The 57,671-nt window shown below is 31.5% G+C and carries 47 protein-coding genes and 5 tRNA genes; 26 read left to right on the top strand and 26 right to left on the bottom strand.

The window, feature by feature from the left end:
• Nucleotides 1–222: 222 nt before the first annotated feature.
• Entirely contained in the window at nt 223–828 is a 606-nt protein-coding gene (locus HXZ69_RS03150) for a hypothetical protein (RefSeq protein WP_286494962.1), read from the bottom strand.
• Between the two features lie 897 nt (nt 829–1,725).
• On the opposite strand from HXZ69_RS03150, the gene HXZ69_RS03145 reads away from it, so the two are divergent.
• From HXZ69_RS03145 to HXZ69_RS03130, 4 genes are all read left to right on the top strand, one after another.
• On the top strand, nt 1,726–3,885 hold the full coding sequence (locus HXZ69_RS03145; protein WP_221855738.1) for a S9 family peptidase: 2,160 nt from the start codon (nt 1,726–1,728) through the stop codon (nt 3,883–3,885).
• A gap of 171 nt (nt 3,886–4,056) precedes the next feature.
• Entirely contained in the window at nt 4,057–5,541 is a 1,485-nt protein-coding gene (locus tag HXZ69_RS03140) for a peptide MFS transporter (RefSeq protein ID WP_219034009.1), read from the top strand.
• 29 nt (nt 5,542–5,570) lie between these two features.
• Nucleotides 5,571–7,655 (top strand): peptide MFS transporter, encoded by a 2,085-nt coding sequence (locus tag HXZ69_RS03135; protein ID WP_219034010.1) that lies wholly within the window; start codon nt 5,571–5,573, stop codon nt 7,653–7,655.
• A 15-nt stretch (nt 7,656–7,670) separates the two neighbouring features.
• Nucleotides 7,671–8,114: a thioredoxin family protein gene (locus tag HXZ69_RS03130; protein ID WP_125348917.1), complete on the top strand. Its 444-nt coding sequence runs from the start codon at nt 7,671–7,673 to the stop codon at nt 8,112–8,114.
• Here HXZ69_RS03130 and HXZ69_RS03125 read toward each other — a convergent pair.
• Entirely contained in the window at nt 8,104–10,068 is a 1,965-nt protein-coding gene (locus tag HXZ69_RS03125) for a ComEC/Rec2 family competence protein (protein ID WP_286494961.1), read from the bottom strand. The two genes, HXZ69_RS03130 and HXZ69_RS03125, sit on opposite strands and share 11 nt — an antisense overlap.
• Before the next feature lie 76 nt (nt 10,069–10,144).
• Here HXZ69_RS03125 and HXZ69_RS03120 point away from each other — a divergent pair, with 76 nt between their 5' ends.
• The gene (locus tag HXZ69_RS03120) at nt 10,145–10,582 is read left to right on the top strand and encodes a DUF2141 domain-containing protein (RefSeq protein WP_260391932.1); all 438 of its coding nucleotides are present in this window, start codon (nt 10,145–10,147) and stop codon (nt 10,580–10,582) included.
• 16 nt (nt 10,583–10,598) lie between these two features.
• Here the strand turns inward: HXZ69_RS03120 and HXZ69_RS03115 are convergent, their stop codons facing one another.
• From HXZ69_RS03115 to lpxB, 4 genes are all read right to left on the bottom strand, one after another.
• Nucleotides 10,599–11,948 carry a porin family protein gene (locus HXZ69_RS03115; RefSeq protein ID WP_038333276.1) on the bottom strand — a complete coding sequence of 450 codons (1,350 nt, stop codon included), beginning with the start codon at nt 11,946–11,948 and terminating at the stop codon, nt 10,599–10,601.
• A complete protein-coding gene (locus tag HXZ69_RS03110) occupies nt 11,935–12,492 on the bottom strand; it encodes an RNA polymerase sigma factor (RefSeq protein WP_038333274.1) in 558 nt (185 codons plus the stop codon). The genes HXZ69_RS03115 and HXZ69_RS03110 overlap by 14 nt, the downstream gene beginning before the upstream one ends.
• A gap of 13 nt (nt 12,493–12,505) precedes the next feature.
• The gene (locus HXZ69_RS03105; protein WP_180905443.1) at nt 12,506–12,946 is read right to left on the bottom strand and encodes a hypothetical protein; all 441 of its coding nucleotides are present in this window, start codon (nt 12,944–12,946) and stop codon (nt 12,506–12,508) included.
• A gap of 246 nt (nt 12,947–13,192) precedes the next feature.
• Nucleotides 13,193–14,305, bottom strand: a complete 1,113-nt coding sequence (gene lpxB, locus HXZ69_RS03100; protein WP_286494960.1) for a lipid-A-disaccharide synthase — start codon at nt 14,303–14,305, stop codon at nt 13,193–13,195.
• Nucleotides 14,306–14,405: 100 nt separating this feature from the next.
• Here lpxB and HXZ69_RS03095 point away from each other — a divergent pair, with 100 nt between their 5' ends.
• Nucleotides 14,406–14,915 (top strand): DUF2480 family protein, encoded by a 510-nt coding sequence (locus tag HXZ69_RS03095; RefSeq protein WP_286494959.1) that lies wholly within the window; start codon nt 14,406–14,408, stop codon nt 14,913–14,915.
• Nucleotides 14,916–14,968: 53 nt separating this feature from the next.
• Here HXZ69_RS03095 and clpB read toward each other — a convergent pair whose 3' ends face one another.
• The 3 genes from clpB to epsC form a co-directional block, all read right to left on the bottom strand.
• Nucleotides 14,969–17,581, bottom strand: coding sequence for an ATP-dependent chaperone ClpB (gene clpB / locus HXZ69_RS03090; RefSeq protein ID WP_286494958.1), 2,613 nt, complete (start codon nt 17,579–17,581; stop codon nt 14,969–14,971).
• Between the two features lie 157 nt (nt 17,582–17,738).
• A complete protein-coding gene (gene cysK, locus HXZ69_RS03085; RefSeq protein WP_038333247.1) occupies nt 17,739–18,647 on the bottom strand; it encodes a cysteine synthase A in 909 nt (302 codons plus the stop codon).
• Between the two features lie 12 nt (nt 18,648–18,659).
• A complete protein-coding gene (epsC, locus tag HXZ69_RS03080) occupies nt 18,660–19,433 on the bottom strand; it encodes a serine O-acetyltransferase EpsC (RefSeq protein WP_125348924.1) in 774 nt (257 codons plus the stop codon).
• Nucleotides 19,434–19,765: 332 nt separating this feature from the next.
• Here epsC and HXZ69_RS03075 point away from each other — a divergent pair, with 332 nt between their 5' ends.
• Nucleotides 19,766–20,191, top strand: coding sequence for a DUF2147 domain-containing protein (locus HXZ69_RS03075; RefSeq protein ID WP_038333244.1), 426 nt, complete (start codon nt 19,766–19,768; stop codon nt 20,189–20,191).
• A 149-nt stretch (nt 20,192–20,340) separates the two neighbouring features.
• Nucleotides 20,341–22,173 (top strand): ABC transporter ATP-binding protein, encoded by a 1,833-nt coding sequence (locus tag HXZ69_RS03070; protein WP_286494956.1) that lies wholly within the window; start codon nt 20,341–20,343, stop codon nt 22,171–22,173.
• 57 nt (nt 22,174–22,230) lie between these two features.
• On the opposite strand, the gene HXZ69_RS03065 is transcribed toward HXZ69_RS03070, so the two are convergent.
• The 11 genes from HXZ69_RS03065 to HXZ69_RS03015 all read right to left on the bottom strand — a co-directional run bounded on the left by HXZ69_RS03065 (nt 22,231) and on the right by HXZ69_RS03015 (nt 33,635).
• On the bottom strand, nt 22,231–23,460 hold the full coding sequence (locus HXZ69_RS03065) for a 3-phosphoshikimate 1-carboxyvinyltransferase (protein ID WP_286494955.1): 1,230 nt from the start codon (nt 23,458–23,460) through the stop codon (nt 22,231–22,233).
• 2 nt (nt 23,461–23,462) lie between these two features.
• Nucleotides 23,463–23,789, bottom strand: coding sequence for a nucleotide pyrophosphohydrolase (locus HXZ69_RS03060; RefSeq protein WP_038333238.1), 327 nt, complete (start codon nt 23,787–23,789; stop codon nt 23,463–23,465).
• Between the two features lie 89 nt (nt 23,790–23,878).
• Nucleotides 23,879–25,897, bottom strand: coding sequence for a transglutaminase family protein (locus tag HXZ69_RS03055; RefSeq protein WP_286494954.1), 2,019 nt, complete (start codon nt 25,895–25,897; stop codon nt 23,879–23,881).
• 7 nt (nt 25,898–25,904) lie between these two features.
• Nucleotides 25,905–27,797, bottom strand: a complete 1,893-nt coding sequence (locus HXZ69_RS03050; protein WP_286494953.1) for a DUF3857 domain-containing protein — start codon at nt 27,795–27,797, stop codon at nt 25,905–25,907.
• A 19-nt stretch (nt 27,798–27,816) separates the two neighbouring features.
• Nucleotides 27,817–28,266 (bottom strand): D-aminoacyl-tRNA deacylase, encoded by a 450-nt coding sequence (gene dtd, locus HXZ69_RS03045; protein ID WP_125348929.1) that lies wholly within the window; start codon nt 28,264–28,266, stop codon nt 27,817–27,819.
• Between the two features lie 135 nt (nt 28,267–28,401).
• On the bottom strand, nt 28,402–28,674 hold the full coding sequence (locus tag HXZ69_RS03040; RefSeq protein WP_038333228.1) for a hypothetical protein: 273 nt from the start codon (nt 28,672–28,674) through the stop codon (nt 28,402–28,404).
• A gap of 102 nt (nt 28,675–28,776) precedes the next feature.
• Nucleotides 28,777–29,697, bottom strand: a complete 921-nt coding sequence (gene rsgA / locus HXZ69_RS03035) for a ribosome small subunit-dependent GTPase A (protein ID WP_286494951.1) — start codon at nt 29,695–29,697, stop codon at nt 28,777–28,779.
• A 6-nt stretch (nt 29,698–29,703) separates the two neighbouring features.
• Nucleotides 29,704–30,783 carry a bifunctional 3-deoxy-7-phosphoheptulonate synthase/chorismate mutase type II gene (locus tag HXZ69_RS03030; protein WP_115002148.1) on the bottom strand — a complete coding sequence of 360 codons (1,080 nt, stop codon included), beginning with the start codon at nt 30,781–30,783 and terminating at the stop codon, nt 29,704–29,706.
• 46 nt (nt 30,784–30,829) lie between these two features.
• On the bottom strand, nt 30,830–31,678 hold the full coding sequence (locus HXZ69_RS03025; protein WP_286494950.1) for a prephenate dehydrogenase: 849 nt from the start codon (nt 31,676–31,678) through the stop codon (nt 30,830–30,832).
• Entirely contained in the window at nt 31,675–32,817 is a 1,143-nt protein-coding gene (locus tag HXZ69_RS03020; RefSeq protein ID WP_286494949.1) for a pyridoxal phosphate-dependent aminotransferase, read from the bottom strand. Before HXZ69_RS03020 ends, HXZ69_RS03025 begins: the two co-directional genes overlap by 4 nt.
• Nucleotides 32,814–33,635, bottom strand: a complete 822-nt coding sequence (locus HXZ69_RS03015) for a prephenate dehydratase (RefSeq protein ID WP_219034020.1) — start codon at nt 33,633–33,635, stop codon at nt 32,814–32,816. Before HXZ69_RS03015 ends, HXZ69_RS03020 begins: the two co-directional genes overlap by 4 nt.
• A gap of 243 nt (nt 33,636–33,878) precedes the next feature.
• Between HXZ69_RS03015 and HXZ69_RS03010 the strand changes: the two genes are divergently transcribed.
• Complete coding sequence (locus tag HXZ69_RS03010) at nt 33,879–34,574, top strand: ATP-binding cassette domain-containing protein (protein ID WP_219034021.1); 696 nt, start codon at nt 33,879–33,881, stop codon at nt 34,572–34,574.
• 36 nt (nt 34,575–34,610) lie between these two features.
• Here HXZ69_RS03010 and HXZ69_RS03005 read toward each other — a convergent pair whose 3' ends face one another.
• On the bottom strand, nt 34,611–35,123 hold the full coding sequence (locus tag HXZ69_RS03005) for a thioredoxin family protein (RefSeq protein WP_286494948.1): 513 nt from the start codon (nt 35,121–35,123) through the stop codon (nt 34,611–34,613).
• 62 nt (nt 35,124–35,185) lie between these two features.
• Between HXZ69_RS03005 and HXZ69_RS03000 the strand changes: the two genes are divergently transcribed.
• Both HXZ69_RS03000 and ychF read left to right on the top strand, forming a co-directional pair.
• Complete coding sequence (locus tag HXZ69_RS03000; protein ID WP_286494946.1) at nt 35,186–35,587, top strand: hypothetical protein; 402 nt, start codon at nt 35,186–35,188, stop codon at nt 35,585–35,587.
• Nucleotides 35,588–35,669: 82 nt separating this feature from the next.
• Nucleotides 35,670–36,761 (top strand): redox-regulated ATPase YchF, encoded by a 1,092-nt coding sequence (gene ychF, locus HXZ69_RS02995; RefSeq protein WP_286494944.1) that lies wholly within the window; start codon nt 35,670–35,672, stop codon nt 36,759–36,761.
• Nucleotides 36,762–36,816: 55 nt separating this feature from the next.
• On the opposite strand, the gene HXZ69_RS02990 is transcribed toward ychF, so the two are convergent.
• Nucleotides 36,817–37,956: a methionine aminotransferase gene (locus HXZ69_RS02990; RefSeq protein ID WP_286494942.1), complete on the bottom strand. Its 1,140-nt coding sequence runs from the start codon at nt 37,954–37,956 to the stop codon at nt 36,817–36,819.
• Between the two features lie 107 nt (nt 37,957–38,063).
• Between HXZ69_RS02990 and HXZ69_RS02985 the strand changes: the two genes are divergently transcribed.
• From HXZ69_RS02985 to HXZ69_RS02970, 4 genes are read left to right on the top strand one after another with little or no spacing between them, the layout of a single operon-like run.
• Nucleotides 38,064–39,914 (top strand): DNA topoisomerase IV subunit B, encoded by a 1,851-nt coding sequence (locus HXZ69_RS02985; protein WP_125348938.1) that lies wholly within the window; start codon nt 38,064–38,066, stop codon nt 39,912–39,914.
• Between the two features lie 54 nt (nt 39,915–39,968).
• Nucleotides 39,969–40,475 (top strand): hypothetical protein, encoded by a 507-nt coding sequence (locus tag HXZ69_RS02980; protein ID WP_125348939.1) that lies wholly within the window; start codon nt 39,969–39,971, stop codon nt 40,473–40,475.
• 4 nt (nt 40,476–40,479) lie between these two features.
• Nucleotides 40,480–43,047: a DNA gyrase/topoisomerase IV subunit A gene (locus HXZ69_RS02975; RefSeq protein WP_219034066.1), complete on the top strand. Its 2,568-nt coding sequence runs from the start codon at nt 40,480–40,482 to the stop codon at nt 43,045–43,047.
• Nucleotides 43,047–43,754 carry a rhomboid family intramembrane serine protease gene (locus HXZ69_RS02970; RefSeq protein ID WP_286494940.1) on the top strand — a complete coding sequence of 236 codons (708 nt, stop codon included), beginning with the start codon at nt 43,047–43,049 and terminating at the stop codon, nt 43,752–43,754. The genes HXZ69_RS02975 and HXZ69_RS02970 overlap by 1 nt, the downstream gene beginning before the upstream one ends.
• A gap of 56 nt (nt 43,755–43,810) precedes the next feature.
• Here HXZ69_RS02970 and HXZ69_RS02965 read toward each other — a convergent pair whose 3' ends face one another.
• A complete protein-coding gene (locus HXZ69_RS02965) occupies nt 43,811–44,443 on the bottom strand; it encodes a C40 family peptidase (RefSeq protein WP_038334971.1) in 633 nt (210 codons plus the stop codon).
• A 218-nt stretch (nt 44,444–44,661) separates the two neighbouring features.
• Between HXZ69_RS02965 and HXZ69_RS02960 the strand changes: the two genes are divergently transcribed.
• The 5 genes from HXZ69_RS02960 to HXZ69_RS02940 all read left to right on the top strand — a co-directional run bounded on the left by HXZ69_RS02960 (nt 44,662) and on the right by HXZ69_RS02940 (nt 45,694).
• Nucleotides 44,662–44,733: transfer RNA gene (locus HXZ69_RS02960), tRNA-Glu, on the top strand.
• 94 nt (nt 44,734–44,827) lie between these two features.
• The gene (rpsT, locus tag HXZ69_RS02955) at nt 44,828–45,082 is read left to right on the top strand and encodes a 30S ribosomal protein S20 (RefSeq protein ID WP_038334974.1); all 255 of its coding nucleotides are present in this window, start codon (nt 44,828–44,830) and stop codon (nt 45,080–45,082) included.
• A gap of 12 nt (nt 45,083–45,094) precedes the next feature.
• A tRNA-Glu gene (locus HXZ69_RS02950) sits at nt 45,095–45,166 on the top strand.
• Nucleotides 45,167–45,452: 286 nt separating this feature from the next.
• A tRNA-Glu gene (locus HXZ69_RS02945) sits at nt 45,453–45,524 on the top strand.
• Between the two features lie 98 nt (nt 45,525–45,622).
• A tRNA-Glu gene (locus HXZ69_RS02940) sits at nt 45,623–45,694 on the top strand.
• Nucleotides 45,695–45,825: 131 nt separating this feature from the next.
• On the opposite strand, the gene HXZ69_RS02935 is transcribed toward HXZ69_RS02940, so the two are convergent.
• A complete protein-coding gene (locus HXZ69_RS02935; protein WP_286495048.1) occupies nt 45,826–47,562 on the bottom strand; it encodes an ABC transporter ATP-binding protein in 1,737 nt (578 codons plus the stop codon).
• 177 nt (nt 47,563–47,739) lie between these two features.
• Here HXZ69_RS02935 and HXZ69_RS02930 point away from each other — a divergent pair, with 177 nt between their 5' ends.
• A complete protein-coding gene (locus HXZ69_RS02930) occupies nt 47,740–49,161 on the top strand; it encodes a hemolysin family protein (protein ID WP_286494939.1) in 1,422 nt (473 codons plus the stop codon).
• A 51-nt stretch (nt 49,162–49,212) separates the two neighbouring features.
• Here HXZ69_RS02930 and HXZ69_RS02925 read toward each other — a convergent pair whose 3' ends face one another.
• Both HXZ69_RS02925 and HXZ69_RS02920 read right to left on the bottom strand, forming a co-directional pair.
• Complete coding sequence (locus tag HXZ69_RS02925; RefSeq protein ID WP_038334981.1) at nt 49,213–49,920, bottom strand: 3'-5' exonuclease; 708 nt, start codon at nt 49,918–49,920, stop codon at nt 49,213–49,215.
• Nucleotides 49,895–51,100 (bottom strand): serine hydrolase domain-containing protein, encoded by a 1,206-nt coding sequence (locus tag HXZ69_RS02920; RefSeq protein ID WP_219034028.1) that lies wholly within the window; start codon nt 51,098–51,100, stop codon nt 49,895–49,897. The genes HXZ69_RS02925 and HXZ69_RS02920 overlap by 26 nt, the downstream gene beginning before the upstream one ends.
• Before the next feature lie 135 nt (nt 51,101–51,235).
• Between HXZ69_RS02920 and HXZ69_RS02915 the strand changes: the two genes are divergently transcribed.
• From HXZ69_RS02915 to HXZ69_RS02895, 5 genes are all read left to right on the top strand, one after another.
• On the top strand, nt 51,236–51,838 hold the full coding sequence (locus HXZ69_RS02915) for a superoxide dismutase (RefSeq protein ID WP_219034029.1): 603 nt from the start codon (nt 51,236–51,238) through the stop codon (nt 51,836–51,838).
• Between the two features lie 70 nt (nt 51,839–51,908).
• Nucleotides 51,909–52,265: a dihydroneopterin aldolase gene (folB, locus tag HXZ69_RS02910; protein ID WP_219034030.1), complete on the top strand. Its 357-nt coding sequence runs from the start codon at nt 51,909–51,911 to the stop codon at nt 52,263–52,265.
• Between the two features lie 52 nt (nt 52,266–52,317).
• A tRNA-Cys gene (locus tag HXZ69_RS02905) sits at nt 52,318–52,388 on the top strand.
• Nucleotides 52,389–52,864: 476 nt separating this feature from the next.
• The gene (locus HXZ69_RS02900) at nt 52,865–55,993 is read left to right on the top strand and encodes a SusC/RagA family TonB-linked outer membrane protein (RefSeq protein ID WP_286494933.1); all 3,129 of its coding nucleotides are present in this window, start codon (nt 52,865–52,867) and stop codon (nt 55,991–55,993) included.
• A 15-nt stretch (nt 55,994–56,008) separates the two neighbouring features.
• A complete protein-coding gene (locus tag HXZ69_RS02895) occupies nt 56,009–57,493 on the top strand; it encodes a RagB/SusD family nutrient uptake outer membrane protein (RefSeq protein ID WP_286494932.1) in 1,485 nt (494 codons plus the stop codon).
• Nucleotides 57,494–57,671: the final 178 nt, after the last annotated feature.

The following is a 57,671-nucleotide window of genomic DNA, read 5'->3' as shown; positions in this document are numbered from 1 at the left end:
TTAAAACAATAAGAAATTATAATATAGAATTAATAGCATTGGCAAGCAATGCTCTATAAATGATCTTTATTACAAAAGATTTTTTTTAAAAAAAAAATAACAGAAATAATAAAAATTATTACACATAAAATTTTTATATATAAATTTTCTCTAAAATTAAAATAAATTAACAATAGTAGAATTGTAGAAGATATAAATTTAGAAATATTATTCAACATAATTTTATCCCAAACATCCTAAAGCTAAAACACCGACAATAGCACCACCTGCTATACCACAGGCAACACACCCAGCACCACCAGCAGCACCTAAAATACCTACGGTTGTAGCGAAATCTCTATTTTGAAAACCATCTCCCATACATTGCCACCAACTTCTTCCATCTCTACTTTGAATTATATTATCCGATTTTTCTAATAGGTTGTAATTTAATACATTATCATTAGAGTCTATATTTTGAACGTACTCTATATACTTCTTTTGGTCTTGATTTTCAACAATTGATAGAAATTGATTTTCATTTTTTAAGTTTTTAAAAGTAGTTACTTTAACTATTGTATTATTAGCATTTTTTAAAATAATCTCTACACCATTATTGTCATATTCGTTTTGATTATTTTTATTAGAAATATTCTTATTTAAAGAGATAGATTTCTCACTTAATAAAGAAACAGAACCGTTACTTATTTTATCTACAAAAGTTGATGTAGAGAATTCTTTATTTATTATTTCATTTTTTTTAAATGAGTCATCATCATTACTACAAGATGATATAAAAGAACTTGTTGTTAATAATAAAGTAAGACTTAATAAAGTAAATTTTTTCATAGTAATAGATTTTAAATCATTTTTTAATTACCTAAACGATTAGGTTGTAACAATAATATAAAGATTTTTTCAAGAAAAAAAACAATAAACATAAATTAGAAAAAGTATCTATATGAATATTTAAAAACGGATAATATTCTAATTATTTATCAAAATAAGATAATTTAACATAATCATTATTATACACCTCTTTTAAATGGCTTAAAACTTTGATATTGTGAGAGTGCAGTTTTGAATAAACAAGTTTGTAATTTAAAATGCTCTGAAAGAAGCATTTAATCGTTGAGTGAAGGTATTCATATCAGACAAAATTATTTTTCTTTCGTACTAATTTTTTACTGCAACGTTATTATTTTTTTTATAACTCTCTATAGAGTTTATTCGTGTTTTCTTCGACCGTTCTTCGACCATTGTCCTCGCAAAGGTGCATTTTTCCGCAAGTTCGTCGAAGGACGGTCGAACAAAGGTCGAACGATGGTCGAACAAGAGTAAAATGAGCTATTTTTCGAGATGATGTGAAACATAGATATACAGAGGTTTGTATAGGAGTTTCAATTAACTAAAACATATTGTTGATAAAAATACTGGAGGACAGAAATGGACAGAAGTGGACAAAACCGGACATTTGTGGTCACTTTTTGTGAAAAATGTAATTTGTATTGTTTAAATGATTAAATTACAAATATTTGATTAATTTAAGTATTTTTTTTTGAATAAAAAATATTTTTGATAAGAATGATGAAATACGATTATCTGTAAATTGTTTAAAATATAAAATAGTGAAGAGTTTTTCGTTTATATGAACGATTATAATGGATTATTCGAGGAAATGTGTTATTTGAGAAAATAGAATTGTTTATATTTGATTGTTTGAACTCACATGATTAGAAAATTAATATGAAAAAATTTATTTTAAGTTTGGCTGTCCTTGCGATGGGCGCTTATTCTTATGCACAACAAATAACCATTGAAGGGATATATGGCGGAAAATACCGCGAAAATTCATTGTACGGTGTGAACTCATTGAACGATGGAGAAAATTATACTATTCTGACAAAAGACGGATTGGTAAAACGTTCGTACGAATCGACATTGAAAAAAGGTCAGACTTCTGATATTGTTGTCGTTCCAGGAAAGTTTGAAGGTTATGAATTTAGTTCTGATGAGCGTTACGTTTTATTGCAAACTAATTCGCACCAAATTTATCGTCATTCGTTTACAGCAAAGTTTGAGGTGTATGATACGCAAACAAAATCGAAAGTATTGTTATTTGATGGAAAAGGAATTCAAGAGCCTTTGTTTTCGCCAGATGCTTCTAAGGTAGCTTTTGCTTTTGAGAATAATTTATACATTCAAGACTTAAAATCGAACAAGGTAACGCAAGTTACGACTGATGGTAAAAAGAATAATATTATCAACGGGATTAATGATTGGGTTTATGAAGAAGAATTTGGTTTTGTAAGAAATTTTGATTGGAATGCTGATGGAACGTCTTTGGCTTATGTTCGTTTTGACGAATCGAAAGTGAAAGAAATTAATATTCCGATTTACCACAATAATCTTTATCCACAAGAATTACGTTACAAATATCCAAAGGCAGGGCAAGATAATTCGGAAGTTTCGTTACATGTTTTTGATACGAAGAATAACTCAACTGCAAATGTTAATTTAGGCGGAGTTCAGAATTATTACATTCCTAAAATTAAGTTCTCTACAAAAGCGAATTTATTAACGGTTGTAACGTCTAACCGTCATCAAAATAATGTAGATGTTTCGTTTTATGATATCAACACGAAAAAAGTAAATAAATTATTTACTGAAACAAATAAAGCGTGGATAGAAACGGATAATTTAACGTTAGAATTTTTAGCAGATAATTCGTTCTTATGGACTTCTGAACGCGATGGAAATAACCATATTTACCATTATGCAGATAGCGGAAAGCTAATTAACCAAGTGACGAAAGGAGATTGGGAGGTAACGAATTACTATGGGTATAATCCTGGTAATAAAACACTTTATTATCAATCTAACTCGAATAATGGAAAACGTATTTCGACAGAAAGACAAATTTCTTCGGTTAGTTTAGATGGTAAGAAAACTACGATGTTGACGAAAAATAATGGAACAAATTCGGCTGCTTTCAGTAAGAATTTTACTTATTTCATTAATACTTTTTCGAATACAACGACTCCAAAAACAATTAGTTTAGTAGAATCTAAATCTGGTAAAGATTTGGGTGTTATTGTTGAGAATACTTCTTTAAAAGATAAATTGAATACAGATAATATTGGAACAAAAGAATTATTTGTGTTGAAAACTGCGGCTGGAAATGAGTTGAATGCTTATGTAATCAAACCAAAAAACTTTGATCCAACTAAAAAATACCCAGTTTTGATGTATCAATATTCTGGACCGGGTTCTCAGAATGTAAACAATGCGTATTTCAACTCGAATGATTATTGGCACATGATGTTGGCACAAGAAGGTTACATTGTTTTCTGTGTTGACGGTCGAGGAACGGGATATAAAGGAGAAGCTTTCAAGAAACAAACATATTTACAATTAGGGAAATATGAGGTAGAAGATCAAATTGCAGCAGCAAAAGAGATTGGTAACTTACCTTATGTTGACAAATCTCGTATCGGAATTTGGGGTTGGTCTTATGGAGGGTTTATGGCTTCGAATGTATTATTCAAAGGAAATGATGTGTTCAAAGCGGCAATTGCTGTTGCTCCTGTAACGAACTGGCGTTATTATGATTCTGTTTATACAGAGCGTTTTATGCGTACACCAGAAGAGAATGCTGCTGGTTATGACGATAATTCACCGATTAATTATGCAAACGACTTGAAAGGTAATTTCTTATTAATTTCTGGTTCTGCTGATGATAATGTACATCCACAAAACACATTCGAATTGTCGGAAGCGTTGGTACAAGCGAACAAAGATTTTGATATGGCAATCTATACCGATAAAGATCACGGGATTTATGGTGGAAACACAAGAATTCAGTTATATCGTAAAATGACAAATTTTATCAAGAAGAATTTGTAAGAAAAAAGCTGTATTTATTAGAATACGCCAATGAATAAGATGAAACATTATTCAAATTGACAAAAATCATACATTAAACAAAAAAAACCTCTGCATTGTCGGAGGTTTTTTTTATTTTCGTTGATTGCTAATAAAATCTAAATGATATATTAGCGCTTAGTTAAAGAAATTATGAGTCAAAAATTAACTTTAGAGCAAATTCAAAACTTTGAAGGGAAATACCCAAAACAGCTTTGGCATTTGTTTATGGTAGAAATGTGGGAGCGTTTCTGCTTCTATGGAATGAGAGGAGTTCTTGCCATTTTTATGGTAGATATGTTGGGATTAACGGATGCAGAATCAAATTTAAAATATGGAGCAATCCAAGCTTTTGTTTATGCATTTACTTTTATTGGAGGTATTTTTGCAGATAGAATCTTAGGATTCAAAAAATCATTAATCTTCGGAGGGTTGGTAATGGTTGCAGGAAACTTATTAATTGCAACAGATCCTCATCAATTTTTCTATTACGGAATTACATTAAGTATTATTGGAACAGGTTTTTTCAAACCAAATATTTCTTCGATGGTTGGAGAACTGTACAAAGCAGATGATCCAAGACGTGATGCCGGATTCGGTTTATTTTATTCAGGGATTAATATAGGTGCATTTTTAGGAGGTATAGTTTGTGTTTATTTAGGTAAACAAGTTGGTTGGAATTATGCTTTCTTAGCGGCTGGTATCGTAATGATAATTGGAGTTGTTTTATTCTTATTTATCCGTAACGAGCTGGGACCAATTGGAGATTCTCCACTTGAAAAAATGGATCCTAAGAAAAGATTAATTAGAGAAGTAGCCGTATATGTAGGAGCATTGGTTTGTATTCCTTTAATTTTTATCATGATTCATAATACAGCATACACAGATATGTTTATGTTTATTGTAGGACCATTGGCAATTATTTATTATTTAATTCAATTATATAAAATACCAAGTTCTAAAGAAAAAAGTAAGTTTATCGCTGCTTTTATCATGATTACGTTCTCTATTTTATTCTTTGCAATTTTTGAGCAAGCAGGAGGTTCATTAGCTTTGTTTGCAAACAAAAACTTACATTCAACTTTATTTAGCGTTCCATTAGATCCAAACATTGTGAATAATAGTGCAAACTCATTGTATGTTATTATTTTCTCACCTTTATTAGGATTAGTTTGGTTATGGATGGCGAAAAAGAAAATTGAGCCAAACACAGTTGTAAAATTTGGTTTAGCTTTCTTGATGTTAGCAGGGGCTTATTATATCTTCTATTCTTTAAGATTTTTTGCTGACGAAAATGGATTATCATCATTAGAAATATTTGCATTAGCATATTTTGCAGTTACAATTGCAGAGTTGTGTTTATCACCAATTGGATTATCAATGGTAACAAAATTATCTCCAAAACACTTAGGAGGAATGATGATGGGATTATGGTTCTTAGCATCTGCTTACGGGCAATATTTAGCAGGAATCTTAGGAGCTGGAATGTCAGATCCAAGTCCAACTGCATCTTTAACAGATAAATTAATGGCTTACACAGATGGTTATCAACAATTGGCAATTTATTCTTTAGTTGCAGGTGTTATTGTCATCGTATTGTCTCCATTTATTCGTAAATTAATGCAAGACGTAAAATAACTTTTAAGATATACTTTTAACAAACAAACATGAGTTCAAAATCGGAAAATTTCTTTGATTCAAAAGTATTAGGACACCCGTCGGGATTGTTCGTGCTTTTCTTTACAGAGATGTGGGAGCGTTTTTCATTCTACGGAATGCGCGTTTTATTAATTCAGTTTTTAACAGCTGCAGTTATTGGATTAAATCCAGGTTGGGAATGGTCTATAGAAAAAGCAACTGCTTTATATGGAACATATGCAATGTTATTATACATTACGCCCATCTTTGGAGGTATTATTGCCGATAAATACATAGGTTATCGTTGGGCAGTTGTAATTGGTGCGATTATTATGACTCTTGGTCACGCATTCATGGCTTTTGATACACCTATCTTTTTATATTTAGGATTGGCGTGTTTGGTTATCGGAACAGGATTCTTTAAACCAAATATGACATCTATCTTATCAGAAATGTATAAAGATTTCCCAGAGAAAAAGGATGGTGCTTATACAATTTTCTACATGGGAGTTAACGCTGGTGCATTCTTCGGAATGATGTTATGTGGATTCTTAGCAGAAAAAGTAGGATGGCACTGGGGATTTGGTTTAGCTGGAATCTTCATGTTATTAGGAACATTACAGTTCTGGTTAGCAAAACCATTATTTGGGCATATCGGTGAGGTTCCTTCAAAAACAGGAAATCAAATTACTGCTGATGATGATACACCAAAATACGAACCAGGAGAAAAACCAAATCCTTTTACAGTATTAGATCAAGTATTGATCGTTATTATGACGCTTTTAGGATTAGGATATGCGTTCAATGATCCGTTAAATGCAATTGGTGGAATTAACTTATTCCCATTCTCTATCGGAGGATTATCAGGACAAAATGTCGTTATTTTAGTAGCATTATTCTTGTTCTTCTTTGTGGTAATTCGTCGTTTGGCAAATTATACAAAAGTGGTTCGTGATCGTATGATTGCGGTAATTATTTTTGCTTTCTTCGTTATCTTCTTCTGGATGTCTTTCGAACAAGGAGCTACATCATTAGTAATCTTTGCGCGTGATAATACAGAACGTAACTTAATTGGAGGTGCTGCAATGGCATTCAACGTTTTCAATACATTATTAACAGTTGTTCCATTATTGTTCATCTCGTATGTATTGATTTTATTAGCAAAACAAACATTTAAAAAAGCGGCTTTATCTAATGTTGTTTTAGCGTTTACTTTCTTAGGAATTTGGGCTGCTGCAATTTGGATGTTAAACTATAACTGGACTTCTCACTCTTACGATGTTTCTTACCAAGCAATTGAAACGGCTAAATTAGACGACTCTGGTAAACAAGTGATGAACGAAGAAGGTCAACCTGTTTTTGATAAAACACCAGTTACGGCTTCTTATGTTGCAAATTCTACAGATAAAATTGTTACTGAAACAATTAATTTAGCTTCTCAAGACGCTTTAACAAAAGGTTCAGATATTAGCATTCACAAAGAAGGAGATAAATTTGTATTAGTTTCTCCAGAAAGTTTAGTGAAATTAGATACTGAATATAAAAATCAAAACAAACCATCTGAAGTTGTTCCTGCGAAAGTAGCAGAGATTAAAGATTCTCAAGTAGAAATTACCGTTTCTTGGTTCTCTACATTAAACTCTTTCTTCATCATTGCATTAGCTTCATTAGTTTCTCGTGTTTGGGATTCTAAATACAACCCATCAGCTTCTGTAAAATATGGTTTAGGATTAATCATTATGGCAATCGGATTCGGATTCTTAGCTTTCGGTTCTTACGGAATTTCAGAAGGCGTTCGCGTTTCTATCATCTGGTTAGTATTAGCTTATTTGTTCCATACATTGGGCGAGCTCTGTTTATCTCCAGTTGGACTTTCGTACGTATCAAAATTAGTTCCAGCACGTATGATTGCATTTATGTTCGGAATGTGGTACCTTGCAATTGCAATTGGTAACAAATTGGCAGCCATTTTAGGAGGTCAAATCGAAAATATTACAAAAGAATATTCGTTATCAACTTTCTTCTTAATTTTTACAATTGTACCAATTGTAGCAGGTTTAATCGTTATCGCATTAAATCCAGTTATGAAGAAATTGATGCACGGAGTTAAATAATAAAGATTGAAATTTATGAAATCAAGCTTAGCAATCGCTGCCCTAATTTTATCATCATTTCTTTTCGGACAAGAAATTAAATGGTTATCATTAGACGAAGCAACAAAGGAAATAAAAGCACATCCAGAAAAACCTGTATTGATTAATTTTTATACAACTTGGTGTGGATTCTGTAAGCGTTTGGACAAAGAAACTTTTACAGATAATAAAGTCGCAGATTATGTAAACAAAAATTACATTGCGGTAAAATTTGATGCAGAAACAAAGGATATGGTAAAATTTATGGGAATTCAGTACACATATATTGCGCCTGCTAAAGCGAATTATATGGCATATGCCTTTACAAACGGACAATTGAGTTATCCTGCAACTGTTTTGATGAACGGAAAAGGAGATATCAACAAAGTCGTTTTGGGTTATCGTAGTTCAACAGATTTCATAAACGATATTAAAATTTAATCGAGAAATAACCTTGTTGAGAGGTTTTCCATAAAACAGAATCAGAAGTTTTTTCGAGTTCTGTAACAATAGAAGGGTAGTTGCTGGCATCAGCAATTACCCTTTTTAAATTTTCATTATTTTCGAAAGGATAAAGATTTGATTGATGAATTAACACATAAAAAGGAATATCAGAATGTTCTTCATTTAATAAGAGCTTAAATGACTTCGTTTCAATAGAATTTGGATGTTTGATAAAATGTTGATGTTTAAAGTCTGAATCATAAGAGTAGAAACTAACATCTTTTATTCTTTCGTGGATTTTATATGGTTTAATCGTAAAATTATATGTTTTTTCATCTAAAGGATTTTCACTTAAAATGCTTAAACTTCGTTGATTTCTTATGCCGATAATACTATTCTTGTATTGATTAAAAACGATTAATTCATTCGAATGATTGAGTTGATTAATTTGGTGAAATCGTTCCACTTGAATTAGAAATAAAGAAATTAAACAAACAAATAATGCTAGTTTAGATTTTTTTAGGAACAATGGTTTTGATGCATATAAAATAACGCCAATCAAAATTGCGGTAAATAAACTGATGTAAACATCTTTTGCAATAAACTTGAAGTTCGCTAACCAATAAATATATTGATTTGAGTAATAGATAAAATGATTGAAAATCCATGTATAGATTGGAATATTAAGATCGAAAATGATGAGAAGAATACTAATTATTCCGCCACAAATCATAAAAAAGGAAGCAGGAATCAAGACTAAATTTCCAAATAAAAACAATCCTGAAAATTGATTAAAATACAAGACCGAAATTGGTAAAGTTCCTAATTGAGCAGATAAACTTGTTTCAATCATAATCTTGATTTTCTTCAGGAAACTATTTTTAACTTTCCAATAATACTCAAAAATTGGATTGAGCCAAACAATGAAAAAGACCGCTGAAAAACTCAATTGAAAGCCAACATCAAACAAATAATTAGGTTGAAAAACTAGAATGATAAAAGCAGAAAGTGAAAGTGTGTGAAAAATATTTTTTGGTCGGTTGAGTAATTCGCTAATATAATAAATGGTAATCATCAACGCAGAACGAAAAACTGGCGGTTGTAATTCGACATAAAAAGCAAAGATCCAGATAAATATTAAGCTAATAATTATTCTAATTTTTCGACCTTGTTTTAGCTTTAATAATGGTTGTAAAACGAATTGTAAAATCATGTAAATCATCATCACATGTAAACCAGAAATGGATAAAATATGCACAACTCCTGTTGCTACATAACTTTGATTGAGTTCTTGCGAAAGCTCTGTTCTATCACCCAAAAGCATAGACGAAATAATCGCTCTACTTTCAAGGGAATAACCTTGTTCTGTTAGTTCTTTTCGAATCTTGACTTTCGATTTGGCAACCCAATTTCGAAATCCATTTCCTTCTTTGTGAATAGAAATAATTTCATTTGTAAAGATTTGAGAATAAATTCGTTTTCTGTTTAAGAAACGTTTATAATCAAATTGATATGGATTTAACGGTTCTTGGATTTCTCTTTTTTCTCCTAAAATTATGATTTCATCATTGGGATATAAAATTTGTTGTTGAGGTTTGATATGAAGTAAAATTTGCTCATTCGTTTCAATATCTTTTACAACGTAATTGGTATATTTTTCGGTAGAATTAGAACTATAAACGACTTTTAGTAAATGAATTCTCGAAACAGATTCGAAATCAATTTTTGAATGTCTATTATAATTTTGATGAATATAATAGCCTAAAATCATCGAAATGCCTAAAAAAGTGATTATATTTTGACGATTATTATTTTTTAACAAAGAGATAAAAAGTAGAATAATTAATGAAAAAAATATAATTCGTAAATTTGTAGCAGGAATTAATAATTCGGATAAAATTATTCCGATTGAGAAACAAATTGTTAGGGTAAAAAAGAGATACTTTTTCATCCTAATAATTTATAAATTTTTTTACAAATAGTAGGTTTTAATTATTTGTAAATGAATTGATTAAAAAAATAAAAAAATGAAGAAGATTCTTATATTAATTGTGTTATTTTTTACTCAAATGGCAATGGCTCAAATTGATGTAAAACTATCAATCACAAACCTTAAGAAAATGAAAGGAAATTTGGCTATAGAGTTTTATAGAAATGTAGAAAATTATACAAAAGGTCAAAATGCATTCAAAAAATTGTACGTTCCAGTTGCTGATATAGACAAGTATGAAACGGTTTTTAAAGATATTGAGCCAACATTTTATGCGGTAAAAGTGTATTTGGATACGAACAATAATAAACAGCTTGATAAAAGTTTTTTGGGTGTGCGTAAAGAACCGTATGGTTTTTCTAAGAATTTAGATCCTATTTTGCGTGAGCCAACTTTTGAGGAAGCCAAAGTGGATATGACTGAAGAAAATAATACAATTGTAATCAAATTAAACAATAACAAAGGCGAAGAATAATCTTCGTCTTTTTTTGTTAAAATTTAATTGAAAAACCTATATTCAATCCTAATAAAGAAGGATTTTTAGCATCTACATTTTTCAATGGATTTAGCATATATCTATAATTTGGTTCCAAATTTATACTTGATTTATTTGATAAATTATACTCTAACTTAACTCCAGCGTTAGCGCTATAACTCGAATTATTTAAGTTATTTGCTTCGCCTAATTTATAATTTGATCTTGTATTAGTATCAGCTAATGAAATAGAATTTTTCGTTACAGCAAAATAACTTCCTCCCGCTATTGCTATAATATTGAATTTATCAAAACTTGCCAATTTATATTCAACTTCTAATGGAACTTCGATGTAATGAACTTTTTGTTCCATAGTATTGGTTTCAGAAGACAACATGGTCATTGTTGTATGTGATATATTATCACCTACAACTCGAATATTCGAATGATATGTGATATTGTTAGATGATTTTGGCATGCTTGCAGAAAGTGCATAAACACCTGTATTGATTCCCGAATTTATATTGGTTGTATTTTGTTCCAACTCAACTTTTGCAATTCCCGAACGAACATTTATCTTATCATTTAATCGAACAGAAACTTTTGCGCCATAAGCAACTGTAATGTTATTTTTGATGTTGTAATCATTAAATTCATTTGCTAAAATAGATTTTGATTCTAACACTTTTGTTGGATTGATGTACGAAGAAATCGTCAGAAGTGGAGATTTCTGTTTGATTTCTACTTTCTCTTTCTTTTTTTCCTCTTCTTGAAGAACTAATTCTAATGGTTTTTCTTCTAAAATTTTAGGATTAGTTTCTTTTTCAGAAACTTCATTTTTTGGATTGATTGAAGAATTATTTTGTACAAAATTATCTTTTTGAGTTGAATTCTTTTGAGATAATTCTAGTGTTTTATCTTCTTTTTGATTTGGAATTGTATTCGAAAATAAAGTTGATTCTCCAATTATATTTTCAAAATATGAACTTGAACTTTGAATTGTTTTTTGATTTGATTTAGAAGATTTTTTTACAGAAGAAACAATCTTATTATCAAAAGACTTTTCATTTGTATGTTCAATATTATTCCAATCTTTTTTGATAGATTCTTTAGAAGTCGATTTTGTTTTTACAACTTCATTAGTCGGCATATGATTAACGTTAATTGTATCATTTTGATTAAAATAATAGATAGAAATTCCCACAACTAAACATGCCGCAGTAGAACCAATCCAATAAAATAAAGGAATGATTCGTTTTTTCTTTTCTTTCTCGTCTAATTTCTCCTGAATATTTTTCCAAGCATCCAAAGGAGGAAGTTGTGGTTGCGAGAGTTTATCTTTAATATGTTGATCAAATTTGTTCATCTTCTGTGACAGTTTTTAATTGATTGAGTTTTTGTTTTAATAAATTTCGTGCTCTTGATAAGTTTGATTTTGAAGTTCCAACCGAAATGGTCAGCATTTCTGCAATTTCTTGGTGCGAATATTCTTCAAAAACGTAGAGGTTAAAAACTTGCCTATATTGTGGTGGAAGATTATGAACGGCTTCTAACAACTGTTGATAATCAAAATCTTCTTCAACTTCGTCGTCATCTTCCTGTGTGATAATGAGATTTTCGAAATCTTCAAAAGGTAAATTATTCTTCTTTTTTAGTTTTTCTAAATTAAGATTTACCATTATCCGTTTCATCCAACCTTCAAAAGATCCTTCGAATTTGAATTGATTTATTTTATTGAAGATATGAATAAAACCCTCTTGAAAAATATCTTGCGCATCTTCATAATTTTCGGCATAACGAAGACAGATCGAGAACAAAACAGGTGAAAACTCAACATAAATTTCTTCTTGAGCTTTTCTATTTTGTTCTTGACATTGCTTGATTAAAATTTCAAGAGAGTCACTATTCAAAACTTATTGGACTTTATTTTTCTTTGATATTTAACACAATTGAGTCATAAATTGGTTCAGTTGAATTTGGTTTATTTCCCGTCCAAAATCTTAATGTGTACTCACCAGCTTCTTTAGGTGTAAACTTCAAAGTTTTTGTTTCGTACGAAGTATTTTGCGTGCAGTTTCCATTACTTTGACTTGCATAAACACCAATGTTGTGTTTAAAAGTTGTACTTCCTTGTAAAGAGCTAAATTGAATAAAATTTTGACAAGAATTTGTTTTTTCGTACGTTACTCGAATATTTGTAGTTTTTCCTACTGGCTGAATAGAGTCTTCATGAACATTAATTGCCGTTGTTGCTAAAAAACCATAATTCATATAATCTGAGTCATCATTATTTAAACAACTAAATGTTGATAAACCTAAAATACCTACCAAAGCAAACATGCTTAATCTTTTCATTAATTTCATTGTATGAGTTTTAATCGTTATAAAAATAAGATATAGATTTTAGAAAAGGTTGCGTGAAAGAATAAGAAATTAATATATAGAATAAGAAAACCCCTTGAAAATCAAGAGGATTACTTTGTTAGAATAGGTGTAAACTTTAATTAAGTCAATCCTGAAACATTTTAATAATTAGATCTGAATGACATCTATAGCTTACAAGATTAAAAAAACAATAAAAGGTTGCGTCAAACTTTTACTTTTTTTTAATTATTTTTTTAAGTCCTCAGTAATTAGTGAAGCGGTTCTTTCTGAAGCGCCAATTCCACCAAGTTTATGATACAATTCTTCGTAGCTTTTCATGATTTTTTCACGTTTAGGAGAATTTAAAATTAAATCTAATTCTCGTTTGATATTTTCGTAAGTTAAATCATATTGAATTAACTCTTTCACTACTTCTTCGTCCATAATCAAGTTTACCAACGAAATAAAACGAATGTTTTTTACAACACGTTTTCCGATTTCGTACGAAATAGCATTTCCTTTGTAACAAACAACTTCTGGAACTTTCAGTAAAGCAGTTTCTAATGTTGCTGTTCCTGATGTAACCAAGGCTGCATGAGAAACTCGTAATAAATCATAGGTTCTATTCTCAACAATTTTCAAGTTGTTGCCTGCAATTTTTTTATAATTTTCGATTGGTTGAGATGGTGCACCAGCCACAACAAATTGATAATCGGGAAAATCTTTTTCCACTGAAAGCATCAAAGGTAATTTGACTTTAATTTCTTGTGTTCGACTTCCAGGAAGTAAAGCAATAATTGGTCTTTCGTCTAAATTATGATCTTTTCTAAATTGTTGTTCATCAATTGGCGGAAGATTATTCAACGAATCTAATAATGGATTTCCGACAAAATCTACTTTGTAATTGTAACGTTGATAAAATTCTTCTTCGAACGGAAGAATCACAAACATTTTGTCGACAACTTTTTTGATTTTATGAACTCGACCAGTTTTCCAAGCCCAAATTTGTGGCGAAATATAATAGTAAATTTTAATTCCAAGACTTTTTACAAATTCAGCAATTCTGAGATTAAAACCAGGATAATCAACTAAAATAACTGCATCTGGCTGATAAGCTTCGATGTCTTTTTTAGCAACCGAAATATTTCCTAAAATCGTTCTCAAATTCATTACAACTTCAGCAAAACCCATAAACGCCAAATCTCTGTAATGTTTGACTAAAGTTCCGCCTTGCGTTTGCATCAAATCTCCTCCCCAAAATCTGAATTCAGCTTGTGGATCTTTTAATTTTAATTCTTTCATTAAGTTCGATGCGTGCAAATCGCCCGAAGCTTCACCTGCAATGATATAGTATTTCAATGGAAATCATTTTTCTTCTTACAAAGATAGGAGAAATCTATAAGTGGAGTAGATTTCAATGTTTTTTATTGCGTAAATTTACTCTTTCAAACAAAGAAAAATGTCAGACGAAATTATAAATAAAGTTGCCAATAGTAGTTTAGTAACAATTGATTTACAGGATTATTATCCTGATGGAGATCGTGTTGTTTTTGACTTGAAAGATTGGTTATATGAAGAATTGATTCTTAGAGAAAAGGATTTTAGAGAAAATCTTAAAAATCATGATTGGACACAATATCAAGATAAATATGTAGCGTTAACGTGTACTGCGGATGCGATTGTTCCGTCTTGGGCTTATTTGTTGGTTGCAACCTATTTGTCGCCAATTGCGAAACGAATTGTACATGGAAGTTTGCAAGATTTGGATACGATTTTGTACACAGAAATTGTAGATCATTTGCCTTATGAAGATTATGTTGATGGAAAAATAATAGTGAAAGGTTGCTCTCACAAACCTGTGCCAGAATCGGCTTATATTCAGTTAATTGAACGTTTACAACCAATTGTAAGCTCGTTAATGTTTGGTGAAGCGTGTAGCACTGTTCCGCTTTATAAAAAGAAGAATTAAAAAAATCCGCTCAACGAGCGGATTTTTTACACATGAATAAAATCGTAAAATACTTATTGATTAGTTCTGAAAACTAATTTATTATCTCCAGGTTTTTCTTCGAAATAATCGATTAAAACCGCATCATTATCATTTATTGTTCCTTTTAAAATTTCTTTTGAAAGTTCATTTAATACATCTTGTTGAATAACTCGTTTCAATGGTCTTGCTCCGAATTGAGGATCGTAGCCTTTTCTTGCTAAATAATCGACAGCTTCTGGCGTAATATCTAATGTAATATCGCGTTGTGCTAATTTCTTCGCAACTCCGCTTAAATAGATATTCACGATTCCAGAAATTTGATTTTCACTCAATGGACGGAACAAAATAATTTCATCAATACGATTCAAAAATTCTGGTCTAAAGTTTTGTTTCAATTCCTCAAAAACGACATCTTTTGTTTCATCATAAACTTGTGCCACATTATTTTCGTCAATGTTTGAGAATTTATCCAAAATCGTATGAGAACCAAAATTCGATGTCATAATGATAATCGTATTTTTAAAGTTAACCACACGACCTTTGTTGTCTGTCAAACGTCCGTCATCCAAAACTTGTAACAAAATATTGAAAACATCTGGATGTGCCTTCTCAATTTCGTCCAACAAAATAACTGAATAAGGACGGCGACGAACCGCTTCTGTTAACTGACCACCTTCGTCGTAACCAACGTAACCCGGAGGTGCCCCAACCAAGCGAGAAACTGCATGACGCTCCTGATATTCGGACATGTCGATACGAGTCATTGCATTTTCATCATCGAATAAGAACTCGGCTAAGGCTTTTGCCAACTCAGTTTTCCCAACACCAGTTGAACCTAAGAATAAGAACGAACCGATTGGTTTTCCTTCGTCACTAAGACCTGCACGAGAACGACGAATGGCATCAGAAACTGCTATAATTGCTTCTTCTTGACCTAAAACACGTTTGTGTAATTCGTTTTCTAAATTCAATAATTTTTCGCGATCAGATTGCATCATTTTCTGAGCCGGAACTCCTGTCCATTTCGATACAACTTCTGCAATATCATCCGCATCAACAAACTCTTTTACCAGTTTATTTTGTTTATTTTCTTCTAGATTATGTTCAGCTTCTTCTAAATTATTTTTTGCATTAACTAAATCTTCAAACTCTAATTTGGAAGCTTTTGCATAGTCGTAATCTCGTTTTGCACGCTCAATTTCGAATTTGATATTTTCGATAGATTTTCTTAAATCTTGAACTTCATCGGCACGATTTCTTTCCGCTTCCCATTTCGAATTCAATTGATTTCTTTCATCTTGAAGATTAGATAATTCTTCTTTTAAAAGATTCAATTTTTTCTCGTCATTTTCGCGTTTTATCGCTTCAATTTCGATTTCTAATTGAATAATTCTACGATCTAATTTATCTAAATCTTCTGGTTTAGAATTCATTTCCATTCTCAACTTAGAAGCTGCTTCGTCCATCAAATCGATGGCTTTATCTGGTAAAAAACGATCTGTAATATAACGTGTTGATAATTTTACAGCCGCAATAATTGCTTCGTCTTTAATTCCAATTTTATGGTGTTGCTCGTATTTATCTTTGATTCCACGCAAAATAGAAATAGCCGATTCTTCATCTGGTTCTTCTACCATTACTTTCTGGAAACGACGTTCTAAAGCTTTATCTTTTTCAAAATATTTTTGATATTCATTCAAAGTTGTAGCACCAATCGAACGTAATTCGCCACGAGCCAAAGCAGGTTTCAAGATATTTGCAGCATCCATTGCACCTTCTCCGCCGCCGCCAGCACCAACAAGCGTGTGAATCTCATCGATGAACAAAATTATTTCTCCATTCGAAGCGGTTACTTCTTTCACAACGGCTTTCAAACGCTCTTCGAACTCACCTTTGTATTTTGCACCAGCAACCAAAGCTCCCATATCCAATGAAAAAATTTGTTTATTCAAAAGATTTTCAGGAACATCTCCATTGATGATACGATGTGCTAAACCTTCTGCTATAGCGGTTTTACCAACACCTGGTTCACCAATAAGGATTGGGTTATTTTTTGTACGACGTGATAGAATTTGTAAAACACGACGAATTTCTTCATCACGTCCAATTACAGGATCTAATTTTCCTTCTTTTGCTAAATCTGTTAAGTTTTTAGCGTATTTGTTTAATGAATTATATGTTCCTTCCGCGTTTTCAGAAGTTACTCTTTCTCCGTTTCTCAATTCTGTTACTAATTTTTTTGTGTTGTCGAATGTTACACCTCTATTTTTTAATAATTGACTTACAGGCGATACATTCTTGATTATACCTAATAATAAATGCTCTAAGGTGATAAAATCATCGTTCATCTCTTTTGCAATTTCTTGTGCAGATTGCAAAATTTGGTTAGATGAATTGGAAAGATGATTTCCTTGTTGACCTTCTATTTTTGGATATTTATTGATTTCTAAATCCAACTCAGGTTTCAACATATCCATTTTTACACCTTGTTTTTCTAAGATTAATGATAACACGTTTTCATCAACATCTATCATTCCACCTAAAATATGAGCTGGTTCTATTGCTTGATTTTTTTGTGCAACTGCAATTTGCTGCGCTACTTGAATCGCTTCACGACCCTTTATTGTAAATTGATTAAAATCCATTGGTTTTTAGTTTTTTATATTGGTTTTGTTTGGTGTATTTCATCAAAAAAAATTCCAAAGTAGAAATAAAACCTAAAAACTGACTTTTTGACTTTGTTGAATAAAAAAAGGAGACATTTTGTCAATATCTCCTTTCGTTTAAAAATTTTTATAGTATTTAAAATAAACCTTCTACTGATAAATAGCGTTCGCCAGTATCGTAGTTGACAGTTAATATTTTCGTGTTTTTGTCTACTTCATTCAAAGTTTTAGCAACTGCAGCCAATGAAGCACCTGTAGAAATTCCGACAAATATACCTTCTACTTTAGCCACTTTTTTTGCAAATTCAAATGCTTCTTCTTTTGTAATCTGAGTAGAAGAATCAACGATTGAAGTATCTAAATTAGTAGGAATAAATCCTGCTCCAATTCCTTGAATCGCGTGTGGACCAGGATTTCCTCCTGAAATGACAGGAGAATCTGTTGGTTCTACAGCGATAACTTTTGTTGAAGAGTTAACTTCTTTTAATGCTTTTCCAATTCCAGAAAGATGTCCGCCTGTTCCAACTCCTGTAATTAAATAATCAACTCCTTGTGGAAAATCTTCAAGGATTTCTTTTGCTGTTGTATTGTAATGGACTGTCGGATTCGAATTATTCTCAAATTGTTGCGGAACCCAAGCGCCTTCTATTGTTTCGGCTAATTCTTGTGCTTTTGCAATAGCGCCTTTCATTCCTAATTCTTTTGGAGTTAAAACAAATTCAGCACCATAAGCTTCCATAATTTTACGACGTTCAATTGACATCGATTCTGGCATTGTGATAATCATTTTGTAACCTTTTACAGCCGCAACAAATGATAAGCCAATTCCTGTATTACCCGAAGTAGGTTCTATAATTGTTCCTCCAGGTTTTAAAATTCCAGCTTTTTCAGCATCTTCAATCATTGCCAAAGCAATACGATCTTTTATTGATCCACCCGGATTTTGTTTTTCTACTTTAATATAAACGTTATGGTTAGGAAATAATTTATTCAGTTTAATAATTGGTGTATTTCCTATGGTTTCTAATACATTATTGTAAATCATTGTTGTAAGGTTTTAGATGATATAATTGATATGTTGTTCTTTTTTTTGTTTTTTTATTTGTGGTTGATTCTCTTGATAGACAACAGAATCTTCTTCTATACTTTCTGTAATCCAAACATTTCCGCCGACTACAGAATTTTTTCCAATAATTGTTGTTCCTCCCAAAATAGTTGCTCCAGCATAAATTGTGACATTATTTTCTATTGTTGGATGACGTTTTTTATTAGCCAAATTCTTCGAAACATAAAACGCTCCTAATGTTACGCCTTGGTAAATTTTCACATTATCACCAATCAATGTTGTTTCTCCAATGACAATTCCTGTACCATGATCGATATAAAAGTTTTTTCCAATTGAAGCACCAGGATGAATATCAATTCCAGTTTTAGAATGTGCATATTCGGAAAAAAAACGAGGAAGAATAGGCGTATTTAAATTGTAGAGAATATGTGCTAAACGATGAATTGCAATTGCAAAAAAACCAGGATAGGCTAAAATGATTTCAATTTCCGATTTAGATGCAGGATCATTTGCATAAAAAACAAAAATTAGTTCCTCTAATTCTTGTCTAAGTTGTGCAAATTGTTCAAAAAAATATAAACTAATTTGATTCGATTTCTCCTCAGGAACAATTTTTAACAAAATAGAATTGAATTGATTGAGTAAATCTTCTTTCTTGTACAAAGGATTTGGTTGTTGAAAAATCTCATCATAAATAATGGATTCTATCAAAGGTTCTACTTCTTGTTTTCTAAATGGTAAACTGTATTTCGTAAGCTGATTCATTCTTCAATCTATAAACTCTATAAAAATAGTAGACAAATGTATTCATTTTTTTATTCTTGAAGAAGAAATTGTCATAAAAATGACAAAAACCATAAAAATGCCTTCGTTTTTATTATTGCTATGTAAGCATAATAATACACTATTTTGACTTTTATGAATAAAATTTATAATTATTTATTTAAAAATATTTATTGAATTAAATGATTGATAATTAATGTTATAAATGAATTTTTATGTTTAAAAGAGATTATTTTTATAAAAAATAAAGCGTAGTGTTTTATTTACACTAAAAAATAGTTATTTTAGTGAAATAAATTTTAAAGGATAAAAATATGAAAAAATCAATTTTATTCGGATTATTCTTTATGTTGACATCTTTAATGTATGCGCAATCACCAATAGGAACTTGGAAAACAATTGATGATGAGACAAAACAGGCGAAGTCTTACGTAGAGATTTTCGAGAAAGATGGAAAACTTTATGGTAAAGTCACTAAGATTTTAACGAAAGGAAAAGAAGATGCAAAATGTACAGATTGTTCAGGAGCATTAAAAAATAAACCAATTTTAGGAATGCAAATTCTTTCTGGTCTTAAAAAAGATGGAAAAGAATGGAATGGTGGAAAAATCATTGATCCTAATAGTGGAAAGGAATACAAAGCAAAAATGTCTCTTAACGGAAATGATAAATTAGACGTAAGAGGTTTTATCGGGATTTCTCTTGTAGGAAGAACGCAAACTTGGCAACGAGTTAAATAAAAATCAAAACAAAAACGAAAAGGTTACTCTGAGTAATCAAACCCACAAAATTTTACTCTATAATGACTATTTCTAAAAGAATAGTCATTATTTTTTTTACGTAAATTTGTAACTTCAAAACTAAGGTTTTGATTTTCTAAAATACATCAATGAGTTTAATTAAAAGAGCGTTCTCATACGCAAAACCATATAGAACTTCGTTTGTTACAGCGATTATATTCAATTTACTCTATGCACTTTTCAATGTAATTGCATTGGCTTTTATGATGCCAATTTTGAGTGTTTTGTTTGGTGAAAAAACAACTGGAGTTATCGCAAAACCTATTTATTCTGGTGATTTGGGTAATCTGAAACAATTTTTTTCAGATTATTCAGCTTATTATATGAATGAGCTTTCTCAAACTCAAGGACCAGTTTATGTGTTAGCGATTTCGTGTGTGATATTTATTATTGCATTTTTATTTCGAAATATTTTCAGTTTTCTTTCAGAAACTTGTTTGGTAGATTTACGTTCGGGTGTGACACGTGATTTACGTGTTGATATTCATAACAAAATTATTGATTTGCCAGTTGCTTATTTTACTGAAAAACGAAAAGGAGATATGTTAAATCGTATTTCTAGTGATGTAAATGAGGTTGAATCTAATATTTTAAATTCAGTCGTAGAAATCATACGTTCACCAATTATGATTATCTTTTTCGTTGTAGTATTATTTACAGTTAGCTATCAATTAACAATTTTCGCTATTTTGGTTTTTCCGATTATGGGAACAATTATTTCGTTGATTGGAAAAAGTCTGAAAAAAGCTGCTGCTCATGCGCAAGACGAATTATCTAACATTATTACTTATGTAGACGAAACACTTTCTTCGCTTAAGATTATCAAAATTTTTAACGCAGAAGATCAAGTAAAAGGTCGTTTTGATGAATCGATTAATCGTTATCGAAAATATCTTCAAAAAGTAATGAAAAAACGTGCTTTGGCTTCACCAACAAGTGAATTTTTAGGTGCTGTTACAATTGGATTAATTGTTTTTTTTGGTGGTAAATTATCGTTAGAAGGAAATGGTTTAACAGGATCACAATTTATTTTTTATATCGCAACATTTTATACATTATTAGATCCGATTAAACGCTTTTCGAAAGCATTATCAGATGTACAAAAAGGAGAGGTTTCTGCAAAGAGAATTTTTGAGGTTTTGGATGCTGATGTTTCGATAAAAGATGTTCCAGATGCAAAAGGAATTGAAGCTTTTGAAGATAAAATTGAGTTTAGAAATGTGACATTTGCTTATGGTAAACATAATGTAATTGAGAATTTTAATTTAACAATTAACAAAGGAGAAACCGTTGCTTTTGTTGGGCAATCTGGTTCTGGAAAATCGACTTTGGCGAATTTAATTACTCGTTTTTGGGATGTGAAATCAGGTCAAATTTTGATTGATGGAATTGATATTAAACATATAAAATTAAATGATTATCGCTTGTTATTTGGTTTGGTTACGCAAGATTCTATTTTGTTTAATGATACAATTTTTAATAATATTTCATTAGGTGATAAATGTCCAAATTTGGAAAAAGTAGAATATGCTGCGCAAATTGCAAATGCGGAAGAGTTTATTGTAAAAATGCCAGAAAAGTATCAAGAGTCAGTAGGAGAGGGAGGTAGCAAGCTTTCTGGTGGACAAAAACAACGTTTAAGTATTGCGCGTGCGGTTTATAAAAATCCACCGATTATGGTTTTGGATGAAGCGACTTCTGCTTTGGATACGAAATCTGAAAAATTGGTACAAGTTGCCTTGAATAATATGATGCAAAATCGTACTTCTTTGGTTATTGCGCACCGTTTATCAACAATTCAGAATGCGGATAAAATTGTAGTAATGGAAGCAGGTAAAATTATTGAACAAGGAAATCATCATTCACTTATTGAGAAAAAAGGCGTTTATGCCAATTTGGTAAATATGCAGAATTTTGAATAAATGAAGTATATACAAACTAAAAAAATCCGCTTATTAAGCGGATTTTTTTGTTATATTTTAAATCGATTTAATTTCAAAACCTAATTGTTTCCAGTCTTCCCAAAATGTTGGGTAAGATTTTTCTACGACCATTTCATTCTCAATTCGAATTGGGTAAATTTGTGCTAAAGGCGCCATACACATTGCCATTCTGTGGTCGTTATATGTTGCTAAAGTTGGCGTTTTTTCAAAATTATTATAACCTTCTATCGTTAATGAATCGTTTGTAATTGTTATAATTGCTCCAAATTTTTCCAACTCATTTTTAAGTGCGACTAAACGGTCTGTTTCCTTGATTTTTAGTGTTTCTAAACCAGTTAAATGACATTTTGTTTTCAATCCCACACAAGTTGCAGAAATCGTCTGTGCAATATCTGGAGTATTGATTAAATTTAATTCGATGATAGATTTTGGTATGAAATTATCTTCATTTTTTAATGTTAAAACTCCATTTTCAAAAGTTGAAATTACACCAAAATTTTCTGCATAAATATGTTTTAAAGCTGAATCTCCTTGTAAAGAATCTTCGAAATAAGTTGAGATTTTAATTTCAGAATTCTGCGATAAAGCAATCAAACTATAATAATATGAAGCTGAACTCCAATCAGATTCTACTTGTAATGTTTGAGCTTTGATGTTTTCAGTAAAAGGAATTTTGATTGTATTTCCTTCGAAAATTGCATTAATTCCAACTTTATTCAATAATTGAATTGTCATTTGAATATAAGGAACAGAAATAATTTTTCCATCCAACTTTATCGTTAATCCATTTTCTAATTTCGTTCCGATCAAACATAAAGCCGAGATATATTGAGAACTAATGTTAGAAGGGATTGTAATAGAATCTTTCGTTATTTTTTTTCCAACAATCGATAAAGGCGGATAACCTTCGTTTTCTTGATACGAAATTTCTGCACCCAACTCATTCAAGGAGTCAACTAAAACTTTTATTGGACGTTGTTTCATTCTTTCAGAACCTGTCAACGTTATTTTTCGTCCATCTTGAATAGAAAAATAAGCCGTTAAAAATCGCATGGCAGTTCCCGCGTGGTGAATATCAACTAAATCAGTTTTGTTCGCTAACGCTTTTTGCATTAATTGAGAATCTTCTGAATTTGAAACATTTTCTAATGTCAAAACATTCTCAAATAATTGACTTAATAGCAACAAACGATTGCTTTCGCTTTTAGAACCTGTGATGGCTAATTGATTGTTTATAGGAGATTTTAGAGCAGAAATTTCAATCATATTTATTTTAATTTATCATTATTTTGATGACGATCGTGGTCACGTTTTGTTTTATAATCTAATTTTTTGTAAAAAGCTGATTCTAAATCAACACCTGTTTGATTTGCCAAACAAAGCGCTACAAAAATAACATCTGCCAATTCTTCGCCAAGATCTTTGTTTTTATCGGATTCTTTCTCCGATTGTTCACCGTAACGACGCGCAATAATACGTGCAACTTCTCCTACCTCTTCAGTTAATTGTGCCATATTTGTTAATTCGTTAAAATAACGAACACCATGTTCTTTTATCCAATTATCAACGTCTGTTTGTGCTTGTTTAAGGCTCATCTTATTTTAAATTTTAAAAGTTAAAGGTACAAAAATAAAAAGCCAACTTGTATTTGGAGTTGGCTTTATTCGATGTTTAGAATATTTTTTTATTGTTTTACCAAAATCACTTGCTGACTTTCTGCATTAATGATATTTGTTAAAAATTCTTTCAATGGTTTATAGTATTGTGCAGGTAAAATACTGTATGGAATAACTTTTTGGGCTTGAGCGATAATAAAACCATCTTTTTCAATTACTTTATATGCATATCCACCAGCTTGATCAGGCATTGTAAATTGCTTTTCAGTTGGTAAAGATTCGACTTTGTAACCTTCTGGAATTTTAATTTTAATTGTATTTGTATTCGTAGTTGGTGCACCAAACTCAATATTGTAATTACGTTGATCTAGATTTAAATTATGTTTTGTATTCGCAACAAATAAAAATGGATTGAATAATATTTTATTTCCAGCCACATCTACTTTTACATCATCAAATTTGAATTGATGACGAATTACATTTTGTTTGTTATCTTGTGTTTTAAATTCTGAAATTTCAAAATTGTAATCTTCTACAAATTCTTTTTCAAACGCTTTTGGATCATCTGCGATTTCACTTTTATCAAACATATAAAAATAATTATCACGAACATTAGAAAATAAACCTTTCAAATTTCCATCAGCTTTTAAATCTGCCGTAATTGATATTTTATCATTGGTCATAACCGAATTACGAAGAGGAACTTCTTTTATTCCTTTTTCATTTACCATAAATCCACGATCGTTGATTGCTCGAATTGGTAATAAATTAATTTGAGCATTTTTATCAGTTGCATCCATTAAATAAAATTCATTATCTATTGTTGCTCCAACAATTACATAATTCAATTTGCTACGTGAAGGAAACGAATAATTGATTAAACCATTTTGCAACGTACTCAAAACAATTGGATTTGCGTCTAATCCAGCTTTACGCAACATAGCTGTTAACATAAGATTGATATCCGCTGAATTTCCAGATTTTTCGTTAAATGCTTTTCGAATTCCTTTATCTGTATATTGACCTAAATAATCATTCCAAGCCATGTTGTTTTTTACATAATTGTAAATTGCTTGAGCTTTTTCAATATTTGTAGATTTTCCAACAATTGTAGCGTTTACTGTTTCATCTAAAAAGTTATTTCCATTTAATTGTCGACCAAATTCTTCGTGATCCATCAAATCTTTTCCAATACGTTCCCAAGTTGTAGAAAAATTTTCTGAGGTTCTTCCGGGAACCACAAAAGAAGCTAACTCAAACTGAATACTTGCTAACATATTTCTCGGATTAAGCACATAAGCTTCGCGAGAATAAGAAGGTAAATTAACTAATGAATAAGTTTGTGTATCAATCTTTAATTTATGATTACTTGATGTCGCGCCTTGATTTCCCATATCTCCACCAAAAGATGTAACACCTCTGTTTCCAAAAGAAGTAGTTGAAAAAGTATCTTCTTTGGAATTTTTTGTTAATTTAGGAGCAAATTCACCTCTTAAATCTTGTTGATAATTAAAATATTCTTGATTTTGCATCGTGAAATTACTCGTAACTACAGGAATCGATTGTTGAAAATACCACGTATCAGTATTTCCATAGAAAGGGGAAATAATTTCGTATGTATATTCTAAGATTGATCCATTTTTTACATTTGGAAATGTAAACGTTTGTTTATCCATAAAACGATGGACTTTATCTAAGAAAATATCTTTTTTCTCAACTTTTTGTTCAATAATTTTTCCATTTTCAAGGTTATAGGTAACCGCTTTTAAAGTAATCAATTTATCTTGATCTGATCCTGAGCTTTTGTAAAGAGGAATTTCTATTTTTAAAACATCATCAGGTGTTTTATCCTTATCAAAAACAATTACTCTATAAAAAACTTTCTTTGTTTGCTCAACACCGCCTTGATTGGTATTAAAACTAACTTTATAATTTCCGTCAGCATATAAAACTTCTGCAGGAGCGTCAGCTTGAATTGTACTTTTTGTTTTCTCGAAATCTTGTTTAGATAGTTTTCCAAATTTTACATCTTGAGCAAAACTCGAAACGGTTGCAACTGTCGCAACAATCGTAAATATTGTTTTCATATTAGTGTTATAATTTTTCTAAAAGTAGTTTTGTGTTATCGTAACCCGAAATTTGTCTTCTAAATTCTACATATTCGTTGTATTTTTCTTTTGAGAAAGTTCCTGAAAATTGTTTGTAAATACGTTTTATTTCGAATGCATTATTTTCTTTTGGATTGATTTCTAATTGATATTCACCAAAAGCTGATTTCACAATTATAGCATCAAATTTTTGTGGTAATTTATAACCAGAAGGAAGTGTCAATGTATACGAAACTTCGTCAACATATCCTGTCTCGATGTTGAAATCAAACTTTCTATCTTTCATTTTTTTGACAGAAGTCTCTTCTTTATTCACTGGAATAATATTCAGAATGATGTTATTTCCTTGAATTTTAGCATAATTTGGTGCTGAAAACTCGAAATTTGAAGTGAAAACAGCATTTTTCCAATCATTATTAAATTCTTTCTTTTTGAATGATATTCCTTGTAAGTAAGAAAATCGATTTTTTAAACGAACATCAAGTTCTTTCTCGCTTAATTGATTAAATCTTGCAAAATTCTCATAAAGCAAACCTTTGGAAGTTTCAGAAAAATCAAAATTTAATGTCCCATCTGCTAAAAGTGTTGCATTTCCATTGACGAATAATTGATTATCTTCTGTTTTGAATTGTTGTGAAGGAATAATTTTTCCGCCTTTTTCATCAACAATTAATACTTTTCTATTTCCTGCAAAATCACCTAAATAATTATAAGGAGCTGTTTGACTTGTTGCTTCTAACCAAATATCTTTTCCATTTAGAGGTATATAAACAATCATGTGATTTCCTTGTTGATACATCATTTGCTCATCAATATCAATTGGATTTCCAGCAAATAATATGGTGTGATACGATTTGATATTCACTGCATCTAACATTCCAATCATATAATTAGATAAGGCTTTGCAATCGCCATAACTTTTGCTCTCAACATAAGAATTCGGAAAAGGCGAAAGTCCTCCAATTCCCAGTTGTACACCAATATATCGAACTTTATTTTGCAAATGTTTGTACAAAATCTGAACTTTTTCTTCATCCGACTTTGCTTCTTTTACCATATTTTGAAAAACAGATTTTTGAGCTGGAGTAAAATCTAATTTTGTACGAATTAAATTATCAAAAGTCCATTTTCCGTAATCATTCCAATTGTCAAAATTTCCTTTAACACCATTGATATTGATTTGATTTGAAGCTAAAATAGCGCGAGGAAATATTTTTTGACTTCCAACCATTTGATCTTCTTCATTAAATGCCAAAACATTGTTTAATGAATAGCTCAAATTATTGTTATCTCCTGTTTTTGCAATGTCAAAACCTTTAAAATTATCTTCTTTCAATCGAATAGTTGAAGATGTTTTATTTACAAATTGATAAGACGATTTTTCGATTGATAAATTCGCTGCTCGTATAGGTGACCAACGCGGAATCCAAAGTGTATTTTTGTTCGTTGTAACAATTTTATAATGTATCGTGTAAGGATAATTTGTTGGTGTGTAATTCAAATATTTTATACGATCATCCGTGTACATTTGTCCACCTGTTACATAACTTTGGTCACCAAAATCTTTGGTCTTGAATTTTTTAATTTCTTTTCCATTTGCATCATACAAAGTTGCCTCGAATAAGTCAATTTTTGTATTTGCATCATAATTCGCTTGCGCACCAACATAATTATCGCCCGCTTTACTCAAAACCGTTACGACAACGTCTTCCGTATATTTTAATTCATCAACTTTTAGAAGTTCTATTTTTTCTTCATTTTTTCGTACAACAGCATAAGCATCTTTTATCAAATCGGCTGGAATTTGATCGACTGCATAGTTTTGCGCAAAAGAAAATGAACTAATAAAAAAAGTTGAAAAAAGTAGAGTTTGTTTCATTCAATATCTGTTAATCAAGTTATTCTTTATTTTTTGAATCGATAAAAATAGTTACAGGACCATCATTCAATAATTCGACTTTCATATCTGCACCAAAAATTCCTCTTTGTACAGGCTTGAAATTTGATTCTAAAACGTTCAAAAATGTTTCATATTGTACGTTTGCTATGTCCGGTTTTGACGCTTTGATATATGACGGACGATTTCCTTTTTTCGTAGACGCATGCAACGTAAATTGAGACACAACCAAAATATCTCCATTTGTTTGCTGTACATCCAAATTCATCACATCATTTTCATCATTGAAAATTCGGAGTTTAATTATTTTTTTCGAAATCCATTCAAAATCTTCCTTCGTATCATCAGGTTCAAAGCCAACCAAGGTCAAAATTCCACTTTCTATTTTTCCAGTTATTTCTCCATCCACCATTACAGAAGCATGTTGCACACGCTGTAAAATCACTCGCATAAATATTGTTTTAATCGGTATTAAATTGATTGAAATTTAAGAAATTATTAACAAATAAAAAAGCGTTACAACTCATCTTTTAGATGTGTTATAACGCTTGTTGTAATTTAAGTTTAGAAAGCAATCGCTATAGGTTTAAGTTAGTTGGTTAAAATAGATTTCCTCATCTGCAATTATCACATAATCTAGCTCATAGAGCTTCGATATTTGTTTTGCATTAATTAGTTCTTGTTCTATATTTTTTAGTTTATTTTCTTTGTTTTTAGAATTATCGAATTCAGCAGTCCACAATTTATTTGGATTTAATGGTTTCCAATTTAAATCTTCTAAATGCAATAAAAATCTTTCTTTTTGTTCCTTTGTACATTCCACAAAATCTAAAGCGATTTGTACGGATAAATTGCTCATTCAATTAATTTTAACAAAAATAAAATGAGAAGTTGAATTATTTTTACGTGAAACCGTAATTTGAAAAAATAAAAAAGCCATTTCGAAAGAAATGGCTTTTAATTATTTTTCGGTATAAATATCTTCTTCTAAAAAAGTGAGATAATTTTCGTAGCGAGAAACTGCTATTTCACCATTTTCTACTGCATCTCGAACGGCACATTTTGGCTCGTTAACATGTATACAATTATCAAATTTACAATTATGTTTTAAATCTAAAATTTCAGGAAAATAACCTTGTAATTCGGTTTTGTCGATATGAACCAAACCAAATTCTTTAATTCCAGGCGTATCGATAATAAAACCTCCAAAAGGCCATTCGTACATCTGTGCAAAAGTTGTGGTATGTTGTCCTTTGCTATTAAAATCAGAAACTTCGTGCGTTTTTAGGTTCAAATCAGGGTTTAAAGTATTCAACAACGTTGATTTTCCAACGCCAGAATGTCCCGAAACCAAACTCACTTTATCTTTCATTCGATTTTTTACAAGATCTAAATTTAGACCAGTTTCAGCAGAAATATCAAGACTTTCGTAACCGATAGAATTGTAAATTGATTTATAAATTTCTAACTCAGCCATTTCATCTTCCGTGTATGAATCCATTTTGTTGAATAAAATTACAACAGGAATATGATAAGCTTCGGCAGTAATCAAAAAACGGTCAATAAAACCAAACGAAGTTTTGGGATTAGAAAGCGTTACAACCAAAAAAGCAACATCAATGTTAGAGGCAATAATATGCGTTTTTTTGGATAGATTAACAGATTTTCGTATGATGTAATTTTTGCGATCATGAATTTTTGTAATGACTGCAATATCATCTTTGTCAATCTCAAACTCAACCTCATCTCCAACAGCAATTGGATTGGTATGTTTGATATTGGCTATTCTAAATTTTCCCCTAATTCTTGCCTGATAGGTTGCACCATCTTCGGTTAAAAGATGATACCAACTACCAGTAGATTTTATGACAATTCCTTTCAATATTGTTTAAATTTTTTCTTCTTTTTTTACCATAATTTGGTTTTGTTGCGCAACAGATTCTTGGTGAATTGCTTGCAATAATTTGTCAACAAAATCTTCAGATAAACCTAAAGAAACTCCTGCTTTTACAGAATTATCTTTGATTTGTTTCCAACGATCTGGCTGAAAAACTGCCACATTATGTTCTTTTTTCAATTCTCCGATAGAGTTTGCAACTTTCATACGTTGAGCAATTGCATCTAAAATAGAGTTATCTAATTCATCAATTTGATGACGTAAATTCTGAATTCCAGTTTTGTAAATTGCATCTGGATCATCAGAAACACGAATTTCTAAATCTTTTAAGATTTCTAATAAACGAGCTGGTGTTACTTGTTGAGCTGCATCAGACCAAGCTTCATCAGGATTATTGTGTGTTTCGATCATCAATCCATTGTATTCAAAGTTGAAAGCTTGCTGTGCAACATCAAATAATCCTGTTCTGTTTCCGCAAATGTGTGATGGGTCACAAATAATTGGCACGTTTGGTAATTTGTTTTTGAAATCTAATGCAATTTGCCATTGTGGATTGTTACGGTATTTTGTCTTTTTGTACGTTGAAAAACCACGGTGAATAGCACCTAAGTTTTTGATTCCTTGACCTTCTAAACGCTCCAAAGCACCAATCCATAAATCTAAATCTGGATTTACAGGATTTTTAACCAAAACTGTTTTGTCTGTATCACGTAAAGCTTCAGCAATTTCTTGTACTGTAAAAGGGTTTACCGTAGAACGAGCACCAATCCATAAAACGTCAACATCATATTCTAACGCTAATTTTGCGTGATTTGCATTGGCGATTTCAGTTGCGATTTTCATTCCGAATTCGTCTTTTACTTTTTTCAACCAGTTTAATCCGATTGCACCAACTCCTTCGAAACAATTTGGTTTAGTACGAGGCTTCCAAATTCCCGCACGGAAAACTTGCACATAATCTTTGTCCAAATCTTCAGCGATTGTCATCATTTGTTTTTCACTTTCTGCACTACAAGGTCCAGCGATGATCATTGGTTTATCGTATTCTTTTATCCAGTTATTGTTTTCCATAACATTTACAAATTTAAGATTTAATATTTATTTTATTTGAGAGTAATTATTTATTTAATATTCGACGTATGTCGTTTGTGTTTTTTAAATATTGATGAATATCTTCGGCGTCTTTTTCTTCGATCATTTTTCTGATTTTAGAAATTTGAGTTTGATAAGCATCAATAGCATTGAGTAAATTTTCTCGATTCTGAATCAAAATTGGTGTCCACATATCTGGTGAACTTTTTGCTAAACGAACCGTAGATTCGAAACCAGATCCAGCCATGTCAAAAATTGCATCTTCATTCTTTTCTTCTTCCAAAACTGTTTGTCCTAAAGCGAAAGATGTAATGTGCGAAAGATGAGAAACGTACGCAATGTGCGCATCATGCGCTTCCGAAGTCATTGTTTTAACATTCATCCAGAGCGATTGATAAATTTTTCTTACTTTTTTTACTGCTTCTTTTTCGCTTTCTTCAATATCACACAAAATCGCAACTTTGTTTAAAAACAACTCAGGAAAAGCAGCTTTTGGTCCAGAATTTTCCGTTCCTGCGATTGGGTGTGTGGCAACAAATTGTTTTCTTTTGGGATGACTTAAAACTTTTTTACAAATTCCAGCTTTTGTTGATCCCATGTCCATTACAATCGTTTTATCATTAATTTGATCTAAAATCTCTGGTAAAACTTTTTGAATTGAATTAATTGGAACCGCAATCACTACTAAATCTGATTGAGAAAGTGCTTCATTCAAAGGAGCGATTTCATCCACAATTCCTAATTCTAAAGCTTGAATTTGATGTTCAATATTTTGATCAACACCGATTATTTTTTCGGCAACACCAACTTTTTTTAATGCTAAAGCAAAAGAACCTCCGATTAATCCTAAACCGATTACTGAAATTATTTTCATGCTTCTAATCTTCTCTTTACTTCAATCAACTTCTCGACAGGTGCGCAAAGTGAAAATCTTATAAATCCTTCACCATTGCTTCCGAAAATACTTCCTGGTGTAATAAATACTTTTTTATTGTATAAAATTTCATCAATAAATTTTTTATCATCTTTTCCTTCTGGAAGCTTCGCCCAAATAAACATTCCTGCTGCATTGGGATTATATTTTACATTTAAAATATCAGCGATTTCCCAAATGATTCTTCGTCTTTCTGCGTAAATTTTTGTTAATTCATCGTACCAAGAATCATCAACTAAAAGAGCTTTTGTCGCGGCTTTTTGTATCGCAAAATTCATTCCCGAATCCATATTTGACTTTACTTTTAGAATAGAATTAATAAAACTTTCTTTTCCAATCACCATTCCTACTCGCCAACCTGCAATGTTAAAGGTTTTGCTTAATGAATTCAGTTCGATACAAACATCTTTTGCACCTTCAATTCCTAAGATGCTTGTCGGTTCATCGTTCAAAATAAAACTATACGGATTATCATTTACGATTAAGATATTGTGACGAGTTGCAAACTCTACTAATTTTCTAAGAACGTCTTTTGGGGCTTTGGCTCCGGTTGGCATATGTGGATAATTGAGCCACATAATTTTTGGTTTTTGCTCGGCTAATTTTTCTAACTGATCAAAATCTGGAAGCCAATCATTTTCATTTTTCAAATCGTAGAATAAAGGTTCTGCTTGCACTAATTCTGTAACAGATGAATAAGTTGGATATCCAGGATTTGGAATTAAAACTTTATCACCTTCATTCAAAAATGCCATCGAAATGTGCATAATTCCTTCTTTAGAGCCCATAAGTGGCAAAATTTCTGTTGAAGGATTGGCGTCTACATCAAATTTGTTTTTGTAAAAACTTGCCATTGCTTCGCGCATTTCTGGAATTCCGCGATAACTTTGATAGCCATTGATTCCGTTTCGTGAACTTTTGATTAATTCCTCGATCACATCTGGATGAGGTTGTAAATCTGGACTTCCAATTCCTAATGAAATGATTGGAATGTCGGTTTTCATGTTCGCTATTTCTTGTAATTTTTTCGAGAAATAATATTCTTGAACACTTTGTAATCGTTGGGCTTCTGCTATCATTTTTTCCCCAGTTTATATTCGCCTAATATTTCTAAATCCGTTAACTTTCTTGCAATTTTTCCAAGCAATTCATAATATTGTTCTTTTTGCTCGAACGTAATGTCAATATGGAAAGAGTATTCCCAAGGTTTTTCAATAATCGGAACAGATTGTATTTTGTCCATATTTATTCCACATTCTGCAATTTGATTTAATACATCTACTAAAGCACCAGCTTTATGTGGAACAGAAAAACGCATCGAAACTTTATTGAAATCTTCGTAATCGTTGTGCTCGCGTTGCAATACAAAAAAGCGAGTAAAATTATCTTGAAACGTCTGAATACTTGAAGCTAAAATGTCTAATCCATATACTTCTGCCGCTTTTCTTGAGGCAATTGCAGCAACATCATTCAAATCTTGCTCAATAATATCTTTGGCTGTTAATGCAGTGTCGATATCATTTACAACGCGCCATGTTGGATGTTTTTCAAGGAACTTATCACATTGTAACAATGCCATTTGGTGCGAACGAACTTCTTTTATATCATCTAAAGTTTGTCCTTTTTTTACCATCAATTGATGTTGAATTGATAAATAAATTTCTCCAACAACTTTCAAATTATATTTCGTTAGCAATGCATAGTTTGGTAAAATTGCCCCAGCAATTGTGTTTTCAATTGCCATGATTGCTTTTTCAACTTTTCCCTTTGCAAGCGACTTTGCTAAAGTTTTGAATGTGTCGCATTCTACAATTTCGATGTCATTTCCTAAATAATTATTGGCAGCTTCGTGATGATATGAACCAATGTAACCTTGTATTGCAACTCTTTCTTTCATTTTTTTCCACAAAAAAAGTCCCACAAATTGCGGGACTTTATATTATCTTATTATGAATGTTAACAATCAATTTTGACAACGCAGTCCCTGCTCTCCTGGATAATATCCAAAAAAGTAAAAAAAGAATGCGTTAAAATAATTGAATGTTGCCATTTCGTTTTTCTAATTGTTTTACAAATCTAAAAAATAATTTTTCAGTTATCCAAATCTTTTTTGCTAATTTTATCGAAAATTTTTCATCAAATGGGAATAATCATTACAGATTTAGTAAAAAAATACGGTGAACAGATGGCTTTAGACAAAGTTTCGTTTTCTATAAATAATGGCGAAGTTGTTGGTTTACTTGGACCAAATGGAGCAGGAAAATCGACATTGATGAAAAGTATTACCAATGCAATAAATGCAGATTCTGGTGAAATTTCTGTGAATGATTTTAATGTTTCGACGCAACCAATTGAATCGAAAAAGTTGATTGGATTTTTGCAAGAAAATAATCCATTGTACATGGATATGTATGTAAGAGAGTATTTGGAATTTGTAACAAATATTCGAAATGTGCCTAAATCAAAAATTGATGAAGTCATTGAAAAAGTAGGTTTATCACCAGAAAAACATAAGAAAATTCATCAATTATCTAAAGGATATAAACAGCGTGTTGGATTGGCGCAAGCGATTATTTCTAGCCCAGAAATTTTAATTTTAGATGAGCCTACAAATGGTTTGGATCCAAATCAAATTATTGAAATTAGAGAGGTAATTAAAGAAATTGGAAAAGAAAAAACGGTGATACTTTCGACACATATTATGCAAGAAGTAGAAGCGCTTTGTTCGCGTGTAATCCTCTTGAATAAAGGAAAAATTGTAGCCGATCAAGCGATAGAAGAATTTAAAGGACAATATAAAAACTTGGAAGAAGCTTTTCATGTTTTAACACAATAAAAAAAAATCCGTCCATTGAGCGGATTTTTTTGTGAATTATTTCTTTTTCAAGATAAAAACTTCTTTGATTTTTTCTGGATCAACTTTATCGTTTTTCGTTGTTTTTTCAAGTTTTGCAATCAAGTGATTTACTTCTTCTTCAGAAGCTGGACCACCAAGATTTTCTCCATTTACGCGAGAATCTTCTAAAACTTTTCCAGTCGAATCTAAAATTACCCAAAAAGGCAAACCTTGATTTTTTCCTCCTAATTTCTCATTGATAGCATCTCCACCAGGAGTTTCTAAATTTTTCTTCTCTGCACGTTCTTGTACAGTAATAAATGTTTTGACATAATTCGCATCAAAATATGGTTTCACAGCTGGATCGTCCATATTTTTTTCCATCTTTTTACACCATCCGCACCAAGAAGCATGAAAAATTAAAAAGACATTTTTATTTTCAACCTTCGCTTGATTTTGAGCTTTTGTTAATATTTCTGTTGCTGTTTGCGCGTTTACGATTCCTGCGAAAGCAATCATAAAACTTACGATTAAGGCTTTTAATTTCATTGTAATAAGTATTTAAGTAAATGTAAATAAATAATTGTATTTTCAATAAAAAATTAACACTTATGAAACATTTTTTAGGATTTATCTTTTTGCTATTTCTTGTGAGTTGCGCATCCAATAATATAAAAACAATTAAAGGAAAATGGAAACAAGATTTTTTGGATTATAAATCGAAAGTGGTAGAAGTTCCTTTGACAAAGAGTGATGCGGTTATGGATGTTTCAAGAAATAAATCAAAATTAAAAATAGAATTTGATTTTCAAGATGGTTATGAAAAAGATGTGACAGATTCTGTTGTGTTTAAATTTCCTCAACTCAAATTCAGAAAGATAAATCTTGATAAAACGTCTAATTATTATGATTTGACTTATAATGCGACTTGCGATTGTTTTTATGGTGAAATGAAATCATATTCTGGAAATGTATTAAACATAAAATTGAACAGAGTTTCTTCTGTTAAATAAATTTAATGGAAATCATTATCTTTGCACAAAATTATTAGAACATCTTTCTAATATTCAATCATTAAAAAAAGAGACAACATATATGAAATGTGGAATTGTTGGATTGCCTAATGTTGGTAAATCTACTTTATTTAACTGTTTGTCGAATGCAAAAGCGCAATCGGCGAATTATCCTTTCTGTACAATTGAACCAAATGTAGGAACAGTTTCTGTACCAGATACTCGTCTAAATCAGTTAGAAGCAATTGTAAATCCAGAGCGCGTTGTGCCTGCGGTTGTAGAAATTGTAGATATTGCTGGTTTGGTAAAAGGAGCAAGTAAGGGAGAAGGTTTAGGAAATCAATTTTTAGGAAATATCCGCGAGTGTAATGCAATTATTCACGTTTTACGTTGTTTCGAAAACGAAAATATTACACACGTTGACGGTTCTATTAATCCATTACGCGATAAAGAAACAATCGATATTGAGTTGCAATTGAAAGATTTAGACACAGTTACAAAACGTATCGATAAATCTAAAAAAGCAGCGAAAGCGGGAAATAAAGACGAACAAAAAGTTGTAGAAGTTTTAACAGCTGTAATCTCTCATTTAGAAGAGTTGAAAAATGTTCGTGAGATGGATTTGGACGAAAAAGAGCAAGAAATTGTGGATTCGTTACAATTGATTACTTCTAAACCAGTTTTGTACTTATGTAATGTAGACGAATCTGCTGCAAAAGACGGTAACGAGTGGGTAGAAAAAGTAAAAGAAGCTGTAAAAGATGAGCATGCTGAAGTTTTGATTTTAGCAGCACAAATTGAAGCTGATATCAATGAATTAGAAACGTTTGATGAGCGTCAAATTTTCTTAGAAGAATTAGGATTAGAAGAGCCAGGCGTTAATCGTTTGATTCGTTCTGCTTATAAATTGTTAGATTTAGAAACTTATTTCACAGCAGGTGTAAAAGAAGTTCGTGCTTGGACAATCAAAAAAGGTTCTACTGGACCACAAGCGGCAGGAGTTATTCACACCGATTTCGAGAAAGGATTTATTCGTGCAGAGGTTATTAAATTTGATGATTATATCACATACGGATCAGAATCTAAATGTCGTGAAGCAGGAAAATTGAACGTAGAAGGAAAAGCATACATTGTACAAGATGGTGATATTATGCATTTCTTGTTTAATGTTTAAGATTTAAATTATATCTATATAAAAAGCTCAATCGAAAGATTGAGCTTTTATTTTATTACAAATTCTTCAAATTTTCTAAAGCCATTAAAAGTGTTTCATCCTTTTTAGCGAAACAAAATCGGATTACTTTGTTATCTGTTTTATCATGGTAAAATGCTGAAATTGGTATTGTCGCAACTTTATTTTTGATGGTTAACTGTTTTGCAAACTCATCATCAGATAAATCACTTATTTTAGCATAATTTGCACTTACAAAATAAGTTCCTTCGCAAGGCAAAACTTCAAAATTTGTTGAAGCTAAACCTTTAACAAATAAATCTCTTTTTTGTTGAAAAAAATCATTCAAATGCAAGTAATGATCAGGTTTTTCTAAATAATCTGCAATTGCATATTGTGATGGTGTATGCGTAGAAAAAGTATTGAATTGGTGACATTTTCTAAACTCTTTCATCAATTCTTTTTCGGCTAAAATATAACCGATTTTCCAACCAGTTATGTGAAATAATTTTCCGAAAGAACCTACGATGAAAATCTTGTCTTTTACTGATTTTAATTTTGCAAAACTTTGATGCGATTTTCCATCAAATGTAATGTGCTCATAAACTTCATCTGCAAGCAAATAACAATTTGAATCTTTTAGGATTTGTTCAAATTGTTTTAAATCATTTTCGGATAAAATTTTTCCAGTTGGATTATTCGGATTATTAACGATAATCAATTTCGTTTTATCATTAATTTTTTTCTTCAATTCTTCAAAATCGATAGAATATTCAGGATATTTTAGCTGAATTGGAACAATTTTTCCTCTAAATAATTCAACCGTTGGTTGATATAAATCGTAAGCAGGTTCAAAAATAATTACTTCATCATTTGGATGAATTAATGTAGAAACAACATTAAAAATCGCTTGACTTGCACCACTCGTAATGTTAATTTCATTCTGAAAATCGTAATCAGATTGATAAAGATTAGAATATTTTTCTGAAAGTAATACACGCAATTTTTCGACGCCAGTCATTGGCGCGTACTGATTGTAATTTTGTGTTGAATAATAATTTAAACGACTAATTAATTCAGAATCTGCATTAAAGTCAGGAAAACCTTGCGCTAAATTAATCGCTTGATGTTCATTTGCCAATTGACTCATTACCGAAAAAATGGTTGTCGAAACATTGGGTAGTTTAGATTTTATCATATTGGTAAATTAGGTCGTTTTTGCTCAAAATCAAAACAATGAACCTTAATATTTTTAGGAAATTTTTTCTTATTTTTGTAAAACTCGTTTAACACTCAACAACTCAAATGTCAGAATTAGATCAACAAGTAAATTATACGGAAGACAATATCAAAACCCTTGATTGGCGCGAACATATTCGCATGCGACCTGGGATGTATATTGGGAAGCTGGGAGATGGTTCGTCTCAAGATGATGGAATTTATATTTTGTTGAAGGAGATTGTAGATAACTGTATCGATGAATTTGTGATGGGTGCAGGAAAAACAATCGAAATTAATCTGCGCGAAGATGAGGTAACGGTTCGTGATTATGGACGTGGAATTCCGCTTGGAAAAATGGTTGACGCCGTTTCTAAGATGAATACAGGTGGTAAATATGATTCACAAGCTTTCAAAAAATCGGTTGGTTTAAATGGTGTTGGTACAAAAGCTGTAAATGCGTTGTCAACATCGTTTCGAGTGCAATCTATTCGAGATGGAAAAACACGTATTGCAGAGTTTGAGCAAGGGATTTTAGCAAATCAAGAAGATGAAAAAGAAACATCTTTACGAAAAGGAACTAAAATTACATTTATCCCAGATAAATCGATTTTCTTGAATTTTAAATTCAGAAAAGAATATGTAGACAAAATGTTGAAAAACTATGTTTACTTAAATCCAGGATTGAAAATTATTTTCAATGGAGAAGAATTCTTTTCGAAAGACGGATTGAAAGATTTATTGAATGATAATATCGAGGAAGAAACAATTTATGATATCATCCATTTGAAAGGAGAAGATATCGAAATTGCGATGACGCACAGCTCGAAATCATATTCGGAAACGTATTATTCTTTTGTGAATGGTCAAAATACAACGCAAGGAGGAACACATTTAACAGCTTTTAAAGAGGCTGTTGTGAAAACTGTTCGCGAATTTTATAATAAAAATTATGATCCTGCGGATATTAGAAAATCAATTATTGGAGCAATTTCGATCAAAGTAATTGAGCCAGTTTTTGAATCGCAAACAAAAACTAAACTTGGTTCGAATGAAATTGGACCAGGAATGACAACGGTTCGCACGTTTGTAAATGATTTTATCAAAACGAATCTTGACAACTTTTTACATAAAAATACAGAAGTTGCGCAAGCATTAGAACGCAAGATTAAACAATCAGAAACGGAACGAAAAGAGCTTTCTGGAATTCGAAAATTAGCGCGTGATCGCGCCAAAAAAGTTAGTTTACATAACAAGAAATTGCGCGATTGTCGTCAACATTATAATGATCCGAAAGCTGAATTACGTTTAGATACAACTATTTTTATTACCGAGGGAGATTCGGCAAGTGGATCGATTACCAAAAGTAGAAGTGTAGAAACGCAAGCGGTTTTTAGTTTGAGAGGAAAACCGTTGAATTCATACGGTTTGACAAAGAAAATTGTTTATGAAAACGAAGAATTTAATCTTTTACAAGCGGCATTAAACATCGAAGAAGGATTAGAAGATTTACGTTACAATAATGTTGTAATTGCAACTGATGCTGACGTCGATGGAATGCACATTCGTTTGTTGATTATTACATTTTTCTTACAATTTTTCCCAGAATTGATCAAAGAGGGACATTTGTATATTTTGCAAACACCACTTTTTCGTGTGAGAAACAAGAAGGAAACACGTTATTGTTATTCTGAACCAGAACGTATAAAAGCGTTGGAAGAAGTTAAAAATCCAGAGATTACACGATTCAAAGGATTAGGTGAAATTTCGCCAGATGAGTTCAAACATTTTATCGGAAAAGATATTCGTTTAGAACCAGTAATGATTGGAAAAGATCAAACCATCGAAAGTCTTTTAGAATTTTACATGGGAAAAAATACACCAACAAGACAAGAATTTATTATTAACAATTTGGCTGTAGAAGCTATTAAAAATTAGAATATTTTATAAAAAACTTACTTTCTATCTAACCTAAACACCTATTTTATAAATATGAAGAAGAATAATAAAAATGTGATACAGCTCTTTAAAATGCTAAATTTCACCATCGTTATTTTAATCATTCTAAACCTTATTATGTATGCTGGTATTTTACCTTACAAGTATCACATAATACCACCTTATGTTGTTGCAATTTTTATAGCGTTGTTTATTTATGTAAGCTATAAAAGTGGAAATCAATTTTTTGCGATAGACACAAAAGGTGAAACCATAACTTTTGAAACGAAGAATGTTGGATTTTTATCCTTCTTAGATTCAAAAACGAACAAAATCGATTTACCGAAGTATAAATTGATCAAATACGATTTTCAGAAAGGAATTCTTTCAAAAAACGTTGTCTTTTATATTAACAGTAAAAAGAATCCTACCAATTTAACAAAAGTCAAATTTCGTTTAGCATTCATTTCTAACCGAAATATTAATATTATTTTGACTGAATTAGACAAAATTGTGGAGTCTAATTGTATGGTCAAAAACAATGTAGAAGTAGCTATTTAACATGATGCAAGACAATCAAGAGAGCATCAAGAAGGTTTCTGGTATGTACCAAGAATGGTTTCTTGACTATGCCTCTTATGTAATTTTAGAACGAGCAATTCCATCTATTTATGATGGGTTGAAACCAGTTCAGCGTAGAATTTTACATTCAATGCGCGAGTTGGAAGACGGACGATATAACAAAGTTGCGAACATTGTAGGAAATACGATGAAATATCACCCGCATGGTGATATGGCGATTTCTGATGCAATGGTTCAAATTGGTCAAAAAGAATTGTTGATCGATATGCAAGGAAACTGGGGAAATATTTACACTGGTGACCGAGCAGCTGCGTCGCGTTATATCGAAGCTCGATTAACTAAATTTGCGTTAGAAGTTGTCTATAATCCAAAAACTACAAAATGGCAACCATCTTATGATGGTCGAAATAAAGAACCAATTGATCTTCCAATCAAATTTCCTTTGCTTTTGGCACAAGGAGTAGAAGGAATTGCAGTTGGTTTGTCAACAAAGATTTTGCCACACAATTTCAATGAGTTAATTGATGCGTCAATTTTACATCTGAAAGGAAAGAAATTTCAAATTTTCCCAGATTTTTTAACTTCTGGATTGGTTGATGTTTCCGATTATAATGATGGATTGCGTGGTGGTAAAGTGCGTATTCGTGCAAAGATTTTGCAAGAAGATAAAACAACGTTAAAAATTACGGAAATTCCTTACGGCACAACGACAGGATCTTTGATTGATTCAGTTTTAAAAGCCAATGATAAAGGTAAAATCAAGATCAAAAAGATTGAAGATAATACAGCGGCTGAAGTTGAGATTTTAATTCATCTTGTTCCAGGAAGTAGTCCAGACAAAACAATTGATGCATTGTATGCATTCACGGATTGCGAGATTTCTATTTCGCCAAATGCGTGTGTGATTAATGAACAAACACCAGAATTTTTAACAGTTTCTGAAATTTTAATTCACAATACAAACAATACAGTTGAATTGTTGAAAAAAGAGTTAGAAATTGAGTTAGATGAACTGCAAGAACAATGGCATTTTTCTTCGTTGGAACGAATTTTTATCGAGAATAGAATTTATCACGATATCGAAGAAGAAGAAACATGGGAAGGTGTAATTTCTGCGATTGATAAAGGGCTGAAGCCACATATTGCGCATTTAATTCGTCCAGTTACGGAAGAAGATATTACGCGTTTAACAGAAATTCGAATCAAACGTATTTCAAAATTTGATTTAGATAAAGCACAACAATTTATTGAATCATTAGAAGATAAAATCGAGAATGTAAAACATCATTTAGCAAATTTGATTGATTATGCGATCGATTATTTCAAAAACCTAAAGACAAAATACGGAAAAGGAAAAGAACGTAAAACAGAAATTAGAACATTTGATACGATTGATGCGACAAAAGTTGCCGTTGCAAATACACGTTTTTATGTGGATAGAAACGAAGGTTTTATCGGAACTTCATTGAAAAAAGACGAGTATTTATTCGAGTGTTCTGATATTGATGATATTGTGGTTTTCAAACATGATGGTTCGATGATTGTGACAAAAGTTGATGCAAAAACTTTTGTTGGAAAAGGAATTATTCATGTTGGAATTTGGCATAAAAATGATAAACGTACCATTTATAACTTGATTTATCGCGATGGTAAAAATGGTCCGGCTTATCAAAAACGTTTTGCTGTAACGGGAATTACTCGCGATAAAGAATATGATTTAACGGCTGGTAATAAAGGTTCGGAAGTGTTGTATTTTTCAGCAAATCCAAATGGAGAAGCCGAAGTTGTATCAATTATTTTAAAAACTCATCAACGAATCAAAAAATTAAAATTTGATATTAATTTTGCTGATTTAGCGATTAAAGGTCGTGCATCAAAAGGAAATTTAGTAACAAAATATCCAATCAAAAAAGTAGAATTGAAAGAGGAAGGAGTTTCGACTTTAGCACCTCGTCAAATTTGGTTTGATACGGATACAAAACGCCTAAATGCAGATGGATTGGGGATTTTATTAGGTTCTTTTAAGGGTGATGATAAAATTTTAACGATTAATAAAAAAGGTGAAGCAAAATTGGTTTCGTTTGATTTGAGTAATCGTTTTGACGAAGATTTAGAAATTATCGAGAAATGGAAACCTTCAAAACCGATTTCTTGCGTGTATTATGATGCAGAAAAAGATCGTTATTTTGTGAAACGTTTCCTTTTAGAAGATACATTTTCTCCACAAACTTTTTATACGTTAGAAGATGGTAAATCATCAATAAAAGTTGTTTCGACAGATTATTTACCAGTTATTGAGTTGATTTTCCCGAAAGTAAAAGGTTTAGAAAAAGAACCAGAAGTGATAAATTTAGAAGAATTTATTACAGTTAAAGGAATTAAAGCGCAAGGAAATCAATTGACGACATATAAATTAAAACAGATTAATGTGTTAGAACCGCTTCCATTCGAAGAACCAGAAGAAGAGGAGGAGTCAGAAGAAGAGCCGCAGCCGACGCTATTTGATGCGATTGAGGAGGATAATAATGAAGAAGAAAATATAGAAGAATAATGGGAGACATCTCTATTGTGGCATTAGTCGTTATTGGATTGAATGTTTTGGTAAGTTGGAAAGGTTTTAACGATTTAGCTTTTTTTGAAAAATATAAATTCCAAGTAGGGTCGATATTATATAATAAGGAATACTATAGAATTTTAAGTTCAGGATTTTTACATGTTGATTTTACTCATTTGTTATTCAATATGTTAACTCTTTACTTTTTTGCGAATCCTGTTATCGGTTTTTTTGCAAGTCCAGAAGGATTTTTATTAGGAGACTTTTCGAATGCTAAACTAAATGTAGGTTACGGAATGTTTCTTTTAGTTTTTTTTGCAGCGGTTATTGGCGGAAATCTTTTGTCTTTGTTGATTCACAAGAAAGAAACTTTTTATTCGGCAGTAGGAGCTTCTGGAGGAGTCACAGGGATTTTATTCGCTGCAATTGCAGCTTTTCCTGAAATGGAATTAAGATTATTTTTTGCTTTACCAATTCCAGCCTGGATTTTCGGAATTTTATATTTAGGATATTCAGTTTATGGAATGAAAACTAATTTAGGGAACATCGGGCATTCAGCGCATTTAGGTGGAGCAATTGTGGGATTATTATCTGCAATATTATTTTATCCAACAATTTTACAAATCAATACATATTATATTTTAGGAATGATTGTTCCATTAATTGTATTGCTTGTGATGATTTTGAGAGAACATCGAAAATAAAAAAATAAGACAAAAAAAAAGCATCAAAATTACTTGATGCTTTTTTTATGATAATGTTATAATATTCTTTTTACGTATAAGAATTTTGGTCCCCAATATCTATCATTTAAAGAAGATACCATAACACCTTGAGAAGTAGATGAATGAATAAATTCTAAAACTCCATCTTTATTTCTTCCATGAACAATTCCTACATGCGAAACTCTACCACGACCTCTTGTTGCAAAGAAAACTAAATCTCCTTCCTTTGCTTCGTCTGTACTAACTGTAAAACCTTCTCTTGCCTGATCTGCAGATACACGAGGTAAATTTTTATTGAAAGTTTCGAAAACGTTTCTAACAAAGGCAGAACAATCAATACCACTTCTTGTTGTGCCTCCGTATCGGTAAGGTGTACCAATATACGTTTCTGCTTCTTTTAATAAAAACCCTGCAAACAATTCATTCGTTTCTTCTAAAACGCTGTTTAACACAACCATAGATTTCGCTTCATCGTTAATTTCTATTGGTGTAACATCTAAATTGGCATGTTTATTGATTATTTTAGCTTGAGCTTCAATAGCTCTTGGTTTCGGTACGAAACTTCTCGAAGAATATTCTGTAGCTTCACTAACTGGGGTTAAAGATGAACATGATGTAATAAACATCGTGCAAACCACTGCAGCTACACCTAATATCGATGCTTTCATATATTGAGTATTCGTTTGTATAAATTTTAATAGCACCGCTAAAGTAATTGTTAAAATTATAACTCATTATATATAAGAGTTGTTTTGACAAAATATTAACTTCCTTAACATTTTTTAACAAAAACATATTCAAAAAAACTTTTAAATATATTTGGAAGTCCAAAAAATTGTTCTACATTTGCACTCGCTTTTCACAACAAGTGGTTAAGCCGTCATGCGGCCCATTCGTCTAGTGGTTAGGACATCAGGTTTTCATCCTGGAAACAGGAGTTCGATTCTCCTATGGGCTACATAAAAGTGTTTTAGAAAATTATTAAATTAATTTGGCGAGATAAAATATTTGTTTATATCTTTGCCGAACTAAAATAGAAAGAGATTTAAGTTATGGCAAATCATAAGTCAGCATTAAAAAGAATTAGACAGTCAGCGGTAAGACGCGATCGTAATAAATATTATCACAAATCAGCTCGTACAGCTATTAAAGCTTTAAGATCTGAGTCTGATAAAAATGAAGCAGAAACAGTTTTTCCGAAAGTTTCTTCAATGATTGATAAGTTAGCAAAAAGAAACATTATTCACAAGAATAAAGCTTCAAACTTAAAATCAAAGTTAGCGAAACATATTGCGGGATTAGCTTAATAAAATAAAAGTGGTCCCTTCGTCTATCGGTTAGGACACTAGATTTTCATTCTAGAAAGAGGGGTTCGATTCCCCTAGGGACTACAAATTAATAGATGGATTGCATTATTGCAATCTTTTTTTTCCTTGTTCATAGTTGTTGATTTTTTAAACAACCAGTAGAATACTGTGTAAAGGAAATTGTTTTTTGTGTTTTGTTTGTAAAGGTTAATCATAATGTTTAGATGATTAATCGGGAATGAAAATGTCGCTGTATAATTCAACTTGGTTCAAATTATTAGAATTATACATCGACTTTTCTACAACTCCCAACACAAAATGACGTTCATTCAAAATAAATAATATTCGAATTAATTAATTCATATTAAGTGGTCCCTTCGTCTATCGGTTAGGACACTAGATTTTCATTCTAGAAAGAGGGGTTCGATTCCCCTAGGGACTACAATTTGACTTGATTAAAAAAAATAGTATAAATTTTTCGAAAATTGTTTGGTAATAAAAAATAAACGTTTATTTTTGCACCACAATAATACGAAAGGAGGTCCCTTCGTCTATCGGTTAGGACACTAGATTTTCATTCTAGAAAGAGGGGTTCGATTCCCCTAGGGACTACTAAAAAGCATTCAGATTTGGATGCTTTTTTTATTTTGAAATAGTTTAGTTTATATTGATTTATTGCGATCAATAAAAAAGCGTTTGAGGAAATAAACTTCAAACGCTTTTTGCTTTTATAAAAGATCCTTTTATAGCTTTGGAATAGCTTCTATCAATTCTTTGGTATAGTTTGTTGTCGGATGCGCATAAACCTTGTCTGCATCGTTCAATTCTTTCATTTCTCCGTGTTGCATCACCAATAATTGATCGCTCATATATTTTACAACCGCCAAATCGTGCGAGATAAATATATAGGTAAATCCAAATTCTGTTTTCAAATCATTTAATAAATTCAAAACTTGTGCCTGAACAGAAACATCCAACGCAGAAACAGATTCATCACAAATGATAAATTTAGGATTTAAAGCCAAAGCACGAGCAATCCCGATACGTTGACGTTGCCCACCAGAGAATTCGTGCGGATATTTGTTCAAATCTTGATCTGATAAACCCACTTTTTGTAAAAGAGATGAAGCCGTTTTTAATCGCTCAGCTTTATTCAGACCAATTTTATGCACTTGCATTGGTTCTGTAATAATTTGCGCAATGGTTTGGCGAGGATTTAAACTTGAATATGGATCTTGGAAAATAATCTGAATTTCTCTTCTTAATTTACGAATTTGCTCTTTTTTTAGTTTCGTAATATCTATACCATTATAATAAATTTCGCCGGCAGTTGGTTTTTCTAATAACAAAACCGTTCTACTCAAGGTTGTTTTTCCAGAACCCGATTCGCCAACCAAGCCCATTGTTTCACCTGGATATACTTTGAATGAAATATCATCGACAGCTTTTACATTCGGGATTGTAGCGTTTCCAAATAGAGTCGAAGGATAGAAATATTTCTTCAAGTTCTTAACCTCTAAAATTGGAGGATTTACATAAATTTTTTCGTGAAAAGCTTCTCGTTCTTCTTCTGTATAGATTTCAGTTTTGAAATTTGGATTTTCTAAGAAATCTTTCACCGTAGGTAAACGTTTTGCGCGTTCATCCAATCGAGGTCGACAAGCAATTAAACCTTTTGTATAATTTTCTTTCGGATGATTAAAAATAGTTTCCACATTTCCTTGTTCTACAACATCACCACGAAACATCACCAAAACTTCTTCGCAAACATTTGCAATTACGCCCAAATCGTGAGAAATAAACAACATGCTCATGTTATTTTTTTCTTGTAATTCTTTCAATAAATCTAACGTTGCTTTTTGTACCGTAACGTCCAAAGCTGTTGTTGGTTCGTCAGCAATCAATAATTTGGGTTCACAAGAAATCGCCATTGCTATCATTACACGTTGCTTTTGTCCACCAGATAATTCGTGCGGATAGGCTTTATAAATACGTTCGGGATTTGGTAATTTAACTTGTTCAAAAAGATGAAGAACTTTCTTTTTAGCTTCTTCTTTCGATAAATTTTGATGCAAACGAATCGCTTCTTCCACTTGTTCTCCGCAACGTAAACTTGGATTTAGAGAAGTCATCGGTTCTTGAAAAATCATTCCGATTTCATTTCCTCTTATTTCTTCCAGTTCTTTAGGCGAAAGTTTAAGCAAATCTATCATTTTATCATCTTGACGAAAAAGAATTTCACTTTCGGGATGAATTGTTGCATTAGGAGACAATAAACCCATAATAGCTAATGAAGTTAACGACTTTCCAGAGCCAGATTCTCCAACAATTCCTAATGTATCGCCTTGTTCTACCTTGAAATTGATGTTATTCAGAACTTGTTTATCTCCAAAAGAAATCGATAAATTTTTGACTTCGATAATATAATGTAAATCTTGCTTTTGCATGGCAAATTGTTGCTTGGTAAATGAAGTGGAAATTTAGTGATTTTTTAGTCATTTTCTCGAATCAATAATTTCTAAGATTTTGTATTTATAAATTTTGTAATTTTGCTACGAATCAAAACGTTGTGATTTTTAATTTTTTTTATTAATTTAGATGTATTGATTTACTGACTTATAAAAACTTATAACAAGTCAGTTTCTTAAATTCGAAGAATGGATACATACTCCCAGATTTCGACATTGTTTTTAGTCGCTAATCACAATGTCGCCGATGAAATTTCTGTAGCAAAACTTTTGCTTACAATTTTCCTTGTTTTATTAAATGGTTTTTTCGTTGCAGCCGAGTTTGCAATTGTAAAAGTACGTTCGTCACAAATTGAAGTTAATCAAGATATTAATGAAAGAACTTCAAACGCTGCAAAACGAATCGTTAATCATTTAGATTCTTATCTTGCAGCAACACAATTAGGTATTACATTAGCTTCGCTTGGTCTTGGTTGGGTTGGAGAAAGCTCTTTAACGCCTGTAATCGTAAAACTTTTTGAAGTAGTTGGTTTAACTTCTCCTTCTTGGACAGCGATTGCGCATAATGTTGCGTTTCCAGCAGCTTTCGTTATCATTACTATTTTGCACATTGTTTTTGGTGAATTAGCACCAAAATCTATCGCAATTCAGTATCCAACAAAAACTACATTTACAGTAGCTTGGCCACTTCGTGCATTTTATTTTGTTTTCAAACCGCTTATTGTGTTAATGAATGGTTTGGCAAATGTAATTCTTCGTGCGATTGGAATTCATCCTATTCATGGAGGTGAAATTCATACAGAAGAAGAGTTGAAAATGATTATTACAGAAAGTTCTGAAGGTGGAGCTATTGAGGAATCTGAGCGTAATTTAATTCAAAATGTGTTTGAGTTTGATGATCGCCGTGTGATGAATATTCAAACTTTACGAAAAAATGTTTCTGCAATTAATATTAATACTTCTGTAAAAGATGCATTAGATTATGCGATTAACGAAGGTTATTCGCGTTATCCAGTTTACGAAGAAGAATTTGATAATATAAAAGGTGTCATATACGCAAAAGATTTAATCAAGCAATTGTTAGAAAATCCAAATCAAACTGAAATTGAAGGATTGTTGCGTGAGCCAATTTTTATTTCAGAAAATGCGTTGATTAAAAATGTAATGAAACAATTTCAGAAAAAACATATGCAAATTGCAATTGTAACAAATGAAGTTGGTGAAGTTGCAGGGATTGTTTCGATGGAAGATATTTTGGAGGAATTGGTTGGAGAAATTCAAGACGAATATGATAACGAAGATCCAATTGTTTCTCGTATTTCTGAAGGGGTTTATAATATAAATGCACATAATGCGATAAGCGATATTAATCGTTTAGTACCGTTTAGATTCGAAGAAAGTGAACATTATGATACTTTGGCTGGATTGATTTCTGAATGTTATCCTGATAAGGAATTAACGGAAGGAGATTTGATTGATTTGGAAGAATATACAGGAACAATTATCAAAATGTACCGAAACTCTGTTGAACAAGTACAATTGAAAGTGAAAGATGAATTGATTGAAAACTTTCGCGACGAACCAGATTCAGCAGAAGATGATGAAAATTAATCATTAAAAAATATAGAACAAAAATCCGCTCATTAGCGGATTTTTTTGTTTTTATAAATCTTCTTTTCGTTGTAAAGGTTGATCGTAGCGCATCTTCCTGAAAACATTAATCAAGGTTACAACATCTTTTTCGCAATAATCTTTGATGCGTTCGACATTGTTTTCATCGTAATATACACGTGCAACTTGCGAACCATCAATATCATCTTTTGGTGTTGGTATTTCGAAAACATTTGCCAATAAATCTAACGATGTAAAGTTCTTATAATCGCCAAATTTCCATAATTCCATTGTGTCTAAATGCTGAACTTCCCACGGTTTTTTACCAAATAATTGCAAAATAGCTGGAATTTCAATTTGATTAATCATCATTCGGCGAGCGATGTACGGAAAATCGAATTCTTTTCCGTTGTGTGCACATAAAATATGATCAGGCTTGAAAAAATTTTCAATCAACATTGAATTAAAATCTTCTAACAATTTCTTTTCGTCGTGACCATAAAAACTTTTGATATGAATAAAAGAATCTTTAACTACAATTCCGACTGAAATGCATACAATTTTTCCAAATTCAGCCATAATTCCAGCACGTTCGTGGTAAAATTCTTCAGGAGAAATTTCATTATTATTGCGTTGATAAGCTGTTTTCTTTTCCCAAAGAGCTTGTGTTCTTTCAGACAAAAGATTCCAATCATCGGTTTGTGGAACCGTTTCGATATCTAAAAATAATATTTTACTGTAAGGAATTCGTTGGATCATTTTCTTTCACTTTTTGATTAATTCTCATTGCTTCGTCTACCAATCGGTAAACATCGCCATCTGCAATTGGATGATTGTTTGGTTGATCATTATGCGTTTTTCCAGTTCGAACAATAACTAATTTTTCTGAAGGAATTACAATGATACGTTGTCCCAAATGTCCTAACATTGCATAAAAAGGCGTTTTGTAATTGTAATCCATCCAAACTGAATAACCATAAATTTGTGACTCATTTGGTCCGAATGCTTTTTTGTTTGGTAAAACCATTTTCTGAACAAATACTGAATCTAAAATTTGTTTTCCGTACCAATTTCCATCATTCAATAATAATTGTCCAAGTTTGGCAAAATCTCGCGCTGTTGCATTGAAGCAACAATAGGTTTTCTCCATTCCTTTCGGATTATCTTTCGACCATTGTGCATCTAATTCCATACCCATTGGTTGCCAAAATTCTTCTTGAAAATATTGTGATAACGATTTATTTTTTAACGCGCGTTCAATCACAATTCCTAATAATTGCGTGTCACTCGATTGATATTTGAAATGTCCACCAGGTTGAGAAACAAATTTTCGAGCTAACATTTGTTTAACTATATCATCGCCATAATATGCTTTTGCAGTAGGATTTAGAGGAAAATAATAATCTTCGTCCCAATCATAACCAGAAGTCATCGCAGATAAATCACCAACGGTGCATTCAGCTCCAAATTTATCGTTTTTAAATTCGGGAATAAAATCTGTTATTTTTTGATCTAAACCTTTGATATAACCTTGTTCAATCGCTTTTCCTAACATCATTGTCGTGAAAGTTTTCGCCATCGAAAAAGAATTGGTAATATCATTTTGCGCATATCCATTGAAATAATATTCGCTCAAAATTTGATTATCTTTTATAATAACTAACCCAGCAGTTCCGAAATCGTTCATCTCCTTTTCGAAATTAGCTGACAACGGAAATTGATTATAATCTAAATGTTGATGCCAAACTCGCGGTGCATCTGCCAAAATTACATTGTTATCAAAATCTTTGTAATCGTTGATATTTGCAGTGCTTTCACCTTTCATATAGGTTAATTTTACGCCACGAAAAATGTAGTCATTCCCTGTTGCATAAAGAATTAGGATTAATACACAAATGATTACGATGAACCATTTTATTATTTTCCAAAGTATTTTCATTTCAAAAATTTAGAATCTTTTACTAAAATAAGCTTTTACTATTAAATAATGTTAAAATTCTATCATTTCGGAATCATATTTGTTGAGTTATTGTGTATCTTTATACAAGAAAATTAAATCTAAAAAATAAATATTATGGCTTTTGAATTAGCAAAATTACCTTATGCATTTGATGCATTAGAACCTCATATTGACGCAAAAACAATGGAAATTCACCATGATAAACACCATGCTGCGTACACAAATAATTTGAATGCTGCTATTGAAGGAACTGATTTAGCAAACGCTACAATCGAAGAAATTTTAGCAAAAGGAACTGACAAACCTGCTGTTCGTAACAATGGTGGAGGTTTCTATAATCACAATTTATTCTGGGAAATTTTAACTCCAGGTGGTGCTAATCAACCAACTGCAGAAGTTGCTGATGCAATTAACGCTGCTTTTGGATCTTTTGAAGCTTTCAAAGATGAGTTTTCTAAAGCTGCTGCAACACGCTTTGGTTCTGGATGGGCTTGGTTAATCGTAAAAGATGGAAAATTAGTTGTTACATCAACTCCAAATCAAGATTCTACTTTGATGCCGGTTGCTGATGTACAAGGATTTCCAGTTTTAGGATTAGATGTTTGGGAACATGCTTATTACTTAAACTACCAAAACCGTCGTCCTGATTATATTGAGGCTTTCTTCTCTGTAATTAACTGGGATAAAGTTGCGGAAAGATATGCATCTGCAAAATAATAAGGTTTAAAAAAATTAAACAATACAAGACTTGTGTAGAAATACGCAAGTCTTTTTTTATCTTTGAACTATGGGAATAATTATTTTAGAAAATATAAAAATATATTCGAATCACGGATGTTTAGATGAAGAAGCACGTATTGGTTCTGATTATTTGGTTGATTTGGAAGCGCATGCAGACTTTACGAAAGCAACAGAATCGGATGAATTGATAGATGCTTTGGATTATGTTTCGTTAAATAAAATTGTGAAGGAAGAAGTAGGTATTCGTTCAAAACTTTTGGAACATGTTTGTAAAAGAGTCTTAGATCGTATAGGTCAAGAACTTACGAATGTCACGTATGCAAAAGTAAAATTATCTAAGCTGAATCCTCCTATTGGTGGGCATGTAGAAAAAGTGAGTGTTATTTTAGAAAAATCGTATTAAACTTTTTTTTTCTGAAATTATTGCTATATTTGCAATCCAAAACAACGGGAATGGTTCCTTGACCGAGAGGCTAGGTAGCGGTCTGCAAAACCGTCCACAGCGGTTCGAATCCGCTAGGAACCTCAAAAAGCACTAATCAATTTGATTAGTGCTTTTTTTATTTTCGTCCATTTATTTTTCCACAAAAAAACCTCACAATAGGTATCGAAAAGCTTTTAAATCTATCAACTATTAACTGCTTTTGATAGTTATTATCTTATGCAATATTGTGAAAACAACAATATTATATATAAGGATGATTTTAGTTGTTTTGAAGTCTGTTTGATTTTTATATTAAGTCATTTTGTAAGAAGCATAAAAATTTATTTTTTACAATTTTTTTCATCTTCTGAAAATCAGGTTGTGAGTTTTAGTACAATTATTATGTTAAAAATAGTTAAAACGTCATGTTTAAAATTTTACTTAATTATTCCATTAAATAATAAACAAAATCATTCATTATTTATGTTAAGTAAATTCTAATTAAAATTGAATGAAAGTTAAAATAATCTCGAAGTTAAAGATGTCAAATATCATTGTAGCATCAATTTATATTAAACATGAGAAAAAAATTAACTTCATTAAGCTTATTCGCTTTTCTTGGTTTTGCTGCATTTTCGTATGGGCAAACGAAAGGAATTATAAATGATGGCAATGGTTTTCCAGAAGCAGATGTGCAAATTAGAATCAAAGGTTCAGACAAAGTAGCTTACACAGATGAAAATGGAGAATTTGATATTGATGCTAAAATTGGTGATATTTTAATCATTAATGGAAAAGATTATGTTGTTTCGAGCAATCATTTAGGTGTTATTAAATTACAGTCTAATACTACTGTAGATCTTGCAGAAACGGTTGTAACCGCTTTTGGTGTACAGAAAAAGGAAACTGTAGTTGGTTCTGTGGGAACTATAAAAGCTGAAGATATAGAAAACAGACCTTTATCTAATGTGGCAAAAGCTTTAGATGGTGCTGTAGCTGGCGTACAAGTTTCAACTGGTTCTGGTCAGCCTGGTTCTGGATTGGAAGTGCAAGTTCGAGGAGTAGGTTCTTATAACTTATCTAGTTCGCCATTGTATGTTGTAGACGGGGTTATCTACACAGGAAGTTTACAAGATTTGAATCCAAATGATATCGAATCATTGACCGTTTTAAAAGATGCTGCTTCAACTTCTTTATATGGAGCATCAGCTGCAAATGGAGTTGTTATGGTGACAACAAAAAAAGGTAAAAAAGGTAAAGGATCTTTTAGATTATCTTCAAATACAGGAGTTGTAACGAGAGCTATACCAGAATATTCGAGAGTTGGAGCAGGAGATTATTATGTTGCTACTTGGGAATCTATGCGAAATGGCTATTTAGCTTCAAATTCTTCTGCAACATTAGCACAAGCGAATGCTTATGCTTCAACGAATTTAATTACAAATAATCTTAAAAATAATATTTACGGAGTTGCCGATAATCAAGTTGTTGTAGATGGAGTTTTAACTTCATCTGATGCTTTATACAATGATTTTGATTGGCAAGATTATATCTCTCGTGTAGGGTCTTTTCAAAAGTATGATATAGATTATTCGGGTGGTGATGAGAAGACAACATATTTTGCAGGTTTTGGTTATAATAAAGAATCTGGTTATGTGATAAAATCTGATTTCGAACGTTATAATGCACGTGTAAATGTAGATTCTCAAGTTACAGATTGGTTAAAATTAGGAACTAATTTATCAGGAAGTTTAATTAAATCGAATCAAGCTGATTCTAGTGGAGGTTCTTCTTATATCAATCCATTTTATTTTACACGAGCAATGGGGCCAATTTATTCGCCTTATTTGTATGATGCAAATGGACAACGTGTTTATGATACAGAAGGAAATCCTGTTTATGATGGAAACGAATCTCGTGGTAGAGGTTCTAGTGCAAGTTCTGGACGAAATGTGTTGCAAGAAACTTTGTTGAATAATCAATATCAAGATTCTAATTCTATTAATTCAAGATTTAATGCAGAGATTAAACTTGCAAAAGGTTTAACATTTACTTCAAACTTATCATATGATGTAAGAAATTACAAATACAAAGAATATGGTAATAAAGAAATTGGAGATGCGTCTGGTACTGCTGCTTTAGAAATTACGGAATATAAGTATACAGGTACAACATTCAATCAAATCTTAAATTATAGAAAATCATTCGGTTTACACAACTTCGATGCAATCTTAGGTCACGAAAGTTTTGAGAGAAAAACTGATTATTCTAATATTCGTAAAACTGGAGAAACTGTTTCTGGTATTTATGAACTAGTCAATTTCTTGAATACAACAAGTGCAACGGGGTACAATTACATCATTAGAAAAGAAGGATATTTTGCACGCGTTAACTATGATTATGCAAGCAAATATTTGTTGTCTGCTTCTGCTCGTTTAGATAAGTCATCTCGTTTTTCGGATGAAAATAATCAAGGTATTTTCTGGTCTGTAGGTGGTGGATGGAATATCCACAAAGAAGATTTCTTAAAAGATTCATCAGTTATTAATGAATTAAAATTACGTGCTTCTTATGGACAAGTTGGGAATGATGGCGGAATTGGCGAAGAACCAGGTTATGAGGTCGATTTAGATTTATATTCTTTGGGATATAACAATGGGACAGAATCGGGAGTCTTACTTGGTCAAGTTGGTAATTCTAACTTAACATGGGAATCTAAAAATTCGTTTGATGTAGGATTAGATTTTGCATTGTTCAGAAATAGAATTTCAGGATCATTAGAATATTATTTACAAGATGTAAAAGATATGATTTTCGCTGTTCCTGTGCCAAATTCTGCTGGAGTTCCAGGAAATTCTATTTATCAAAATATTGGTAAAATGAGAAATCAAGGAATCGAGCTTTCATTAAACTTTGGGATTGTTAGAAATGATAAATTCTCATGGGATTTAGGTCTGATTGCTGCTCATAACGAAAACGAAATGTTGAAAATGGCTAATGGAAAAGATGATGCAATTATCAATGGAACAAAACGTATTGCAGAAGGTCATTCTTTGTATGATTTCTGGTTGCGTCAATGGTATGGTGTAGACTCTTCGGATGGAGCAGCTTTGTATGTTCAAGATCCAACAAAAGCAGACGATTCTAATACACGTACAGTTAACGGAACTAAAGTAACTACTAATTATGCGAATGCATTGTATGATTATTCAGGATCATCATTACCAGATGTTTATGGTAGTATTACAAATAATTTCAGAGTTGGAAATTTTGATGCTTCAATTATGTTGAATTATCAATTAGGAGGAAAAACATATGATAGTAATTATGCGTTATTAATGAGTTCTTATCCACAAGGACAAGCAATTAGTACAGATATGTTATCAGCTTGGAAAAGTCCAGGAGATGTTACAAATGTGCCAATTATGAGTACTGCGAATACAACAAATGCTTCTGCTGCTTCGTCAAGATGGTTGGTTAGTTCAGATTATTTAACAATCAAAACAGTACAATTAGGTTACAATTTCGATAAACGAGCAATTGAAGGAATTGGTTTAAGCAATTTGAAAGTTTATGTTTCTGGTGAGAATTTATATTCTTGGACCGCAAGACAAGGTTTAGAACCAGCGCAGTCATTCAACGGTACAACAACTTATCGTTACACTCCGTCTCGAACAGTAAGTTTAGGACTAAATGTTTCTTTCTAAAAAAATGAATTTACAATGAAAAAGATAAAATTATTACTAGTAGTTATTGGATTATCATCATTTTCGTTATCATCATGTAATGATGATTATTTAGATGTTGTTCCGACATCCTCAGTAAGTGATCAAACAATTTATTCTACAGCAGATAACTTAATGGCTGCAATAAATGGAATGCATAGAAATATGTATGTTAGACAAAATGAATCTCAAGGTAATAATGGTTATACAGCACAACTGATTATTACAGATGTAATGGGAGAAGATGTTGTATTTCCTTCTACTGGAAATGGCTGGTTTGTAAGTGAATTAAGATGGATTTCTCAAAGCAACAATTCTTCTACAACTTCATCTTATCCTTGGACATTTTGGTACGAAATGATCAAAAATGCTAATAACATTATTACATACGGAGATGATGCATCGGGAGATCAGGATATAAAAGATCAAGCTATTGGAGAAGCCTATGCTTACCGTGCATTTGGATATTTTCAATTAGTTCAGTTGTATGGTAAAAGATATGTAGCAGGTGCCGCAAATTCTGATTTAGGAGTTGTTTTAAGAGATGATCCAAAAGATGTTGATCCAAAAACGCGTGCAACTGTACAAGAAGTTTATACTGAAATTTGGAATGATTTAGCCAAAGCAGAAACTTATTTAACAGGAAAAAAAGCGTCTAATGCTTCACATTTTTCGATCGAAAATGTAAAAGGTATTATGGCAAGAGTTGCTTTGGTTCAGCAAGATTATGCAAAAGCTGCTGAATATGCTAACGAGGTAAAATCACAATTTTCGTTAATGTCACAAACGCAATACAAAGCTGGGTTTAATGATTATTCAAATCCAGAATGGATGTGGGGCGTAACAATTCAAGAAGATCAATCCGACTATTTCGGAAATTTCCATGCTTATATGTCTCGAAATTACAATTCATCTCAAATTCGTACTGCTCCAAAAGTGATGAATACCAATTTGTACAATGCTTTTCCAACAACAGATGTTCGTACGCAAGTTGTGGATCCGACAGGAAAGCATACAAGTTTAGATTTACCGTCTAACTATTCACTATTTGCATATACATCTCAAAAATTTTTAGCACAAAGTACATCAAGTTCTTTAGGAGATGTACCGTTTATGCGTGTGGCAGAAATGTATTTGATAGAAGCAGAAGCGTTATATAAATTAGGAAAAGAAACAGAATCTAAAGCAGTATTAACAACTTTAGAAAAAGCAAGGGATACATCTTTCACAGGATTTACAACTTCTGGGGATGCATATTATCAACAGATTTTACTGAATAGACGAATCGAATTATGGGGAGAAGGATTTAGATTCTTCGATTTAAAACGATTAGGTCAAAAATTAGATCGTACAGGAGCAAATCACAATGCAACTGTTATTAACAACGTTTATACAATAGAGCCAACAGATTTAAAATGGCAATGGATAATTCCTGTCGCTGAAATCAATTCGAATCCGTTGTGTGAACAGAATCCATCGTGATAACATTTTTTATATATATCTTCTCCTCATAGAGAAATATAACATTTTTAGAGGTTTTCCATTTGGAAAGCCTCGATTTTATTTAAAAAAAAATTATGTATACCCGTAGTGCATTTAGGTAATATTAATTTTTAATTTGTTAATATTTCTATTTTGGTTTCTGTTTATTGATTGAATA

Origin of the sequence: Empedobacter sp. R132-2 (genome assembly GCF_030324375.1) — a bacterium.
GTDB lineage: Bacteria > Bacteroidota > Bacteroidia > Flavobacteriales > Weeksellaceae > Empedobacter > Empedobacter falsenii_B.
This window is presented reverse-complemented; position numbering and strand designations above follow the sequence as displayed.

Excerpts from the sequence above, each read along its gene's own strand:
- HXZ69_RS03105 (WP_180905443.1), bottom strand. The coding sequence starts at position 12,946 with ATGAAATTAATGAAAAGATTAAGCATGTTTGCTTTGGTAGGTATTTTA.
- HXZ69_RS03005 (WP_286494948.1), bottom strand. The coding sequence starts at position 35,123 with ATGAAATTAAAAGCCTTAATCGTAAGTTTTATGATTGCTTTCGCAGGA.
- ychF (WP_286494944.1), top strand. The coding sequence starts at position 35,670 with ATGAAATGTGGAATTGTTGGATTGCCTAATGTTGGTAAATCTACTTTA.
- HXZ69_RS02980 (WP_125348939.1), top strand. The coding sequence starts at position 39,969 with ATGAAGAAGAATAATAAAAATGTGATACAGCTCTTTAAAATGCTAAAT.
- HXZ69_RS03095 (WP_286494959.1), top strand. The coding sequence starts at position 14,406 with ATGTCAGACGAAATTATAAATAAAGTTGCCAATAGTAGTTTAGTAACA.
- HXZ69_RS03010 (WP_219034021.1), top strand. The coding sequence starts at position 33,879 with ATGGGAATAATCATTACAGATTTAGTAAAAAAATACGGTGAACAGATG.
- rpsT (WP_038334974.1), top strand. The coding sequence starts at position 44,828 with ATGGCAAATCATAAGTCAGCATTAAAAAGAATTAGACAGTCAGCGGTA.
- HXZ69_RS02970 (WP_286494940.1), top strand. The coding sequence starts at position 43,047 with ATGGGAGACATCTCTATTGTGGCATTAGTCGTTATTGGATTGAATGTT.
- HXZ69_RS03125 (WP_286494961.1), bottom strand. The coding sequence starts at position 10,068 with ATGAAAAAGTATCTCTTTTTTACCCTAACAATTTGTTTCTCAATCGGA.
- HXZ69_RS02965 (WP_038334971.1), bottom strand. The coding sequence starts at position 44,443 with ATGAAAGCATCGATATTAGGTGTAGCTGCAGTGGTTTGCACGATGTTT.
- HXZ69_RS03040 (WP_038333228.1), bottom strand. The coding sequence starts at position 28,674 with ATGAGCAATTTATCCGTACAAATCGCTTTAGATTTTGTGGAATGTACA.
- HXZ69_RS02975 (WP_219034066.1), top strand. The coding sequence starts at position 40,480 with ATGCAAGACAATCAAGAGAGCATCAAGAAGGTTTCTGGTATGTACCAA.
- HXZ69_RS03140 (WP_219034009.1), top strand. The coding sequence starts at position 4,057 with ATGAGTCAAAAATTAACTTTAGAGCAAATTCAAAACTTTGAAGGGAAA.
- HXZ69_RS03000 (WP_286494946.1), top strand. The coding sequence starts at position 35,186 with ATGAAACATTTTTTAGGATTTATCTTTTTGCTATTTCTTGTGAGTTGC.
- HXZ69_RS03120 (WP_260391932.1), top strand. The coding sequence starts at position 10,145 with ATGAAGAAGATTCTTATATTAATTGTGTTATTTTTTACTCAAATGGCA.
- HXZ69_RS02990 (WP_286494942.1), bottom strand. The coding sequence starts at position 37,956 with ATGATAAAATCTAAACTACCCAATGTTTCGACAACCATTTTTTCGGTA.
- HXZ69_RS02920 (WP_219034028.1), bottom strand. The coding sequence starts at position 51,100 with ATGAAAATACTTTGGAAAATAATAAAATGGTTCATCGTAATCATTTGT.
- epsC (WP_125348924.1), bottom strand. The coding sequence starts at position 19,433 with ATGAATCAGCTTACGAAATACAGTTTACCATTTAGAAAACAAGAAGTA.
- HXZ69_RS03115 (WP_038333276.1), bottom strand. The coding sequence starts at position 11,948 with ATGAACAAATTTGATCAACATATTAAAGATAAACTCTCGCAACCACAA.
- HXZ69_RS03025 (WP_286494950.1), bottom strand. The coding sequence starts at position 31,678 with ATGAAAATAATTTCAGTAATCGGTTTAGGATTAATCGGAGGTTCTTTT.
- clpB (WP_286494958.1), bottom strand. The coding sequence starts at position 17,581 with ATGGATTTTAATCAATTTACAATAAAGGGTCGTGAAGCGATTCAAGTA.
- HXZ69_RS02985 (WP_125348938.1), top strand. The coding sequence starts at position 38,064 with ATGTCAGAATTAGATCAACAAGTAAATTATACGGAAGACAATATCAAA.
- HXZ69_RS03070 (WP_286494956.1), top strand. The coding sequence starts at position 20,341 with ATGAGTTTAATTAAAAGAGCGTTCTCATACGCAAAACCATATAGAACT.
- HXZ69_RS02930 (WP_286494939.1), top strand. The coding sequence starts at position 47,740 with ATGGATACATACTCCCAGATTTCGACATTGTTTTTAGTCGCTAATCAC.
- HXZ69_RS02925 (WP_038334981.1), bottom strand. The coding sequence starts at position 49,920 with ATGATCCAACGAATTCCTTACAGTAAAATATTATTTTTAGATATCGAA.
- HXZ69_RS03065 (WP_286494955.1), bottom strand. The coding sequence starts at position 23,460 with ATGATTGAAATTTCTGCTCTAAAATCTCCTATAAACAATCAATTAGCC.
- HXZ69_RS03055 (WP_286494954.1), bottom strand. The coding sequence starts at position 25,897 with ATGAAAACAATATTTACGATTGTTGCGACAGTTGCAACCGTTTCGAGT.
- HXZ69_RS03130 (WP_125348917.1), top strand. The coding sequence starts at position 7,671 with ATGAAATCAAGCTTAGCAATCGCTGCCCTAATTTTATCATCATTTCTT.
- HXZ69_RS03020 (WP_286494949.1), bottom strand. The coding sequence starts at position 32,817 with ATGATAGCAGAAGCCCAACGATTACAAAGTGTTCAAGAATATTATTTC.
- HXZ69_RS03015 (WP_219034020.1), bottom strand. The coding sequence starts at position 33,635 with ATGAAAGAAAGAGTTGCAATACAAGGTTACATTGGTTCATATCATCAC.
- HXZ69_RS03145 (WP_221855738.1), top strand. The coding sequence starts at position 1,726 with ATGAAAAAATTTATTTTAAGTTTGGCTGTCCTTGCGATGGGCGCTTAT.
- HXZ69_RS02895 (WP_286494932.1), top strand. The coding sequence starts at position 56,009 with ATGAAAAAGATAAAATTATTACTAGTAGTTATTGGATTATCATCATTT.
- dtd (WP_125348929.1), bottom strand. The coding sequence starts at position 28,266 with ATGCGAGTGATTTTACAGCGTGTGCAACATGCTTCTGTAATGGTGGAT.
- HXZ69_RS03150 (WP_286494962.1), bottom strand. The coding sequence starts at position 828 with ATGAAAAAATTTACTTTATTAAGTCTTACTTTATTATTAACAACAAGT.
- HXZ69_RS03050 (WP_286494953.1), bottom strand. The coding sequence starts at position 27,797 with ATGAAACAAACTCTACTTTTTTCAACTTTTTTTATTAGTTCATTTTCT.
- cysK (WP_038333247.1), bottom strand. The coding sequence starts at position 18,647 with ATGATTTACAATAATGTATTAGAAACCATAGGAAATACACCAATTATT.
- HXZ69_RS03135 (WP_219034010.1), top strand. The coding sequence starts at position 5,571 with ATGAGTTCAAAATCGGAAAATTTCTTTGATTCAAAAGTATTAGGACAC.
- folB (WP_219034030.1), top strand. The coding sequence starts at position 51,909 with ATGGGAATAATTATTTTAGAAAATATAAAAATATATTCGAATCACGGA.
- HXZ69_RS02900 (WP_286494933.1), top strand. The coding sequence starts at position 52,865 with ATGAGAAAAAAATTAACTTCATTAAGCTTATTCGCTTTTCTTGGTTTT.
- HXZ69_RS03030 (WP_115002148.1), bottom strand. The coding sequence starts at position 30,783 with ATGGAAAACAATAACTGGATAAAAGAATACGATAAACCAATGATCATC.
- HXZ69_RS03060 (WP_038333238.1), bottom strand. The coding sequence starts at position 23,789 with ATGAGCCTTAAACAAGCACAAACAGACGTTGATAATTGGATAAAAGAA.
- HXZ69_RS02915 (WP_219034029.1), top strand. The coding sequence starts at position 51,236 with ATGGCTTTTGAATTAGCAAAATTACCTTATGCATTTGATGCATTAGAA.
- HXZ69_RS03075 (WP_038333244.1), top strand. The coding sequence starts at position 19,766 with ATGAAAAAATCAATTTTATTCGGATTATTCTTTATGTTGACATCTTTA.